Source organism: Kitasatospora sp. NPDC057595, from assembly GCF_042800875.1.
GTDB lineage: Bacteria > Actinomycetota > Actinomycetes > Streptomycetales > Streptomycetaceae > Kitasatospora.
Window position 1 is genome coordinate 174,506 of sequence record NZ_JBHVGL010000003.1, and the last position, 56,664, is coordinate 231,169.

General features: G+C 74.6%; 52 protein-coding genes (2 of these 52 only partly in view). 18 read left to right on the forward strand and 34 right to left on the reverse strand.

Going from position 1 to position 56,664, the window contains the following annotated elements; all coding sequences use genetic code 11:
* From ACFU9E_RS07020 to ACFU9E_RS07070, 11 genes are all read right to left on the reverse strand, one after another.
* Positions 1 to 231 carry the 5' end (the start) of a GAF domain-containing protein gene (locus ACFU9E_RS07020; RefSeq protein ID WP_380683120.1) on the reverse strand. The gene continues 423 nt to the left of window position 1, outside the view, so only the first 231 of its 654 coding nucleotides appear in the window; the start codon lies at positions 229 to 231; its stop codon lies off the left edge, out of view.
* Complete coding sequence (locus ACFU9E_RS07025; protein WP_380683119.1) at positions 221 to 1,105, reverse strand: S8 family serine peptidase; 885 nt, start codon at positions 1,103 to 1,105, stop codon at positions 221 to 223. Before ACFU9E_RS07025 ends, ACFU9E_RS07020 begins: the two co-directional genes overlap by 11 nt.
* Positions 1,102 to 4,407, reverse strand: a complete 3,306-nt coding sequence (locus ACFU9E_RS07030; RefSeq protein WP_380683118.1) for an AAA family ATPase — start codon at positions 4,405 to 4,407, stop codon at positions 1,102 to 1,104. Before ACFU9E_RS07030 ends, ACFU9E_RS07025 begins: the two co-directional genes overlap by 4 nt.
* Complete coding sequence (locus tag ACFU9E_RS07035) at positions 4,404 to 5,804, reverse strand: MFS transporter (protein ID WP_380683117.1); 1,401 nt, start codon at positions 5,802 to 5,804, stop codon at positions 4,404 to 4,406. The genes ACFU9E_RS07030 and ACFU9E_RS07035 overlap by 4 nt, the downstream gene beginning before the upstream one ends.
* The gene (locus ACFU9E_RS07040; protein ID WP_380683115.1) at positions 5,801 to 6,820 is read right to left on the reverse strand and encodes a DUF6895 family protein; all 1,020 of its coding nucleotides are present in this window, start codon (positions 6,818 to 6,820) and stop codon (positions 5,801 to 5,803) included. Before ACFU9E_RS07040 ends, ACFU9E_RS07035 begins: the two co-directional genes overlap by 4 nt.
* A complete protein-coding gene (locus tag ACFU9E_RS07045) occupies positions 6,817 to 8,010 on the reverse strand; it encodes a radical SAM protein (protein ID WP_380683114.1) in 1,194 nt (397 codons plus the stop codon). The genes ACFU9E_RS07040 and ACFU9E_RS07045 overlap by 4 nt, the downstream gene beginning before the upstream one ends.
* The gene (locus tag ACFU9E_RS07050) at positions 8,007 to 8,960 is read right to left on the reverse strand and encodes a DUF6895 family protein (RefSeq protein WP_380683113.1); all 954 of its coding nucleotides are present in this window, start codon (positions 8,958 to 8,960) and stop codon (positions 8,007 to 8,009) included. Before ACFU9E_RS07050 ends, ACFU9E_RS07045 begins: the two co-directional genes overlap by 4 nt.
* Entirely contained in the window at positions 8,866 to 10,146 is a 1,281-nt protein-coding gene (locus ACFU9E_RS07055; RefSeq protein ID WP_380683112.1) for a glycosyltransferase, read from the reverse strand. The genes ACFU9E_RS07050 and ACFU9E_RS07055 overlap by 95 nt, the downstream gene beginning before the upstream one ends.
* Before the next feature lie 144 nt (positions 10,147 to 10,290).
* The gene (locus ACFU9E_RS07060) at positions 10,291 to 10,422 is read right to left on the reverse strand and encodes a hypothetical protein (RefSeq protein WP_355374817.1); all 132 of its coding nucleotides are present in this window, start codon (positions 10,420 to 10,422) and stop codon (positions 10,291 to 10,293) included.
* Positions 10,423 to 10,542: 120 nt separating this feature from the next.
* On the reverse strand, positions 10,543 to 12,420 hold the full coding sequence (locus ACFU9E_RS07065; RefSeq protein WP_380683111.1) for a BTAD domain-containing putative transcriptional regulator: 1,878 nt from the start codon (positions 12,418 to 12,420) through the stop codon (positions 10,543 to 10,545).
* 1 nt (position 12,421) lies between these two features.
* Positions 12,422 to 12,952 (reverse strand): helix-turn-helix transcriptional regulator, encoded by a 531-nt coding sequence (locus tag ACFU9E_RS07070; protein WP_380683110.1) that lies wholly within the window; start codon positions 12,950 to 12,952, stop codon positions 12,422 to 12,424.
* Positions 12,953 to 13,152: 200 nt separating this feature from the next.
* Between ACFU9E_RS07070 and ACFU9E_RS07075 the strand changes: the two genes are divergently transcribed.
* A complete protein-coding gene (locus tag ACFU9E_RS07075; protein WP_380683109.1) occupies positions 13,153 to 13,689 on the forward strand; it encodes a hypothetical protein in 537 nt (178 codons plus the stop codon).
* A gap of 65 nt (positions 13,690 to 13,754) precedes the next feature.
* Here the strand turns inward: ACFU9E_RS07075 and ACFU9E_RS07080 are convergent, their stop codons facing one another.
* The 5 genes from ACFU9E_RS07080 to ACFU9E_RS07100 form a co-directional block, all read right to left on the reverse strand.
* Positions 13,755 to 14,672, reverse strand: coding sequence for a LysR family transcriptional regulator (locus tag ACFU9E_RS07080; RefSeq protein ID WP_380683108.1), 918 nt, complete (start codon positions 14,670 to 14,672; stop codon positions 13,755 to 13,757).
* Positions 14,673 to 14,945: 273 nt separating this feature from the next.
* On the reverse strand, positions 14,946 to 16,139 hold the full coding sequence (locus tag ACFU9E_RS07085) for a glycine C-acetyltransferase (protein ID WP_380688719.1): 1,194 nt from the start codon (positions 16,137 to 16,139) through the stop codon (positions 14,946 to 14,948).
* 79 nt (positions 16,140 to 16,218) lie between these two features.
* Positions 16,219 to 17,247, reverse strand: coding sequence for an L-threonine 3-dehydrogenase (gene tdh, locus ACFU9E_RS07090; RefSeq protein WP_380688721.1), 1,029 nt, complete (start codon positions 17,245 to 17,247; stop codon positions 16,219 to 16,221).
* Between the two features lie 343 nt (positions 17,248 to 17,590).
* Positions 17,591 to 18,247 carry a hypothetical protein gene (locus ACFU9E_RS07095; RefSeq protein ID WP_380688723.1) on the reverse strand — a complete coding sequence of 219 codons (657 nt, stop codon included), beginning with the start codon at positions 18,245 to 18,247 and terminating at the stop codon, positions 17,591 to 17,593.
* A complete protein-coding gene (locus ACFU9E_RS07100; RefSeq protein WP_380688725.1) occupies positions 18,244 to 19,161 on the reverse strand; it encodes an ATP-binding cassette domain-containing protein in 918 nt (305 codons plus the stop codon). The genes ACFU9E_RS07095 and ACFU9E_RS07100 overlap by 4 nt, the downstream gene beginning before the upstream one ends.
* 294 nt (positions 19,162 to 19,455) lie before the next feature.
* Between ACFU9E_RS07100 and ACFU9E_RS07105 the strand changes: the two genes are divergently transcribed.
* Positions 19,456 to 20,892 (forward strand): serine hydrolase domain-containing protein, encoded by a 1,437-nt coding sequence (locus tag ACFU9E_RS07105; RefSeq protein WP_380714833.1) that lies wholly within the window; start codon positions 19,456 to 19,458, stop codon positions 20,890 to 20,892.
* A 26-nt stretch (positions 20,893 to 20,918) separates the two neighbouring features.
* Here the strand turns inward: ACFU9E_RS07105 and ACFU9E_RS07110 are convergent, their stop codons facing one another.
* Positions 20,919 to 21,980 carry an ATP-dependent DNA ligase gene (locus tag ACFU9E_RS07110; RefSeq protein WP_380684569.1) on the reverse strand — a complete coding sequence of 354 codons (1,062 nt, stop codon included), beginning with the start codon at positions 21,978 to 21,980 and terminating at the stop codon, positions 20,919 to 20,921.
* Between the two features lie 102 nt (positions 21,981 to 22,082).
* On the opposite strand from ACFU9E_RS07110, the gene ligD reads away from it, so the two are divergent.
* From ligD to ACFU9E_RS07125, 3 genes are all read left to right on the forward strand, one after another.
* Positions 22,083 to 23,093, forward strand: a complete 1,011-nt coding sequence (ligD, locus tag ACFU9E_RS07115; protein WP_380684568.1) for a non-homologous end-joining DNA ligase — start codon at positions 22,083 to 22,085, stop codon at positions 23,091 to 23,093.
* A 93-nt stretch (positions 23,094 to 23,186) separates the two neighbouring features.
* A complete protein-coding gene (locus tag ACFU9E_RS07120) occupies positions 23,187 to 23,837 on the forward strand; it encodes a GNAT family N-acetyltransferase (protein ID WP_380684567.1) in 651 nt (216 codons plus the stop codon).
* On the forward strand, positions 23,834 to 24,700 hold the full coding sequence (locus ACFU9E_RS07125) for an aminoglycoside phosphotransferase family protein (RefSeq protein ID WP_380684566.1): 867 nt from the start codon (positions 23,834 to 23,836) through the stop codon (positions 24,698 to 24,700). The genes ACFU9E_RS07120 and ACFU9E_RS07125 overlap by 4 nt, the downstream gene beginning before the upstream one ends.
* Before the next feature lie 91 nt (positions 24,701 to 24,791).
* On the opposite strand, the gene ACFU9E_RS07130 is transcribed toward ACFU9E_RS07125, so the two are convergent.
* Positions 24,792 to 26,006 carry an 8-amino-7-oxononanoate synthase gene (locus tag ACFU9E_RS07130; protein WP_380684565.1) on the reverse strand — a complete coding sequence of 405 codons (1,215 nt, stop codon included), beginning with the start codon at positions 26,004 to 26,006 and terminating at the stop codon, positions 24,792 to 24,794.
* Between the two features lie 225 nt (positions 26,007 to 26,231).
* Between ACFU9E_RS07130 and ACFU9E_RS07135 the strand changes: the two genes are divergently transcribed.
* The 4 genes from ACFU9E_RS07135 to ACFU9E_RS07150 all read left to right on the forward strand — a co-directional run bounded on the left by ACFU9E_RS07135 (position 26,232) and on the right by ACFU9E_RS07150 (position 32,150).
* Entirely contained in the window at positions 26,232 to 26,684 is a 453-nt protein-coding gene (locus ACFU9E_RS07135) for a WXG100 family type VII secretion target (RefSeq protein ID WP_380684563.1), read from the forward strand.
* 13 nt (positions 26,685 to 26,697) lie between these two features.
* The gene (locus tag ACFU9E_RS07140; protein WP_380684562.1) at positions 26,698 to 28,971 is read left to right on the forward strand and encodes a hypothetical protein; all 2,274 of its coding nucleotides are present in this window, start codon (positions 26,698 to 26,700) and stop codon (positions 28,969 to 28,971) included.
* A 4-nt stretch (positions 28,972 to 28,975) separates the two neighbouring features.
* The gene (locus ACFU9E_RS07145) at positions 28,976 to 29,590 is read left to right on the forward strand and encodes a hypothetical protein (protein WP_380684561.1); all 615 of its coding nucleotides are present in this window, start codon (positions 28,976 to 28,978) and stop codon (positions 29,588 to 29,590) included.
* A 67-nt stretch (positions 29,591 to 29,657) separates the two neighbouring features.
* Positions 29,658 to 32,150: a DEAD/DEAH box helicase gene (locus ACFU9E_RS07150; RefSeq protein ID WP_380684571.1), complete on the forward strand. Its 2,493-nt coding sequence runs from the start codon at positions 29,658 to 29,660 to the stop codon at positions 32,148 to 32,150.
* 62 nt (positions 32,151 to 32,212) lie between these two features.
* Here the strand turns inward: ACFU9E_RS07150 and ACFU9E_RS07155 are convergent, their stop codons facing one another.
* On the reverse strand, positions 32,213 to 32,974 hold the full coding sequence (locus tag ACFU9E_RS07155) for a hypothetical protein (protein ID WP_380685732.1): 762 nt from the start codon (positions 32,972 to 32,974) through the stop codon (positions 32,213 to 32,215).
* A gap of 332 nt (positions 32,975 to 33,306) precedes the next feature.
* Between ACFU9E_RS07155 and bioB the strand changes: the two genes are divergently transcribed.
* From bioB to ACFU9E_RS07180, 5 genes are all read left to right on the forward strand, one after another.
* On the forward strand, positions 33,307 to 34,572 hold the full coding sequence (bioB, locus tag ACFU9E_RS07160) for a biotin synthase BioB (RefSeq protein WP_380685734.1): 1,266 nt from the start codon (positions 33,307 to 33,309) through the stop codon (positions 34,570 to 34,572).
* Between the two features lie 93 nt (positions 34,573 to 34,665).
* Positions 34,666 to 35,970 (forward strand): adenosylmethionine--8-amino-7-oxononanoate transaminase, encoded by a 1,305-nt coding sequence (locus ACFU9E_RS07165; RefSeq protein ID WP_380685737.1) that lies wholly within the window; start codon positions 34,666 to 34,668, stop codon positions 35,968 to 35,970.
* Between the two features lie 50 nt (positions 35,971 to 36,020).
* Positions 36,021 to 36,785 carry a dethiobiotin synthase gene (gene bioD / locus ACFU9E_RS07170; protein ID WP_380685740.1) on the forward strand — a complete coding sequence of 255 codons (765 nt, stop codon included), beginning with the start codon at positions 36,021 to 36,023 and terminating at the stop codon, positions 36,783 to 36,785.
* Positions 36,786 to 36,934: 149 nt separating this feature from the next.
* Positions 36,935 to 37,381 carry a hypothetical protein gene (locus ACFU9E_RS07175; protein ID WP_380685743.1) on the forward strand — a complete coding sequence of 149 codons (447 nt, stop codon included), beginning with the start codon at positions 36,935 to 36,937 and terminating at the stop codon, positions 37,379 to 37,381.
* A gap of 36 nt (positions 37,382 to 37,417) precedes the next feature.
* A complete protein-coding gene (locus ACFU9E_RS07180; RefSeq protein WP_380685745.1) occupies positions 37,418 to 38,071 on the forward strand; it encodes a hypothetical protein in 654 nt (217 codons plus the stop codon).
* 28 nt (positions 38,072 to 38,099) lie between these two features.
* Here ACFU9E_RS07180 and ACFU9E_RS07185 read toward each other — a convergent pair whose 3' ends face one another.
* Together ACFU9E_RS07185 and ACFU9E_RS07190 are read right to left on the reverse strand one after the other, a co-directional pair.
* On the reverse strand, positions 38,100 to 39,038 hold the full coding sequence (locus ACFU9E_RS07185) for an aldo/keto reductase (protein WP_380685747.1): 939 nt from the start codon (positions 39,036 to 39,038) through the stop codon (positions 38,100 to 38,102).
* Positions 39,035 to 40,516, reverse strand: a complete 1,482-nt coding sequence (locus ACFU9E_RS07190; protein WP_380685749.1) for an MFS transporter — start codon at positions 40,514 to 40,516, stop codon at positions 39,035 to 39,037. The genes ACFU9E_RS07185 and ACFU9E_RS07190 overlap by 4 nt, the downstream gene beginning before the upstream one ends.
* 59 nt (positions 40,517 to 40,575) lie before the next feature.
* Between ACFU9E_RS07190 and ACFU9E_RS07195 the strand changes: the two genes are divergently transcribed.
* A complete protein-coding gene (locus tag ACFU9E_RS07195) occupies positions 40,576 to 40,719 on the forward strand; it encodes a hypothetical protein (RefSeq protein ID WP_380685751.1) in 144 nt (47 codons plus the stop codon).
* A gap of 25 nt (positions 40,720 to 40,744) precedes the next feature.
* On the opposite strand, the gene ACFU9E_RS07200 is transcribed toward ACFU9E_RS07195, so the two are convergent.
* Both ACFU9E_RS07200 and ACFU9E_RS07205 read right to left on the reverse strand, forming a co-directional pair.
* Positions 40,745 to 41,632: a helix-turn-helix domain-containing protein gene (locus ACFU9E_RS07200; protein WP_380714835.1), complete on the reverse strand. Its 888-nt coding sequence runs from the start codon at positions 41,630 to 41,632 to the stop codon at positions 40,745 to 40,747.
* Positions 41,633 to 41,859: 227 nt separating this feature from the next.
* Complete coding sequence (locus ACFU9E_RS07205; protein WP_355372571.1) at positions 41,860 to 42,213, reverse strand: deoxyxylulose-5-phosphate synthase; 354 nt, start codon at positions 42,211 to 42,213, stop codon at positions 41,860 to 41,862.
* A gap of 141 nt (positions 42,214 to 42,354) precedes the next feature.
* On the opposite strand from ACFU9E_RS07205, the gene ACFU9E_RS07210 reads away from it, so the two are divergent.
* Entirely contained in the window at positions 42,355 to 43,161 is an 807-nt protein-coding gene (locus tag ACFU9E_RS07210; RefSeq protein WP_380688852.1) for a thioesterase family protein, read from the forward strand.
* 227 nt (positions 43,162 to 43,388) lie between these two features.
* Here the strand turns inward: ACFU9E_RS07210 and ACFU9E_RS07215 are convergent, their stop codons facing one another.
* From ACFU9E_RS07215 to ACFU9E_RS07255, 9 genes are all read right to left on the reverse strand, one after another.
* Entirely contained in the window at positions 43,389 to 44,162 is a 774-nt protein-coding gene (locus ACFU9E_RS07215) for a maleylpyruvate isomerase family mycothiol-dependent enzyme (protein ID WP_380688854.1), read from the reverse strand.
* Positions 44,163 to 44,251: 89 nt separating this feature from the next.
* Positions 44,252 to 44,800, reverse strand: a complete 549-nt coding sequence (locus tag ACFU9E_RS07220) for a SixA phosphatase family protein (RefSeq protein ID WP_380688856.1) — start codon at positions 44,798 to 44,800, stop codon at positions 44,252 to 44,254.
* Positions 44,801 to 44,973: 173 nt separating this feature from the next.
* A complete protein-coding gene (locus ACFU9E_RS07225; RefSeq protein WP_380688859.1) occupies positions 44,974 to 45,753 on the reverse strand; it encodes a class I SAM-dependent methyltransferase in 780 nt (259 codons plus the stop codon).
* A 22-nt stretch (positions 45,754 to 45,775) separates the two neighbouring features.
* Entirely contained in the window at positions 45,776 to 46,297 is a 522-nt protein-coding gene (locus ACFU9E_RS07230; protein WP_380688861.1) for a hypothetical protein, read from the reverse strand.
* A gap of 68 nt (positions 46,298 to 46,365) precedes the next feature.
* Entirely contained in the window at positions 46,366 to 47,772 is a 1,407-nt protein-coding gene (locus tag ACFU9E_RS07235) for a pyridoxal phosphate-dependent aminotransferase (protein ID WP_380687707.1), read from the reverse strand.
* Between the two features lie 114 nt (positions 47,773 to 47,886).
* Entirely contained in the window at positions 47,887 to 48,354 is a 468-nt protein-coding gene (locus ACFU9E_RS07240; protein ID WP_380687705.1) for a hypothetical protein, read from the reverse strand.
* Positions 48,355 to 48,551: 197 nt separating this feature from the next.
* Positions 48,552 to 48,941, reverse strand: a complete 390-nt coding sequence (locus tag ACFU9E_RS07245; protein ID WP_380687703.1) for a hypothetical protein — start codon at positions 48,939 to 48,941, stop codon at positions 48,552 to 48,554.
* A gap of 77 nt (positions 48,942 to 49,018) precedes the next feature.
* Complete coding sequence (locus ACFU9E_RS07250; protein ID WP_380687701.1) at positions 49,019 to 49,456, reverse strand: GNAT family N-acetyltransferase; 438 nt, start codon at positions 49,454 to 49,456, stop codon at positions 49,019 to 49,021.
* Positions 49,457 to 49,513: 57 nt separating this feature from the next.
* Positions 49,514 to 50,203 (reverse strand): class I SAM-dependent methyltransferase, encoded by a 690-nt coding sequence (locus ACFU9E_RS07255; protein WP_380687699.1) that lies wholly within the window; start codon positions 50,201 to 50,203, stop codon positions 49,514 to 49,516.
* Positions 50,204 to 50,494: 291 nt separating this feature from the next.
* Between ACFU9E_RS07255 and ACFU9E_RS07260 the strand changes: the two genes are divergently transcribed.
* On the forward strand, positions 50,495 to 51,283 hold the full coding sequence (locus ACFU9E_RS07260; RefSeq protein ID WP_380687697.1) for an SDR family oxidoreductase: 789 nt from the start codon (positions 50,495 to 50,497) through the stop codon (positions 51,281 to 51,283).
* A gap of 333 nt (positions 51,284 to 51,616) precedes the next feature.
* On the forward strand, positions 51,617 to 52,801 hold the full coding sequence (locus ACFU9E_RS07265; protein WP_380687695.1) for an ROK family protein: 1,185 nt from the start codon (positions 51,617 to 51,619) through the stop codon (positions 52,799 to 52,801).
* Positions 52,802 to 52,849: 48 nt separating this feature from the next.
* Here the strand turns inward: ACFU9E_RS07265 and ACFU9E_RS07270 are convergent, their stop codons facing one another.
* Positions 52,850 to 53,107 (reverse strand): hypothetical protein, encoded by a 258-nt coding sequence (locus tag ACFU9E_RS07270; RefSeq protein ID WP_380686582.1) that lies wholly within the window; start codon positions 53,105 to 53,107, stop codon positions 52,850 to 52,852.
* A 38-nt stretch (positions 53,108 to 53,145) separates the two neighbouring features.
* Positions 53,146 to 56,664: the final stretch of an RHS repeat-associated core domain-containing protein gene (locus ACFU9E_RS07275; RefSeq protein ID WP_380686584.1), read on the reverse strand. Its footprint extends 4,041 nt past the window's final position; 3,519 of the gene's 7,560 nt are visible here — the last part of the coding sequence; its start codon lies off the right edge, out of view; it ends in the stop codon at positions 53,146 to 53,148.

Genomic DNA, 56,664 nt, shown 5'->3' on the forward strand with positions numbered 1-56,664 from the left:
GCCCGTCATCAGCGCCCAGCCGGCGATGCCGGTGCCGGCCGGGAAGCGGCTGCCCAGCAGATGGTGCTCGCCCTCCCCCGCGACCGCCGCGAAGACGAGGTCGCCGTCGCTCTCGTCCACCAGCAGGACGGAGGCCGCGGCGGCGCCGAACACGCTGCGCGCGACCTCCACGATCGACTGGAGCAGTCTGCGCCGGTGGGTCTCGGCACTCTCCAACGGGTCAGTCGACACGCGCACCTCCATCGGGTACGGCTACGTTCTCGGCGGCCAGGTAGAGGACGGACTTGAGCTGGAAGGGGGTGAGCGCGCGGTGCTTGCCGAGAATGAGCGCGCAGATGCCCGCGATGTGCGGCGTCGCGAAGCTGTTCCCGGTGCTGAGCAGCTGCCGGCCACCGGGGCCGGCCACCGGGACGCGCACGCCGCGGGCGTAGAACTCCACCGGCGGTGACGGGTTGTAGTAGTAGGTCATCGGGTTGGGGCTGTCGTGGCTGGCCACCGAGATGACCGAGGCGAACGGCCACGGGTAGCTGCGCACCGGCATGTTGTGCGCGGAGGCGACGATGACGCAGCGGCGGAAGTAGGCGGAGTCGGCGAGGTCGCGCAGGGCGCCGCAGAACTCGGCCTTGGTGGTGGACAGGCTCAGGTTGATGACGTCGTAGCCCTCCTCGATCGCCCAGGTCAGCCCGGCGAGCAGGGCGGCGCCGCTGCCGTGTCGGCCGCCGGACAGGACGCGCACCGAGGTGAGCGCGACACCGGGGGCGATGGAGCGGATGACGCCGGCGCAGGCGGTGCCGTGGCCGGCGGTGTCGGCGGGCTCGGTGGCGACGACGGCCAGGGTGCCGTCCTCGGCCCGGACCACGTCCATCGCCCGCTCCAGGCCGCCGACCAGCGGGTGCGCGGCGTCGATGCCGCTGTCGAGGACGCAGACCCGCACCCCGGATCCGTCCGCGCCGCCCCAGGCCCACTCCCGGGTGATCCGGCCGCCGAGCGGGCTGACGTCGAAGGGCTCCTGCGGCACGGTCGAGACGGGCAGGCTCCAGGCGGGCACACCCGGGAAGTGGTCGCGGGCGGGGCGGCGCCAGGGCGGCAGGTGGAGGGCGGTCATCGGCCGTCGCCCCCGTCCGTCCGCCGCACCGGGCCGGCCGCCCCGGCGGCGAGCCAGGCCCGGACCCGTCCGGCGGGCAGGGTGGCGCCCTTGGCCTCGAACATCCGCAACGCCTCGGTCCCTTCCGCCGTAGCCCGCCCGGCCCGGCCGGCCGCCCGGAGCACGATCGCCCGGTCGAGGAGGGTCTCCCCGATCAGGCAGGGGTCGTCGGAGCCCGCGCTCAGCGCCCGCGCCGCCTCGGCCGCGGCCAGCGCCTCGGGGTGGTGGCCCCGGGCGCAGGCGATCCGGCCGCGCAGGGCGACGGCGCCCAGCCGGGCGCGCGGGTTGCCGCCGTCCGCGCCGTCGGTCGCGCCACCGTCCGCGCCGCCGGTCAAGTCCGGGGCCGGGTCGATCAGGTCCAGGGCCGCGGCGGCGGCGTCCGTACGGCCCTGGGCGAACAGCTCGCGGGCGATGGCGACCTCGGTGGTCCGGGTGTCCGGGGTGTGCTCGGCGGCGCGCAGCACGCCGAGGCTCTGCCGGTAGCGGGCCTCGGCGACGTCATGGGCGCCGGCCAGCGACTCGACGAAACCCGCGGCGTCCAGCAGCACCGCGTCCGCGAGGTCGGCGTGCACGTCGTGGGAGTAGCCGAGCGCCTCGGCGAGGGTGCGCCGTGCGCCCGTCACGTCGCCGCCCAGGGCCTCCAGGTGGGCGCGGGCGACGAGCACCGGGATCAGCAGCGAGCGGTTGGTGGCGAAGCGCCGGCCGAGCAGTGCGCACAGCTCCAGCGCGGCGGCCACCGGGGTGGGCGTCCACTGCGTCAACTCGCAGACCGCGCACAGCAGCCGGTCCTCCTCGTAGCCGTCGGCCAGGGCCCGGGCGCGGGCCAGCGCGAGGCGGAAGGAGCGCTCGGCGGAGGCGGTGCGCTCGGCGGCGAGTTCGAGGTGGGCGTGCAGCTGGTGCAGCCGGCACCAGCTGAGGTCGTCGCCCGGGTCGCGCTCCAGCCGCTCGGTGAGGCGCCGCGCGTCGGCGGCGACGTCGGCGGGTGCGGCGAGGCCCAGCCGCAGGGCGACGATGCCGTGCTGGATCGCCCGGGTGGCCGCGGCGCGCGGGTCCTCGGGCAGCGCGGCCTCGGCGGCGGCGAGCGCGGCGCGGCAGCGGGCCTCGTCCTGCAGCCAGATCCCGGCGTCGCAGACGTGCAGCGCCAGGGCGGTGTGCGCCGGATCGCCGGCGGGCAGCAACGCCCTTCCGCGTTCCAGGAGTTGGACGGCGGCGGGGAGGTCCTTGCGGGCCAGCGCCCGCATGCCCTCGGCGATCAGGGTGCCGGCCGCCGGACCGGCCAGGGCGGGCGGCCGCGGGTCGCCGGGGCGCAGTTGGCGGCGCAGCAGGCTGGTGGCCTCGACGTGGTAGGCGACGGCCAGCGGGTCGGGCGGACGCTCGTGGGAGAGCCGGTCGGCGAGGAAGTCGTGCCAGCGCTCGCGGCGGGTCTTCGGGGTGAACTCGTAGGCGGTGTCGCGCAGCAGGGCCTGGGCGAAGCGGTAGGTGCCGGCCGGTCCGGGTTCGAAGACCCGGCGGCGGGCGAGCCGGGCGGTCGCCGCGTCGGCGGCGGGCGGGGCGGTTCCGTCGGCCTCGGCCATCGCGCGCAGCTGGGTGCGGGTGAATTCGCGCCCGACGACGGCGGCGAGCTCCAGCAGGCCGCGTTCGGTGGCGGGGAGCCGGTCGAGCCGGGCGCCGAGCAGGGCTTGCACGGTGGGCGGCACCTGGGTGCCGGGGGCGGTCTCGGCGAGGACGTCCATCAGCTGCTCGGCGAAGAGCGGGTTGCCGTCGCACAGCGCGATGACCCGGCCGGTCAGCTCCCGGTGGTCGTGGACGCGGTCCTCCTGGGCGTGGACGTCGCCGCGCAGGGCCAGGCCGCCGACCAGGGCGGCGGTCTGCTCCCCCGTCATCGGCCCGAGGTCGACGGTGAGGGCGCACGGCGTACCGGCGGACCAGCCCGGGCGCAGCTCGAACAGCTCGGGGCGGGCGAGGCAGAGCAGCAGCACGGGGACGTCGCGCAGCCGGCCGGCGATCTCCTCGACGAGGTCGAGCAGGGTCGACTCGGCCCAGTGCAGGTCCTCCCAGACCAGGACCACCGGGCGGTGGCGGCCGAGCAGCGCGAGGAGGTGGCGCACGGCCCAGGCGATGTCCGCGACGCCGACCGGCTCGGGGGCCGGAGCGGGAGCAGCGGCGGACGTGACGGCGAGGACGGGGACGGCGGCGAGGACGGGGGCCGACTCGGCGACGGTGGCCAGGGTACGGGCGACCAGCCGCCGGGTCCGGGCGCCCTCGCCGTCCTGGTTGCCGTCCTGCCCGCCGTCCTCCCCCGCCAGCAGGCGGTCCAGGGCGGGCCGGCCGCCGGGCAGCGAGCCGAGCATCTCGGCGAGCGGCCGGTAGGTGATGCCCCGGCCGTAGGCGGAGCAGCGGCCGGACAGCACCACGGCCTCGCCGTCCGGCAGTCCGGCCAGGAACTCGCGGACCAGCCGCGACTTGCCGATGCCGGGTGCGCCGACGACGGTGGCGAGGCAGACCCGCCGCCCCTCGCGGGCCCGCCGGTAGCCGTCGGCGAGCCGTGCCAGCTCCCCGGTGCGGCCGATGAACGGGGTGAGCGGGCCCGGCCGGTCGGCCGCCGCCTCGGGGGCGGTGATCCGCCAGGCGGGCACCGGGCGGGACTTGCCCTTCAGCTCCAGCGGTTCGACGGGTTCGGTGCCGACCCGCGCGCGCACCATGGCGGCGGTGTCCGCGCAGACCAGCACCTCGCCCGGCCGGGCGGCCGTCTGGAGCCGGGCGGCGGTGTTGACGGAGTCGCCGACGACCCGGAAGTCGTCTCCGGGCCGGGTGATCACCACGACGTTGCCGGTGCAGATGCCGGCCCGGGCCTCCAGCCGTACCTGGTACTCGGCGGCGAGTTCGGCGGTCAGTGCGGCCAGCGCGGCGAGCGCGTCGGTGGCGGCGCGCACGGCGCGCAGCGCGTCGTCCTCGTGCGCGACGGTGGCGCCGAACGCGGCGAGGATCGCGTCCCCGATGAACTTCTCGACCACGCCGCCGTGTTCGGCGATGCAGGCGCCGCAGCTGGCGAAGTAGCGGTCCATGACGCGGCGCAACGGTTCGGGGTCCAGGCGTTCGGCGAGCGTGGTGGAGCCGACGATGTCGAGGAAGAGCATGGACACCTTGCGGCGGGACTCGCGCGGCTCGGGCGGCGGTTCGGCGGCGGCCGCGAGGGGTGCGCCGCAGCCGGCGCAGAACCGGTCCGCCTCGGCGGTGCGGCGTCCGCACGCGGCGCAGCTCACGGCCGGCCCTCCAGCGTCGGTTCGGCCGGTTCGGCCGGCTCGGCCGTGTCCGCGGCGGGCTTCGCAGCCGGCGCCGGGGCCGGGGCCGGGGCCGGCAGCGCGAGCCGCGCGTAGACGCCTGCGAGCACCACGAGCAGCCCGGCCACCGCGAAGACGGTGTCGATCGGCCCGAACCTCAGCCCGGCCAGCGAACCGGAGAAGCCCCGCAGCCCGCTGCCGACGAGCCAGCCGGAGAGCACCGCCGTCAGCATCGCCGCCAGCCTGGTGACCGGGTAGAACACGGCGACCACCCGGCCCCGGAACTCCTGCGGGGTGGCGGCCAGCAGCAGCGGCGCCATGGCGGTGTTCAGCATGGTGATCGGCACGATGAAGACGAACAGCAGCGCCACCGCGCCCGGGAACGCGGTCTGCCGCGAGTACAGCACCAGCAGGACGCCGCTGGCCATCAGCCCGATCCAGGTGGTGCGCCGCGCGCCGATCCACTGCACGACGCGGCCGGCGGCGAGCGCGCCGGCGATCCCGCCGATGCCCATCGCCATGCCCAGGTAGCCGTACAGCTCGGCGGAGGCGTGCAGGTTGCGGGTGGCGAAGAAGACGTTGAGGGTGCTGAGCGCCCCGGTGCCGAGCTGGCCGATCACGGTGAGCAGCAGCAGCGCGACCAGGAAGCGGTTGCGGGCGAAGAAGCGCAGTCCGGCGGTGAAGTCCTGGAACAGGCCGCGCCGTTCGGCCGCCTGTGCGCGCTGCTTCGCGGTGGCGGCGGCCGACCCGACGGGCGTCAGGTCCGCCCCGCGGATGGCGAGGTAGGACACCAGGTAGGAGAGCGCGTTGAACAGCAGCGCCCACTGCAGGCCGACCGTGAACAGCAGCGGCGCGGCGAGCGGCGGACCGATGATCCAGGCGGTCTGCCCGGTCGCCTGGGCCAGGCCGGCCGCCCGGGCGCGGTCGGCCTCGTCGGTGACCAGGTCGGCGATGACCGCGAACCGGGCGGGGGTGAAGAACTGGCTCGCCGCGTTGAGGGCCAGCACGGTGGCGTAGACGAGGGCGAGCCAGACGCCGGCCGGCAGGTCCTCGGCCGGTACGAAGGAGACGGCGGTCAGCACCGCCACCAGGACGCCGCGCAGCACCTCGGTGCCGAGCATGGTGGCGCGCTTGTCCCAGCGGTCGACGAAGACGCCCGCGAGGGGGCCGACGAACATCACGGCCGCGCTGGTCGCGAGGACGACGCCACTGACCGCCTGCGGGCCCCAGGACCTGCCCTCGGCCAGCACGGTGGCCACCCACAGGACGAGCGTGGTGCTGAACACCGCGTCGCCGACCGAGGAGACGGCCTGGCCGAACCAGAGGCGGGTGTAGGTGGGGCTGATCAGGGTCGGCCGGAGCCGGGCGAGGGTGGTCATGCGGCGCCCTCCGCTCCGAGCAGCAGCGTCATCAGGGCGGTCACCAGGGTGGTGTGGTAGGCCTTGGCGAAGTAGCCGGCGGGCGGGTCGGCGGCGCTCGCCCGGGTGGCGGCGGAGCGTCCGGGGACGGAGCCGTCGGGGCGCTGGGCGCGGGCCAGGCAGCCGACGGCGGCGGCGCCCTCGGGGGTGCCGGGGGCGTCCAGGCCGAGGCAGACCCGGGTCATCACGAGTTCGGCGGCGAGGTCCCACCAGTCGTGCCGCACGCAGTGGTCCAGCAGTCGGGCGACCAGGGCGGCCGCGTCGGCCACCGCGCCCTCGGGCAGGCCGGGGCCGGTGCGGGCGAAGTCGCTGAGGTAGAAGCTGGAGTGGGTGAGCGCGTACGCCTCGGGGACGGTGACGGGCGGCTCCTCGGGGCGGCTCGCGGCGCCTCGCGCGTCCCGGCGGTCGCGGCGCGCCGCGCGGGCCAGGGCGGTGGCGGGGAGCTCGACGAGGACGTTGCGCTCGGCGAGGTCCGCGTACGGCTCCACGGTGTGCGCCACCCCGGCCTTGTCGGCGTAGTAGCGCAGTTCCAGCCGCTGGTACGGCGAGCGCCCGGCCGGGGAGAGGTCGGCCGGGGTGAGCCGGGCGAGTTCGGCCCGGCAGGGCGCGTCGTCCGTCCCGGCCGGGGCGAGGGCGGCGCAGGCGAGCCGGTACTGGGCGGCGGCGCGCGGGTCGGCGGCCAGCAGGCGCGGGAAGCCGGGGTGGTGCCAGATCGCCCGGACCCGGTCGGTGGCCTCGGTGCGGCGCGGATCGGCGCCGTCGTCGATCCGGCTCCAGCAGTGGGTGAGCAGGGCGAGCTCCAGCGCGGCCTTGGCCGGGCGGTGCGCGCCGCCGGACGCGCCGGAGCCGCGTTCGAACGCCGGGCGGCGGGTCGCGAACGGGTCGAAGTGGTCGAGGTGACGGCCGAGCCAGCCGAGCGTGCCGGCGGACAGCCGCCGCAGGTCGCCGCGGACGTCGAGGCCGGATGCCGTGGTCACAGGCGCCCCGTCTCGTCCAGGTAGTCGAGCAGCGCGGCGTCCACCGTGTCGTGGAAGTCGGCGAGGGTGCGCCGGTCCTCCTCGCGCCGGTAGAGGTCCTCGCAGGCGACCCAGCGGTCCCGGGTGTGGGCGGCGGGCAGGTAGCCGCCGGTGACGGTGCCGACCTCCCAGTCCGGCTTGCCCGCCGTCTCCCAGCAGCTGGCCAGCGTGCCGTCGGCGCTCACCACGGCGCCGTAGCGGCCGTCGCCGTGGCCGCAGGTGGCGCACGGCCGGTGGGCCTGCGGACGGCTGACGGTGAAGCCGAGGTCGAGCGCCCGGCGCTGCCAGCGGGTGAACCGGTCGGACAGGTCGCGGGTGTGCCGCAGGTCGTTGCCGTAGCCGACGCCGACGTCGCCGACCTGGGCGAAGTACAGGGTGCAGCGGGCCGGGTCGAGCGCGACGGCGAGCCGGTCGATCAGCGCGTCCACGCCCCGGTGGGTCTCCCGGGAGACGTTGACCCGCAGCAGCCAGCGCAGCGGGGAGGCCTCGGACGCCCGGGCGAGGTTGCCGACGATGGTGTCGAAGGTCCCGCCGCCCTCGGTGCGCCGGATCCGGATCCGGTCGTGGTCGGGGCGGTCGCCGTCGAAGGTGACCTGGACGGAGCGCAGTCCGCGCTCGCCGAGCCCGGCGGCGAGCGCGGGGGTGAGCAGGGTGGCGTTGGAGATCATCCAGGCGGAGGCGAGGCCGTGGCCGGCGGCCCGCTCCAGCAGCTCCAGGCAACCGCGCGGGTTGAGCAGCGGCTCGCCGCCGAACAGCAGGATGCGAAGCTTCGCCAGGCCGGCGGCGGCCATCCGCCGGTCGGCGAAGTCGAGGATGTCGGTGATGGTGCGCGAGGTCAGGCGTTTGCGGGCGATCCGGGGCGGGCGGCTGCCGCCGTCGCCGTCCTGGCCGGTGTTCTGGAAGCAGTAGCCGCAGCCGAGGTTGCAGTGGGTGCTGGTGAGCACGGTCAGCGCGTAGCTGCGCGGGGCCGGGGCGGTCAGCAGGCCGTGTTCGCGCAGCCGGCGTTCGGTGCCGGGGCGCAGGGTGCCGTCGGCGGCCAACTGGCCGGGGCGCAGCCGGGCGAGGCCGCCGCCGGGGCCGAGGAACCACCAGTTTCGCTCGCCCCGGAGGAGCCGGGCACCGCCTTCGGCGACGGTCGTCGCCGGGCTCACCGGGCACCTCCCAGCGCCGGTACGGCCCGCCTGCGGTGCAGCAGCACCACTGTCGCCAGCGCCACCACCAGGGTGGACTGGTAGGACGCGCGGAAGTACGCGACGGGGCTCGCACCGGCGGGCGCCCGATCGGCGGCGGAGCGGCCGGGGACGGCGCCGTCGGGAGCCTGGACCTCGGCGAGCATGCGCAGCCCGGCCGCCCCGGACGGGGTGCCCAGCGGGTCGAGGCCCAGGCAGTACTGGGCGAGCACCAGCTTGCCGGTGAGGTCCCACTCGCCGCGCCGCACGCACCGCTCGGTGAGGCGGACGACCCGGTCGCGAGCGTGCGCGAGGTCGGCGGCACCCAGGCCCGGGTCGCGGAAGCCGAAGTCGGCGAGGTGGAAGACGGTGTGGGTCACGTTGCACACGTCCAGGTCGGCGAGCGGCCGCTCGTCGGTGTGGGCGGCCAGCCGGCTGATCCGGTAGAGCTCCGGGTAGTCGCCCAGGCGGTGCGGAACGGCGGCGAGTTCGGCGTAGTAGCGGGTCTCCAGGCGCAGATAGGGCGACTTGCGGCGCGGCGTCAGGAAGTCGCCCGCCACCGCCTCGGCGAGGGCTGCACGGTGCGGGCCGTCGGCGGCGGGGCCGGCCGGGGCGAGCGCGCCGTACATCAGCTGGAACTGCCGGGCGTAGCGGGGGTCGGCGGTGAGCAGGGGCGGGTGGCCGGGGTCGCGCCAGACCCGGTCGACGGTCGCGGCGACCCCGGCCGACTCCGGGTCCGCCGGATCGGCCTTCGCCCAGGCCCGGTGCAGCAGGGCGAGTTGGAGCAGCGCCTTGACCCGGGGGGTCACCGGCAGCTCGCGCTTTCCCGACGGCTCGTCAAGATATCCGCAGTGCCGACCGATCCAGCTCCGCGCTCCCGCCGAGAGGCTCGCGACGGCCGCGAGGTCCGGGCCGGCTGGTCGAGTACCCATGGTTCTCCCTTGAGGTTGCGGGCTGCCGGGCAGTCTGCTCGACGAGTTCGGCGGCGCGCCGGGCGCTGCCGGTCTCGGCCTCGGCGAGGCGGTGGCCGAGGCTGCGGGCGCGGGCGCGCAGGCTCCGGTCCTGCCAGGCCGCGTCGAGCAGTCCGGCCGGGTCCGGTCGCGGTGCGCGCGGCAGGTGGACGGCGGCGCCTTCGCGCAGCAGGGCGCCGGCGAGCACCGGCTGCTCGGAGCCGTTGGGCGTGACGCCGAGCGGGCGCCCGCGCAGCAGGGCGCCGAGCACGGGGGCGGAGGTGCCGGCGGTCAGCACCAGGCCGGCGCGGTCGACCAGCGGCCCCAGCCAGGGCTTGCGGACGAGCAGCACGTCGGCCCCTGGTGCGGGCCGCGGGTCCCCGGTGCGGCCCTGTTCCACCACGGCCTGGTAACGGCCGCCGGTGAAGGTGGCGTTGAGGCGGGGCCACGGGGAGCCGCCGCCGAAGAAGCGGCCGAGGTGGACGTAGACGAGGGGCTTGCCGGTGCGGGCCAACGCGTCGTCCAGGCCGGCGAGTTCGGCCGGGTCGGCGGCGGGCTCCCAGGCGAGCGGGCCGACGTGGTGCACCCGGGGCGGCAACTCGGCGCCCGGGTGTTCGAGTTCGGGCAGCCCGCGGAGCAGCAGGGCGTCACCGAGGAGCGGGGAGTCGTCGAGCGCCGTGCGGCGGGCCGGGCGGCCGGCGAGACCGGCCTGCTCGCGGGTGGCGGTGTACAGGGCCAGGGTCTCGCGGGTCCGGTTCTCCCGGGTGCGGCCGTACTGCGGCTCGCCGGCGCCGCCGGAGCGGTAGGTCCACAGGTGGATCGAGAGCCCGATCACCACCACCGGGAGGTCCAGCGCCTCGGCGGCGAGCAGCGCGCCGTTGCACAGCACCGAGGTGACCAGCAGGTCCGCGTGGACCTGCCGGGCGGCGCGTACGGTGGCCCGGTACTGCCCGAGTCCGGTGACGCCCCAGCGGGCCGCGTCGAAGGCCCGCTCGCCGCCGAACTCCTCCGCCGCCGCGAACGGCAGGCCGGCCTCGGCCGCGAACGGTGCGGCGGCGGCGCGCCCGAGCACGGAGACCCGGTGGCCGCGGCGTTGCAGTTCGCGCCCGGCGGCGAGCGCCGGGTAGAGGTAGCCGCCGTCGCTGAGCGGGCAGAGCAGGATGTTCACGGGACCTCCGGGGCGGGTCGGGCGACGGGCCGTGCCGGGCGAACGTGGCCGGCGCGGCGAGCGGGCCACCCGGCCGCCGGCGGCTCGGGCCGGGGGCCGGACGGCCCGCTCAGGCGTCAGGACGCCTCGTCCGTACGGACCGCGTCAGAGCGCCGAGCTGTTGTTGATGATGCAGACGTCCTCGACGAGGCCGTCCTCCTCCTCGATGCCGTGCGCGACGACGTCGACGTCCTCGTCCTCGGCCTCGGTCGGCTCCGGGTTGATGGAGTCGGACATGCTGTCCTCCCTCTGCTGTGCGGCGTCCGCTACGCCGGCCCGGGGACACCGTAGGGAGGACCGGTATGGCGGCGGTTGGCCGGCGGTTCGATTTCGGTATGACGGTTGGTCAGCAGCCGTTCAGCGGTGCCGCACCGGCACCCGTTCGGCGGCGCGGGCGGCCCGCTCCCGGGCGTAGGCGTAGAGCAGCGCCGGCATCGCGAACCGCACGGCGCCCGTGCGGCCGTCCGCCGGGCCGTCCGCGCCGGCGACGGTGAGCTGGCCGGCCTCCAGGAGGTCCTCCAGGGTCCGCGCCGCCGTCCCCGGGTCGCAGTCCAGCACCGCCGCGGCCTCGTCGAGCGTGAACACCGGGCGGGTGAGCAGCCCGAGCCGCAGCACCGCCCGGTGCCCGTCGCGCGGCAACTCCCCCACCGACCCGGCCAGCCGCACCCGCACCAGCGGGTCCGCCCCGCACAGCTCGTCCAGCAGGGCGCGACCGCCGGTCAGCCGGGTGCCGTACTCGTGCAGCGGCACGTGCCGCAGGAAGGCCAGGCGGTCGGCGACCAGCCGCACCCCGAGCGGCAGCAGCCCGGCGGCGCGCACGATCCGAGCGGCGGAGTCGCGGTCCGCGTCGACCCGGTCCGCGCCGATCGTCCGCCCGAGGAAGTCCACCGCCTCCTCCACCGCGAACGGCGGCAGCCAGAACCGGTGGGCGCCCTCCAGACCGATCAGCCCGGGCCGGGCGGTGACCACCACCGCGCTCTGCCCGGCCTCCGGCAGCAGCGGCCGGACCTCCGACTCGCGCCGGGCGTCGTCGACGACCACCAGGACACGCCGGCCGGTCAGCCACAGCTGCCAGGCCCAGCGCGGATCGGACCGGGCCGCCGGGCCGGGCGGAGCTCCGCCCCGCCGAGCGGGCACGGCGGCGGCCAGCAGTCGGCGCAGCACGTCCTCCGGCGGGCGCGGGCGGCCGTCCTCCCCGCGCAGCCGCACGAACAGCCGGCCGTCCGGGAACTGCTCGCCGAGCCGGTGCGCGGTGTGCACGGCGAGCGCGGTCTTCCCGGCGCCGAGCGGCCCGGTCAGCACGGCGAGCCGGCCGGCGCCGCCGGTGAGCACCTCGCTCAGCCGGTGCACGGCGGCCGTGCGGCCGGTGAACGCGGGCGGGTCGGTGGGCAGCAGGTGCGGCGGCGGGCCCGGGTCGGCCGGGCCGGCGGGGGTCGTGGGGGCCGTCGGGCCCGTGGGGCCGACGGCGGCGGGGCGCGGCAGGACCGGGCCCGGGTCGCAGAGCAGCGCGCGGTAGCAGCGGGCCAGCGCCGGGCTGGGCGGCAGGCCGAGCTCATGGGCGAGCAGTTGGCGCAGCTCGTCGTAGACGGCGAGCGCCTCGGAGCGCCGGCCGGCCTGGCACAGCGCGGTCATCTGCAGCATCCGCAGCCGCTCGCGCAGCGGGTGGCGCTGGGCGGTCTCGGTGACCCGCTCGATCGCCTCCACCCCACGGCCGGCGGCGAGTTCGGCGTCCAGCCAGTCCTCGAACACCCCGAGGAAGCGGCGGTCCAGGCGCTGCCCGGCGGCGTCGATCAGCGGGACGTCGCGGAACCCGTCCAGGGCCGGGCCGCGCCACAGGCCCAGTGCCTCGGCGAGCGCCCCGGCCCGGGCGCGCCGCTCGAAGCACAGGGCGTCGAGGCCGTCCTCGGTGGTGTGCAGGACGTAGCCGCCGGCCTGGTGGCTGATCCGGAGGACCGGCACGGCCGGCCCCGGGCCGCTCCCCGGCTCCGGGGCGGCTCCCGGTTCCGCGCCGAGCAGCCGGCGCAGCCCCGAGACGTACACCTGGAGGTTCTTGCGGGCGGTGCGCGGCGGCGCGTCGTCCCAGAGGGCCTCGACGAGTGCGTCGGCCGAAATCCGGGTATTCGCGTGGGACAGCAGTGCCGCCAGGAGAATCTGTTGTTTCCGGGATCCCGCATCGAGTTCGCGGCCGTTCTCCAGCACGCGGAGCGGGCCGAGAATCCCGAATCCCACCGCCATCTCACGCCAACTTGATGACGAAGGAATGCCCTTCCACCTCGGCGTCCGAAACGGCGTCCAGCCGTTGTTTCACGGAATTGAGGACGGCCACCTCGTCCTCGGTGAGCCGGGACAGCACGTCCCGCTGCTCCAGGGTCAGCAGGTCGACCGGGTTGCCCGCCTGCCGGAGGGCGGCGAGGGCGTCGAAGGTCATGGTCCCCTCCTTCTCGGATTCCAGATCATCATCACCGCCCTCCGGGGGTCCGTCCATGAGACCTTTGGGCCAGGAATCGCAGCCGGCGGCCGGCCCGGGGGCGGACTCCGCGAGAATCAGCGCGAGCAGTCCGGCCTGCAGTCTTGACCGGAGTCCCAGTTTCGCCAGAATGGCGGTGACGAACCGTTTGACGGTGCGTTCACTGATATGGAGTTCGTAGGCTATCGAGCGGTTGTCGTATCCGAGGCCCAGCAGGTGCAGTACGGCGCGCTCGCGCGGTGTCAGCGCACCGGTCGGCGGCAGCCCGGCCGCCGTCGGCCGCGGCGGCGGCCCCGGCACGCGGGGCGCACCGCACTCCGGACACACCGGATCCCCACCACCCATCGACAGGATCCCCCCTCCAACGGCACATGACAGCGGTGCCCTCATGCTGACGCTCGCACCGGACACCGGCAAGAGGGCGGACACGCCCGCCGACCGGGCGCCCGCCACCGGTCCGCCGTCGGTCCGCTGTCGGTCCCGATGGTTAGGGTGCCCGCATGTCCTCACTGATCACCGCCATCACCGAACACACCGAGGCCGCCGACTTCCTCGCCTGGCCGGGCGACTTCGACCTCGACCGCGGCGACCACGTCGAGGAGGTCCACCTCGCCTCGGGGGCTGCGCTGGAGGGGTTCGCCGGGGACGGCGCCGGGGGCACGTTCTTCTTCTGCGGCGACGGCGGCGAGGAGCGTCCGGTCCTGTACGCCGACTCGGAAGGCCGGGCAGGCCTGCTCGCGATCGGGCTGCCGGAGCTGCTGCGACTGCTGCTGGTCGTGCCCTGGTGGCGCGACTGCCGGGCCTTCTCCGCGGCGGAGAGCGCCGAGGCGGCCGCCGAGTACCTCGCGGACCTGCCCGACCTCGCGGCCGCGCGGGACGCCGCGGCGGCGGCGCTCGGGCTCGTCCTCCCGTCCGAGGGGGAGGTCCTGGCCCGCCTCCGCGAGGTCGCCACGGGCACCGGCCGCGGCACCGACGAGGAGTACGTCCTGGTCTTCACCCCGGAGGACTCGCCCTACGAACCGCTCTTCACCGGCTGACGGCCGACCGCCGCACCGACGTCAGCGCCGGTCGGCCACGGGCACCGGCCGCCGCCCCTCCCCCGTCAGCGCCGGTCGGACTCGGGCGCGGCGTCGGCCAGCGCGTCCAGGACCGGGCGGATGAGCGGGTGGCCGTCGGCGCCGGCGCGCACGGCGGCGAAGACCCGGCGGGTGGCGAGCGCGCTGTCGACCGGGCGCACCGCGACCCGGGCGAGGTCGACGCCGAGCAGCGCCGAACGCGGCACCAGCGCCACCCCCGCACCGGCCGAGGCGAGGGCGACGACGGCGCGGAAGTCGTCGGAGGAGTGCAGCAGACGCGGCTGGAACCCGGCGTGCTCGCAGGCCAGCAGCACCACGTCGTGGCACGGGTTGCCCGGGTAGGGGCCGATCCACGGCTCGTCGGCGAGGTCGGCCACCGCGATCGGGCCCTCGCCGCCGGCCAGCGGGTGGGCCAGCGGCAGCACCGCCTCGAACGGTTCCGCGTAGAGCGGGACCCGGGTGAGCCGGGCGTCGTCGGCGCGCGGGGCGCCCCGGTACTCGACCGCCACCGCGAGGTCGGCGCGGCCGTCGAGCACCATCGGCAGGCTGGCGTCGCCCTCGGCGTCGAGCACCTTGAGCCGGACGCCGGGGGCGCGGGCGGCGAGGGTGCCGATGGCCGGGGCGAGGACGAGCGAGATGCCGGTGGCGAAGGAGGCGACGGTGACCTCGCCGGCCACGCCCGCGCTGTAGGCGGCGAGGTCGGCCTCGGCGCGTTCGAGCTGGGCGAGCACCGCGTCGGCGTGGCCGAGCAGGATCTCCCCGGCGGCGGTGAGCCGCACGCCCCGGCCCTCGCGGGCCAGCAGGTGATGGCCGGTCTCCTGTTCCAGCGCGGCGAGCTGCTGCGAGACGGCGGAGGGGGTGAGGTAGAGCGCGGCCGCCGCGGCCGTCACCGTCCGGTGGTCCGCCACCGCTCGCAGGGTCCGCAGCCGTCTCGCGTCGATCACAGGCCAATTCTGCCAGCGTCCGCGGGGCTCCTGGGGCGGGGGTGACGAACCGGTGTACGGGAAGCGGCGGGGCGGGCGGCTCCGGAAACCGCGGAACGGGAGTGGAAAGTCGGACGGGCCGACTTCCCACTCCCGTTTCGCGGGAGGGTGGGGCAGATGGTCTTGGGTGCCGTGCGACGCGGGCGGGCCGGTCCGGCCCCCGCCGCACGGCGGTCGTTGAGCCCGTGGCGCGTCCGGTTCCGAGCGGACGCGCCACGGGCGATCAGGGGGTGGCTACTCGCCCAGCGCGGCGCGCGCGTCGACGAAGGCGGCCACGGCGCGCTCGACGTCCTCGGTGGTGTGCGCGGCGGAGAGCTGCACCCGGATCCGGGCCTGGCCGTGCGGCACGACCGGGTAGGAGAAGCCGATCACGTAGACGCCGCGCTCCAGCAGCAGTTCGGCGAGGCGGCCGGCCTTGGCGGCGTCGCCGATCATCACCGGGGCGATCGGGTGGTCGCCGGGCAGGATCTCGAAGCCCGCCTCGGTCATCTTCGAGCGGAACAGCGCCGTGTTGGCCGCCAGCCGCTCGCGCAGCTCGTTGGACTGCTCGACGAGGTCCAGCACCTTCAGCGAGGCGGCGGCGATCACCGGCGCCAGCGAGTTGGAGAACAGGTACGGACGCGAGCGCTGGCGCAGCAGCGCGACGATCTCGCGCCGCGCGGCGACGTAGCCGCCGGAGGCGCCGCCGAGCGCCTTGCCCAGCGTGCCGGTGATGATGTCGACGCGGTCCATGACGCCGTGCAGCTCCGGCGTGCCGCGCCCGTGCGCGCCGACGAAGCCGACGGCGTGCGAGTCGTCGACCATGACCATGGCGTTGTAGCGGTCGGCGAGGTCGCAGATCTCGCGCAGCGGGGCGACGTAGCCGTCCATGGAGAAGACGCCGTCGGTGACGATCAGGCGGCGGCGGGCGTCCTGGCTCTCCTTGAGCTGCTGCTCCAGGTCGGCGAGGTCGCGGTTGGCGTAACGGTGGCGGCGGGCCTTGCACAGGCGGATGCCGTCGATGATGCTCGCGTGGTTGAGGGCATCGGAGATGACGGCGTCGCGCTCGTCGAGCAGGGTCTCGAAGACGCCGCCGTTGGCGTCGAAGCAGGAGGAGTAGAGGATCGTGTCCTCCTGGCCGAGGAACGTGGACAGCCGCTCCTCCAGCTCCTTGTGCACGTCCTGGGTGCCGCAGATGAAGCGGACCGAGGCCATGCCGTAGCCCCAGCGGTCCAGGGCGTCCTTGGCGGCGGCGAGGATCTCGGGGTGGTCGGCGAGGCCGAGGTAGTTGTTGGCGCAGAAGTTGAGCACCTCGCCGGGGGCGCCGCCGGCGGTGACGGTGACGGCGGCGCTCTGCGGGCTGCCGATGACCCGCTCCGGCTTGAAGAGGCCGGCCTCGCGGATCTCGTCGAGGGTGGCGGCGAGATCGTCGCGCACGGTGTCGAACACAGCTGCTCCTAAGCGGGGTGGCAACGGGGATGGCGAGGGTGCCGGGCGAAGGGGGTGGGCGGGGCGGTGATCGCGGGGATCAGGCGGTCCAGTCGAGGAGGACCTTGCCGCAGCGGCCGCTCGCCGCCTCGTCGAAGGCGGCCTCGAAGTCGGCGGCGGGGTAGCGGCCGGTGATCACGGGGCTGAGGTCGAGGCCGCCCTCCAGCAGGACGGACATCGCGTACCAGGTCTCGAACATCTCGCGGCCGTAGATGCCCTTGATGGTGAGCATCGAGGTGACGACGGAGGCCCAGTCGATCGGGAACTGCTCGGCGGGCAGGCCGAGCATGGCGATCTTTCCGCCGTGGGTCATGTTGGCGATCATCGACTGGAGCGCCTCGGGGCGGCCGGACATCTCCAGACCGACGTCGAAGCCCTCGCGCAGGCCGAGCTTCTGCTGGCCCTCCTCGATGGTGTGCTCGGAGACGTCCAGCGCCAGCGAGACGCCGACCTTGCGGGCGAGGTCGAGGCGGTAGGGCGAGACGTCGGTGATCACCACGTTGCGCGCGCCGGCGTGCTTGGCGACGGCGGCGGCCATGATGCCGATCGGGCCGGCGCCGGTGACCAGCACGTCCTCGCCGACCAGCGGGAAGGACAGCGCGGTGTGCACGGCGTTGCCGAAGGGGTCGAAGATCGCGGCGACGTCGAGGTCGACGGGGACGCGGTGCACCCAGACGTTGGAGGCGGGCAGGGCCACGTACTCGGCGAAGGCGCCGTCGCGGTTGACGCCGAGGCCCACGGTGTTGCGGCACAGGTGGCGGCGGCCGGCCAGGCAGTTGCGGCACTTGCCGCAGACCAGGTGGCCCTCGCCGCTGACCAGGTCTCCGACGGTGATGTCCGCGACGCCGGCGCCGATCTCGGCGACCTCGCCGACGAACTCGTGGCCGAGGACGAGCGGGGTCTTGATGGTCTGCTGGGCCCAGCCGTCCCACTTGCGGATGTGCAGGTCGGTGCCGCAGATGCCGGTGCGCAGCACCTTGATGAGGACCTCGCCGGGGCCGATCACCGGGGTGGGGACGTCCATCAGCGAGAGTCCGGGCTCGGCCTTCTGCTTGACGAGTGCCTTCACGGCGGTGGCTCCTGACGCGCGGTGGGGACGGCCTGGTGTGGGCAGGACGACGGGGCCCGGTGGGTGGCGGCCCGAGGGCCGACGGGTCCTGGCGGGGCCAGGGCCTGCGGAACCGGTTCCGGTGTCCGCATTCCGGGCAGGCAGAAATCTGCCTGGTGGGAGGGGGTGCGGTCCATCGAGGAATTCTTAAGGGCCGCGACAGCTCGGCTAAACGATCGTGCCCGAGCTGGGGTCGGGGACCACTGCGGCGTGCCGGTCGGCACTCCGACGGCGCAGCGCGCGAGGCATGTCCGGGGCGCGCGGAGCGCTGCGCCGAGGCCGGTGCTCCCTCGGTGCGGCCGGGTCAGTCGCGGCGGGCGGCGACAGCGTGCACGAGGGCGGCCGCGGCGGCGAGGAGGGCGGCGGCGAGCGCGAGCAGCAGTGCGGTGGAGGCCAGCAGTTCGGCCGAGCGGTGGTGGGTGGAGAGCCGGGTGAGCAGCAGGTTGACCGGAGGCAGGCCCTTGCTCACGGTGAGCGCGAGCAGCAGGCCGAGGGCGAGCAGCAGGCCGAACCCCGGGCGGCGGACCAGCGGCCGGGAGGCGAGCAGGCCGACGGCGGTACCGGTGAGGGCGCAGGTGAGCTGGGCCTCGGTGCCGAGCAGCAGGTCGGCGGCGGTGGGGCTGTGGGTGCCGACGAGCAGCGGCAGGGCGAGGCCGAGGGCGGTGAGCGGCAGACAGCCGAGCAGGGCAGTGAGCACGGTGCCGGTGAGCAGGCGTCGGCGGCTGCCGGTGGCGGCGGTGAGGAGCGCGCGGTGGGGCCGGTCCTCCAGGCCGGTGAGCGCCATCGTGAGCCAGGTGGCGGCGAGCAGCATCGCGGCGGACGCGGCGCCGTGGGCGGCGGTGAGCGGGCCGCTGTCGTCGCTGGTCAGGACGGCGACGAGGCCGGTGAACAGGATCAGCGGGGCCAGGTAGCGCTGGGAGAGCAGCAGGGTGGTGAGCTGGTAGCGGACGAGGGCGGTCATCGGCTGGTGGTCCTCGTGGAGGCGGGGGCGAGGGCGGGCGCGGGGCGGGTGACGGCGCGCACCGACCACCGGTGGCGCAGCGCGGTGAGCAGGACGGCGTCGGCGTGCGCCTGCTCGACCCGCAGGTGGAGTTCGGGGCCGCGGCGCTCCAGCGTGAGGACGCCGGGCAGGGCCCGCCAGTCGGGGGCGTCCGGGTCGGGTCCGGTGAGCACGAGCTCGGCGGGCGGCACGGCGGGCCGCTCGGCGGCGGACCGGGCGGACGCGGGCGCGGACGGGGCCCCGCTCACCCGGCCGTCGGCGATCGTGCGGACGGTGGTGGCGTGCGCCTCGGCGACGGCTTCGCGGTGGTCGGTGAAGACCACGGCCCCGCCCTCGGCGGCGGTCTCGGCGATGAGTTCGGCGAGCACGCTGTGCGCGGAGGCGTCGAGGCCGGACCAGGGTTCGTCGAGCACCAGCAGATCAGGCGGGACGAGCAGGGCCTGGGCGAGCGCCACCTTCTGGGCGTTGCCCTTGGACAGCGTGCGCAGGGCGGCATCGGAGCCGCCGACGAGGGCCAGCCGGTCGAGGAGTTCCGCGGCCCGGTGGCGGGCGGCGGCGGTGGGCAGGCCCCGGACGCGGCCGAGGTGGGTGAGGTAGCCGGCGGCGGTGTGGCGCTCGTGGGCGGTGAACCGGTCGGGGACGTAGCCGACGGCGGCCCGGTGGCCGGTGGCGGCGGGGCGGGCGGTGACGGCGCCGGTGAGGCGGCCGGTGGTGGGGCGGGTGAGGCCCGCGAGGATCCGCAGCAGGGTGGATTTGCCGGAGCCGTTGGCGCCGAGCACGGCGAGGACGTCGCCGGGGGCAACACGCAGCTCGACGTCGCGCAGGATCCAGGGCCCCCGTCCGTAGCGCTTTCCGACGCCGACGGCTTCGGCCACGGCTCCGGCTCCGGATTCGCTGTGCAGCACCTCGGTGTTCCCCTCCCGTCGGCTCCGGCGGTGCGCACCCTACTCGGGCGCGGGTAGGGGGCGGGTAACGGCGCTGGTGGGCGTGTGTCGGGGGCACGCGAGCGGGGTTGCGGCGGGTGGCTGACGCGTGGGTCCGTTCGGTCCAGCGGGCGGGCGGTGGGCGCGCGGGGCGCGGCGGGCGCGCATACGGTGGCGATCGCTCCCCCTTTGCGGGCCCGTCGAGCGCTGCTCCGGGTCCGTCCGGCCCAGAGAGGCGCCCCGAAGATGACGAACCGTGTGTCGACCCGAGCCACCGCCTCCCGGTGTTGGCCCCTCGCCCGGCCGGCGCCGGTGGCGCTGCTGCTGGCGCTGGCCGGACTGCTGGCCGCCGGGTGTTCGGGCGGCTCGCCGTCCGGACACCCGGCGGCGGCCGGGGCGGTGACGGCCGAACCGGCGGCGCTGAGCCCGACCGCCACGCCGAGTCCGACGCCCACGCCGAGTCCGACGGGGACCACGAGTCCGACCGGAACCGCGAGTCCGACCGCGACGCCCAGCCCCACCCAGGCGCCGAGCGGCACCACGGTGCCGCTGACGTCGGACGTCACCTCCCGGCTGGACGCCGCGATCGGGCGGGTGCTGACGGAGGCCTCGGTGCCGGGCGTGATCGTCGACGTGGCGACGCCGCAGGGCGAGTACCTCAAGGCGTTCGGGGTGTCCGAGCGGGTGCCGGGCACCGCGATGGTGACCGGGCTCAACATGCGGATCGGCAGCGTGACCAAGACCTTCACGGTCACCGGTGTGCTCCGGCTGGTGGACCAGGGCAAGGTGGCACTGGACGACCCGATCGGCAAGTACCTGACCGGCGTGCCGAACGGCGAGCAGATCACCCTGCGCCAGCTGGCGGGCATGCGCAGCGGCCTGTTCTCGTACACCAAGGACGAGGACTTCGTGCGCGCGTTCCAGGCGGATCCGCAGCGCCCGTTCACGCCTGACCAGTTGACGGCGTACGCGTTCCGGCACCCGGTGAACTTCGCGCCGGGCACGGATTTCGAGTACTCCAACACCAATACGGTGCTGCTGGGCCAGGTGATCGAGAAGGTGGACGGGCGGCCGCTCGGGGACTTCCTGAAGAAGGAGGTGTTCGAGCCCGCGGACCTGGGCCGCACGGTCTTCCCTACGGACAACGCGTTCCCGCAGCCGCACGCGCGCGGTTACACCGACCAGACGGCGAGCGGGACGATCCAGGACGCCACCGACTGGAACCCGTCCTGGGGCTGGGCGGCGGGCGCGGCCATCTCGGACCGGGCGGACATGAAGAAGTGGGCGAAGGTGCTGGCCACCGGCTCGCTGCTGAAGCCGCAGACCCAGGCGCAGCGCCTGGAGCCGCAGCCGACGACGGCGCAGGGCACCTCGTACGGGCTGGGGATCTTCAACAACCACGGGTGGATCGGGCACAACGGTTCGCTGCCGGGCTACCAAGCGGTGGTGGTGTACCTGCCGTCGGCGCAGGCGTCGCTGGTGGTGCTGTTGAACACCGATGTGGCGTACCGGGGTTCGGAGCCGTCCACGCTGTTCGCGAAGGCGATCACGGAGATCGTCTCGCCGGCGAACGTCTACGACCTGCCGGCCGTTCCGCAGGCGGACGAGCCGTCGCAGTCCGGGTCCGGGTCGCCGTCGCCGGAGGTGTCCTCGTCGGTGACGCCGCCCGGGCAGTCGGCCTGACGGCACCGCAGGCCTCGGCCGCCGGCTCAGCCGCCGAGCACCCGGGCCAGGTCGTAGGAGACCGGCTCCTCCAGCTGCGCGTAGGTGCAGCTGTCGGGCGTGCGGTCGGGGCGCCAGCGGCGGAACTGGGCGGTGTGCCGGAAGCGGCTGCCCTCCATGTGGTCGTAGGCGACCTCGACGACGCGTTCGGGGCGCAGCGGGATCCAGGAGAGGTCCTTGCCGCCGGTCCAGCGGCTGGTGGCGCCGGGCAGCCGGGCGTCGGCGTGCGCGGCTTCGTCGGCCCAGGCGCCCCAGGGGTGGGCGCCGAGGTCGGTGGTGCGCAGCGGGGCGAGTTCCTCGGCGAGTTCGCGGCGGCGGGCCATCGGGAAGGCGGCGCAGACGCCGACGTGCTGGAGGCGGCCGTCGGCGTCGTGGAGGCCGAGCAGGAGGGAGCCGACGACGGGGCCGCTCTTGTGTTCGCGGTAGCCGGCGACGACGCAGTCGGCGGTGCGCTCGTGCTTGATCTTGTACATGGCGCGTTCGCCGGGCCGGTAGGGCTGGTCGAGCGGTTTGGCGACGATGCCGTCGAGGCCGGCTCCCTCGTACTGGGCGAACCATGTCCCGGCGAGCTCGCGGTCGGTGGTGGTGGGGGCGGTGAAGACGGGGTCGGCGGCGTCGGCGAGGGCGCCCTCCAGGGCGCGGCGGCGGGCTTCGAGGGGCCGGTCCAGGAGGGGTTCGTCGCCGAGGGCGAGCAGGTCGAAGGCGACGAAGGAGGCGGGGGTGCGTTCGGCGAGGAGCCTGACCCGGCTGGCGGCGGGGTGGATGCGTTCGAGGAGTTCCTCGAAGCGCAGCCGGCCGTCGCGGGCAATGACGATCTCGCCGTCGAGCACGCAGCGCCCGGGGGTTTCGCGGCGCAGGGCCTCGACGAGCTCGGGGAAGTAGCGGGTGAGGGGCTTGCCGGTGCGGCTGCCGAGTTCGACCTCGTCGCCGTCGCGGAAGACGATGGTGCGGAAGCCGTCCCACTTGGCCTCGTACTGCATGCCGGGCGGGATCTTCGCGACGGACTTGGCGAGCATCGGGGCGAGCGGCGGCATGACGGGCAGGTCCATGGTCCCGATCCTCGCGCCGAACGCTCCGGGGCGCGCGGCGGGCAGGGCGGGCAGGGCGGGCACGGCAGGCGGGGCCGGCACGGCGCGCTTAGCGTGAGAGGCATGGGCTCTGCCGTGGAACTGGATGTCGCCGGGCGCACCGTCCGGCTGTCGAACCCGGACAAGGTGTACTTCCCGGAGCGCGGGTTCACCAAGCTGGACGTCGCGGAGTACTACCTGGCGGTGGCGCAGGGGGTGCTGCGCGGGCTGCGGGACCGGCCGACGACGCTGCAGCGGTTCCCGGACGGGGTGGAGGGCGAGTTCTTCTACCAGAAGCGGGCCCCGAAGGGCCTGCCGGAGTGGCTGCCGACGGCCCGGATCGCCTTTCCGAGCGGCCGGTCGGCGGACGAGATCTGCCCGACGGAACCGGCCGCGGTGCTGTGGGCGACGAACCTCGGGTGTCTGACCTTCCACCCGTGGCCGGTGCGGCGCTCGGACACCGAGCACGTCGACGAGCTGCGGATCGACCTGGACCCGCAGCCGGGCACGGACTTCAAGGACGCGGTGCGGGCCGCGCACGAGCTGCGGGCGGTGCTGGAGGAGCAGGGGCTGCGGGGGTGGCCGAAGACCTCGGGCGGACGGGGGCTGCACGTGTACGTGCCGCTGGAGCCGCGGTGGTCGTTCACGGACGGGCGGCACGCGGTGATCGCGCTGGGCCGGGAGTTGGAGCGACGGCTGCCCGGGCGGGTGACGACGGCGTGGTGGAAGGAGGAGCGCGGCGAGCGGATCTTCGTCGACTACAACCAGATGGCGCGGGACCGGACGATCGCCTCGGCCTACTCGCTGCGGGCGCGGCCACGGGCGACGGCCTCGGCACCGCTGCGCTGGGAGGAGCTCGACGACGCGCTGCCGGAGGACTTCGACCTGCGCACCCTGCCGGCCCGGTTCGCGGAGCTGGGGGACGTGCACGCGGCGATGGAGGACGAGCGGTTCCGGCTGGAGGGGCTGCTGGAGCTGTACGAGCGACAGGTCGCGGAGGGCGCCCACGGCGAGCTGCCGTACCCGCCGGACCACCCGAAGGCGGCGGGCGAGCCGACCCGGGTGCAGCCGAGCCGGGCGCGCAAGAAGTCCTGACGACGGACTGCTTCGGCCGGCCGCTTCGGCCGGCTGCTTCGGCGGACCACTAGGCTGGGCGCCCACGAAGGATCACGGAGGGGTGGGCGCGGCGTGGGTGCACGGGGACTGCGGGAGATTCTGGCGGACGTGGCGGGCGGGGTGTTCCCGCCGGCGGACGGGTCGGTGACGGTGGTGCCGCAGCCGTCGCCGCGCGAGGCGGGGGTGGTGGCGTTCTCCGCGCACTCGGTGGTGTTCACCGACGAGGATCCCGCCTGGGTGCGGGCCGTGCTGGCGGCGGCGCCGGGCGATCCGCTGGCCGCGCCGCTCTGTCCGCCGTTCCTGGGCGCGCTCGCCGAGCGCACGGGGCGGGTGAACGGCACCATCGACCTGCTGACGGTGGCGGACCGGCTGCCGGGCGCGCCCGCGCTGGAGCTGGCGGAGGTCGAGGACCGGGCGCATCCGCGGGTGGTGCGGGCGCTGTGCCACCGCGAGGACGTCCGGGTGTTCGACGCGGACGGTGAGCACGGGGTGCTGGTCCTGGGCCGCGGGGTGGCCGGTCGCTGGGAGTGCGCGATCGAGGTGGACGAGGCGGCGCGCGGACGCGGTCTGGGGCGGGCGCTGGCGCTGGCGGCCCGGCACCTGCTGCCGGAGGGCGAGCGGGTGTGGTCGCAGCAGGCGCCGGGCAACGCGACGAGCGTGCGGGCCTTCCAGGCGGCCGGCTACCGGCCGGTGGGCGCGGAGTCACTGCTGGTGCTGGCGTGAGCGCGCTCGCCACCGTGCCCGAGGAGGTGCGGGCGCGGCTCACCGTACGCTTCGGGCCCGGGGCCGAGGTGTGGTGCGAGGGGCTGCCCGCACTGGTGGACGCACTGGCCGCCCGTTGGGGGCTGACGGTGCTGGCGGCCGGCGGGGGCGGTACGGCGCGGGTGTTCCGCTGCGATCGGCTCGCGGACGGCGCGGCGGTGTGGCTGAAGCTGACGCCGGACCCGGCGGTGGCCGCGCAGGAGGCGACGGCCCTGAGCGCGTGGCGGGGTGTGCCGTCGCTGGTGCGGCTGCTGGAGCACGACGCCGGCTCGGGCGCGCTGCTGCTCGCGGACGTCGCCCCGGGCACGTCCCTGCGCGAGCGCGGCTGGCGGCCCGCGGAGGTGGCGGGGCTGCTGGGGGCGCTGCGGTCGGTGCCGGTGGACGGGGTGGCGCTGCCGCCGCTGGCCGAGCGGCTGGACTTCCTGTTCGAGCTGACCGGCCGCCGGGCCCCCGGGGTGCCGACGGCCGACGCGCGCGCCCTGGCCCGGGAACTGACCGCCTACGGCGCCCCGGTGGCCCTGGTGCACGGCGACCTGCACCCGGCCAACGTGCTGCTCGGCCCGGACGGCCCGGTGGCGATCGACCCGCGCGCGTGCCTGGGCGACCCGGACTTCGACCTGGTCGACTGGGCGCTCGACGGCGTCACCGACCCGGCCGCCCTGTCGGCCCGCATCGGCGCGCTGACGGCCCTGGTCCCGGGCGCGGACGCCGACCGGGTGCTGGCCTGGTGCCGCGCGACGGCCGTCGTGGCCGCCGCCCCGCGGCTGACCGCAGGCCGACGGGACGCCGGAACCCGCTTCCTGAGCGAGCTGGCGGGCCTATAAACCGCTCTTCGGACCACGTCGACGCCCGGCGTGATCCGAAGGCGCAGGCCCAACGCGCGGCCAGGGCGCCCGCGAAGCCCACCGGACCCGCTCATGCCGGGGCGGTGGCGGCGATGACCCGCACCGCGTCGACGATCTGAGCATCCGTCAGATCGCCCCGGGCGGTCAGACGCAGCCGGGAGACGCCGTCGGGGACGGACGGGGGGCGGAAGCAGCCGACGGCGAGGCCGGCCCGGCGGCAGTCGGCGGCCCAGGCGACGGCGGCCTCGGGGCCGGGCGCGCGTACGGAGACGACGGCGGCGTCGGGGCTGGAGGCGTGCAGGCCGGCGGCGGTGAGGCGGGCGGCGAGACTGCGGGCCACCTCGCGGGCGCGTTCGGCACGGTGGGGTTCGGCCCGCAGCAGGCGCAGCGCACCCAGCGCGGCGCCGGCGGCGGCGGGGGCGAGGCCGGTGTCGAAGATGAAGGTGCGGGCGGTCTCGGTGAGGTGCCGGATGACACGCCCGGGGCCGAGGACGGCACCGCCCTGGGAGCCGAGGGACTTGGAGAGGGTGACGGTGGTGACGACGTCGGGCGCACCGGCGAGCCCCGCGGCGGCGGTGGCGCCGCTGCCGCCGGGGCCCAGCACGCCGAGGCCGTGGGCGTCGTCGACGAGCAGCGCCGCGCCGAACCGCCGCGCGGCGTCGGCGAGTTCGGCGAGCGGGGCGGCGTTTCCGTCGACCGAGAACACCGAGTCGGTGACCACCAGGGCGCGCCGGTGGGAACGCCCGGCGAGCACCTCGGCGACGGCGCCCGGGTCGCTGTGCGGGGCACGGTGGACGTCGGCGCGGGCCAGGCGGCAGCCGTCGATCAGCGAGGCGTGGTTGTAGGCGTCGGAGACGATCAGGGTGTCGGGGTCGGTGAGCGCGGTGAGCGCGGCGAGGTTGGCGGTGTACCCGGAGGAGAACACCAGCGCCGCCTCGGCCCCGCAGAAGGCGGCCAGCTCCTCCTCCAACTCGGTGTGCAGCGCCGTGGTGCCGGTGACCAGCCGCGACCCGGTGGCACCGCCGCCCCACCGCAGCGCGGCCTCGGCGGCGGCCCGGGTGACGGCGGGGTGGCGGGTGAGCCCGAGGTAGTCGTTGCCCGCGAGGTCGAGCACGGCGTCGTCGGCGGCCCGGCTGCGCAGGGTACGGGTCAGCCCGGCCCGGGCCCGCTGTCCGGCGCTCTCGTCGAGCCAGTCGAAGACGGCGCCGGGACCGGCGAGGGCGGAGCCGTCGGGGCCGGACACCTCGGACGCCTCGGAGGTCTCGAACACGCTGCGGTTGACCATGCCCGGCACTCTGGCATGCCCCGCCCGACCCGGGCAATGTGCGCCGGGGCACACCGCCGGACGCCGGAGCCACTCCGCCAGAACCACAGGTTCACCTAAAATCAACCTCGCATTTCACATGCATTCATTCATTCGATCATCGTCCTCCGATTCCCGCGAACTCGACCGATTGTTCGTCCTCCCCCGGTAGTGTCCCCACAAGTCGAACAGTCCTGGGGGGACTTGGTGGCAGACCTCGAATTCGAGCGACGGATGAACCCGTGGCTCTTCGACAGTTCCGGAAACCTCACCGCGGAGGCGAAGAAGCAGTTCCCCGACCTCGCGGCGGCCGCCGCCGGGGCCCCGCCACCCGTCACGCTCCCGCCGGCCGCCGGCGGCCCGTCCGTCAAGGCGAACCCCGGGATGATCCGCCAGGCCGGCACCAACGCCACGGCCCTGCGCGAGTCCGTCCGCACCGAGTGCGCACAGCCCGCGGGGCACGTCACCGGCGCGGTCGCCGCGCTGATGGGCTGGAACCTCTCCACCGCCCTCAACACCGCGTGGAGCGTCTGGTCGGGCCAGGCCCACACGCTCGGGGAAGCCGTCGGGACGATCGGCAAGAACCTGCACGCCACCGCCCAGAACTACGACAACACCGAGAGCGCGATCCACAGCCAGTTCGCGCAGCCGCACGGCTGAGACGGGGCCCGACATGGTGACGTACACCCAGCTCCAGGCCGTCGACCTCACCGGCCTCAACGCCGCGGCCGGCGACTTCGAGAAGATGGTCCGCGCCTGGGACCTCTCGACCAGGATCCAGAACGAGGTGATCGGCCCCGTCCAGCAGTCCGGCTGGACCGGGCCGAGCTCCGAGTCCGCCGCGACCGCCCTCACCCAGGCGCGCGACCAGATCCGCGCCGCCTTCGAGGAGGCCTCGGCGATCGCGCGCACGCTGCGCGACGCGCACGACGAGTTCGTCGCCGCGAGGAAGGACCTCCAGGTGGCCGTCCAGCACGCCACCGAGCAGGGCCTGGCCGTCGCCGCCGACGGCAGCGTGCACTGGCCGCCGGCCACCGACCCGGCCGACAAGCACGACCCCGACTACGCCAGGACCCAGCGGGAGACCGCCCAGGCCGCCGCCCAGGAGATCGGCAAGGCGCTGGACCGCGCCACCGAGGCCGATTCCGCGGCCGCCCTGGCCCTCGCGATGGACACCGGCAACGACACCAAGAGCTTCAACAGCACCCCGCTGGGCAGCGTCGCCGACGCCGAGGCCAAGCAGGCCGCGCAGATCCTCAGCCTCGGCAGCGCCGCCACCGACGCCCAGCTCACGCAGTTGCAGGCCCTGCTCCAGCACCACTCCGGCGACCCCCGGTTCGCCACCGCCTTCTACGGCGGCCAGGACCCGGGGACCTTCCTCGCCTCCTACGGCGCGCTGGCGCAGAGCGGCGACTTCGCCGGCAGCCCCGTCCGCGCGGCCGCCGTCAGGGGGATCCAGGAAGGGCTCGGCCTCACCCTGGCCACCGCCACCAACAGCGGCGGTCAACCCCACCTGCCCCCGGACTGGGGCGAGCGACTGCGCCGGGCCGGCAGCCGGCACATCCAGCTCGGGCCCGGCGCCGACTACGAGTCCAGCCCCTACGGCTACCAGATCCTGGGCAACGTCCTGCGGTACGGCAACTACGACGCGGCGTTCCTCAAGCCGATCGCCGAGCACGTCACCCAGCTCACCCAGGAGAACCCGGCCCGCTGGGACGCGGTGGCGATGAAGGGCGGCGCGCCGTTCCAGGACTTCTGGTTCACCGGCACCCCGGACGAGAAGGGCAACTACCACGGGTTCAACCCGATGGGCTCGGTGCTGAACGCGCTCGGGCACAGCCCGGACGCGGCCACCAGGTTCTTCACCGACCCGCCGACGACGTACTGGCCGGACGGCTCGGTGAGGAGCACCGGCGGGACGAACACCTATTTCACGCTGCTCACCGACACGGGCCCGCGCTCGCTGCTGCGCGACGTCTCCTACCCGCTCGCGCCGAACAACGGCAAGGCGGGCCCGCTCCAGGTGGAGGCGCTCGGCCACGCCCTGGAGGCGGCGGCGACCGGGCGGGCGTACGACGACGAGACGGGGCCGCTGCCGCCGCACAGCAAGGCGATGGCCGACGTGATGCAGCGAACCGTGCACAAGTTCGGCGGGGACGAGGCGTCCGCGCTGCTCTACGACAAGGACAAGGCGCTCTTCGGCGATCTGCAGGGGTCGCTCGGCAAGATGGCCGGCGCGTACATGGGCGACGTGCAGACCGCGCTGGCTCCTCCGTCCACCAAGCTGCCGATCAACGGGGAAGTCGCCAAGCTCGACAAGCTCGACGCGCAGCGGCTGCTGGTCACGCTCGGCCACAACCCGGAGGCCTACGCCGCAGTGGCCGCCGCGCAGCAGGCCTACACCACCGGGGCGATCAACGATGTCCTGCTGCACGCCTCCGACCACGGCGACCTGACCGCCGCGGCCGTCGCATCCGCGCAACCCGGCGGCACGGTCGCCGGGCTCCTCAGCAAGGGCATGGTCGACGAGGTCTTCAGCACCGGAAAGAACAACGACGAGGAGTTCAACGCGGCCGTCAAGACCACCCGCGAATGGGCGGGCACGATCTGGGACGCGACGCTCGGATCGGTCCTGGAGACCAGGGCGCCGATCGTCGGCCCGTACGCGAACGACGCGGTCGGCAGGATCATGGACGGCATCGCCGAGAGCTACCAGGTGAACACCGACGCGCAGACCACCAACAAGGCGCAATCGGCGCAGAACCACGCGTTGGCGGGCGCCCAGGGGTCCGTCGAGGACGCGATCCGTGACGCGGCGGGCCGGACCGGCCTCGAACGGAAGTACCTCAACGACCTGGCCCCCGCCGTGGAAGGCCAGATCGGGGGCGCGTTCGCCGGCGCCACCGGTACCGCTTGGCAAGTCACCCATCCGAAGAAGGAGGACTGAAACGGTGCGGCGCAATAACGGGCGACTTGCGGTCACAGCCCTGGTCACGGCGTTGGTTCTCATCGGGGGCGGGCTGTGGGCGTGGAAGCCGTGGCAGTCGGTGGAACTACCGGCGAGCGCTTGCTGGGGGCTGATCGAACGGGAAGAGGTCCGGCCGCTGGTGGGTGATGAAGGGAAGGGAATCGAGCGCGAGGTCTTCGGCGACCTGTCCGGAAGGAGTACCCGGGCGGATTGCGGCATCTCGTGGCTGCCCGGCGCGACCGTCGTGGTCGCCTGGATATTCCAGATCGACGAGAGTTCGTACCGCTCACATCGGGAGCAGTACGAGGCGGACCAACGCGATCTGCCGATCGACTTCGGTGCCGGTGTCGCGGGCTGGCTGGATGACGGCCTCCAGCCGATGCTGATGTTCCCCTGCGACAGCGGCCGACAGCCCCTGGCCCGGAACGTCTACCGGCAGCTCTCGGTCGCCGGCGACTTCTACCTGTCCGACCTGTCCGCGAAGAAGCGGACACAGGTCTTCGTCGACGTGGCCCACCGCATCGCCCAGGAGATCGTCCGCCAGGAGGGCTGCCCCGACGTGCGGATCGCCGAGCGGGCGCCCGTGGTGGCGGGCTGATGGGCGCCGGGCTTTGCCGGGGGTGGCGGCGAGCAGGCAAGATAGCCGGGTGACCCTCCTTGATCTGATGCCGAAGCCCGCCACGCCCGACGCGCTGTACGAGACGTTCGCCGCCTGGACGGAAGAGCGCGGGATCTCGCTGTACCCGGCGCAGGAGGAGGCGCTGATCGAGCTGGTGTCGGGGAACAACGTGATCCTGGCGACGCCGACCGGCTCGGGCAAGAGCCTGGTCGCCGCCGGCGCGCACTTCGCGGCACTGGCGGAGGGGAAGCGGACCTTCTACACGGCGCCGATCAAGGCGCTGGTGTCGGAGAAGTTCTTCGACCTGGTCAAGATGTTCGGGACCGAGCAGGTCGGCATGATGACCGGCGACGCCTCGGTGAACCCGACCGCGCCGATCATCTGCTGCACCGCGGAGGTGCTGGCGCAGATCGCGCTGCACGACGGCGCCCGGGCCGACATCGGCCAGGTGGTCATGGACGAGTTCCACTTCTACGCCGAACCGGACCGCGGCTGGGCGTGGCAGATCCCGCTGCTGGAGCTGCCGCAGGCGCAGTTCCTGCTGATGTCGGCGACGCTGGGCGACGTGCGGCGGTTCGAGGAGGACCTGACCCGCCGCACCGGCCGCCCGACCACCGTCGTGCGCAACGCGACGCGTCCGGTCCCGCTGTTCTACGAGTACCGGCGCACGACCATGCACGACACCCTGGAGGAGTTGCTGCAGACCGGCCAGGCGCCGGTGTACGTGGTGCACTTCACGCAGAAGGAGGCGGTGGAGCGGGCGCAGTCGCTGATGAGCATCAACATGTGCTCGAAGGCGGAGAAGGACGCCATCGCCGACCTGATCGGCAACTTCCGCTTCACCACCAAGTTCGGCCGCAACCTGTCGCGTTACGTCCGCCACGGGATCGGCGTGCACCACGCGGGCATGCTGCCGAAGTACCGGCGACTGGTCGAACGGCTCGCCCAGGCGGGCCTGTTGAAGGTGATCTGCGGGACGGACACGCTGGGCGTGGGCGTCAACGTGCCGATCCGCACGGTGCTGTTCACCGCGCTGTCGAAGTACGACGGGCAGCGCGTGCGGATCCTGCGCGCCCGTGAGTTCCACCAGATCGCCGGCCGCGCCGGGCGGGCCGGGTTCGACACCGTCGGCCAGGTGGTGGCGCAGGCGCCCGAGCACGTCATCGAGAACGAGAAGGCCGTCGCCAAGGCGGGCGACGACCCGAAGAAGAAGCGCAAGATCGTCCGCAAGAAGGCGCCGGAGGGCTTCGTCGGCTGGTCCGAGGAGACCTTCAACAAGCTGATCGCCGCCGACCCGGAGCCGCTGGTCTCCCGGTTCAAGGTGAGCCACGCGATGCTGCTGTCGGTGATCGGCCGGCCCGGCAACGCCTTCGAGGCGATGCGCAAGCTGCTCACCGACAACCACGAGGACCGCCCCGCGCAGCGCCGGCACATCCGCACCGCGATCGCCATCTACCGCTCGCTGCTGGAGGGCGGCGTGGTGGAGCGGCTGCCGGAGCCGGACGCCGAGGGCCGGATCGTGCGCCTGACCCTGGACCTCCAGGAGAACTTCGCGCTCAACCAGCCGCTGTCCACCTTCGCGCTGGCCGCCTTCGAGCTGCTGGACCCGACCTCGCCGTCGTACGCGATGGACGTGGTGTCGGTGGTCGAGGCGACCCTGGACGACCCGCGCCAGATCCTCGCCTCGCAGCAGAACAAGGCGCGCGGCGAGGCCGTCGGCGAGATGAAGCGCGACGGCATCGAGTACGAGGAGCGGATGGAGCGGCTCCAGGAGATCACCTACCCGAAGCCGCTGGAGGAACTGCTCACCCACGCCTACGAGGTGTACCGGCGGGCGCACCCGTGGATCGGCGACCACCAGCTGCAGCCGAAGTCCGTGGTGCGCGACCTCTACGAGCGGGCGATGACCTTCTCGGACTACGTCGGCCACTACGAGCTGGCCCGCACCGAGGGCATCGTGCTGCGCTACCTGGCGGGCGCCTACAAGGCGCTGGAGCAGACCGTTCCCGAGGACGTCAAGACCGACGACCTCAAGGACGTCATCGCCTGGCTCGGCGAGCTGGTCCGCCAGGTCGACTCCAGCCTGCTGGACGAGTGGGAGCAGCTGGCCAACCCGACCGAGCCGCAGGCCGCCGAGGTGACCCTGGACGACAAGCCGGCGCCGGTGACGGCGAACGCGCGGGCGTTCCGGGTGCTGGTGCGCAACGAGATGTTCCGCCGGCTGGAGCTGTGCGCGCTGGAGCACTACGACGAGCTCGGCGCGCTGGACGGCGAGTACGGCTGGGACGCGGACCGCTGGGCGGACGCCATGGACGGGTACTGGGAGGAGTACGACGACCTGGGCACCGGTCCGGACGCGCGCGGCCCGAAGATGCTGATCATCGAGGAGGAGGACTCCGCCTGGCGGGTCCGGCAGATCTTCGACGACCCGGAGGGCGACCACGACTGGGGCATCAGCGCCGAGGTCGACCTGTACGGCTCGGACGAGGAGGGCCGCGCGGTGCTGCGGGTCACCGCCGTGGACCGCCTCGGCGGCTGACGCGAGATCGGCCCGGCCCGGCGGAGCGCCCGAAGGCGGCTCCGCCGGGGCCACGGGGCCCGCTACATCCAGACGAACGGCGCGCCGGCGGTGAACGAGATGGCCCGGGTGGCCTCGTCGAGCAGCTGGTCGAGGTTGGCCGCGCTCATCGACGGCACCGGCAGCGGGCTCACCGGGGAACCGGACGGGCTCGGCGAGCCGGTGCCGGAGGCGGTGGCGGCGAAGCCGGGGTGCGCGTCGGCGGGCCGCGAGCTGGTCACCGTCACGTAGTGGCCGACGAGTTCGACCCGCGCCTCGGTGGCGGGCCGGGCCGCGGCGGCCGGCAGGGCGGGGGCGGTGGAGGCGTCCGGGAGGATGAAGGCGACCGAGCCCGGCTTGGCCCGCAGCGACTCGGCGGCGCGGGCGGCGGCCGGGGCGTCGGCGAAGCGCAGCAGGGTGATGCTGCTGAGCACCGGCTTCTCCTGGGCGGTGAAGCTGACGCCCAGGTAGCCCTTGCAGCCGGCCTCGCGCAGCAGCTCCAGGGTGCGGTCCTGGAGCACCTCGGTGCAGTTCTCCCCGCGCCGCACCCCGGAGCGCTTGCCCTTGTAGCCGCCGGACTCGACGACCCGTTGGGCCGGGAAGTAGACGTCGACGTCGAGCGCCTCCGGGTCGGCGACGGTGCGCGGCGGCGGGTCTCCGACGATCGGCGGGGTCTTGGACGCCTCCTTGCTGGAGGGGCCGAGCCCCGGTATGTAGTCGCCGGGCGTGGGACGGGTGACGATCCAGCCGCCGGCCGCCACCACACCCGCGACGGTGATCCAGCCGACGACCCGTCGGGTGGTCACGCGTCTGGCCCGGAGGGCCCCCGCCCCCGCCCTCGCCCTCGCCTTCGCCGGATGCTGCGACGTGTGCTCTGCCGATGGTCCGTCCGGTCGCTCTGCCGGCGACGGGGCGCGCTCCCCCTGCGTGGTCATGCGGCAGATTGTATGCAGGTCACGAGTGGTGGAGATCACGGGGGCGCGGACCCGTCGGGCGCCGTCCGGACGGCCCGGCGCCCGACGTGACCCGCACCACTACGGTGAGCTGCGACACTGTGACAACTCGCACAGCTTCCCCCGGGATCTTCTGGTGGGTTTCCTCTGGCGTCCGTCGCGGGGCAGCAGGCAGGATCAGCCCCATGGATCTGCTCGATACCCTCACCGCCAAGGGCCTGCGTGGGGAGACCCCCACCCGCGAGGAGGCGCTCGCCGTCCTCGCCACCACCGACGACGAGCTGCTCGACGTGGTCGCGGCCGCCGGGCGGGTGCGCCGGCGGTGGTTCGGCCGCCGGGTGAAGCTCAACTACCTGGTGAACCTGAAGAGCGGACTGTGCCCCGAGGACTGCTCGTACTGTTCGCAGCGGCTGGGCTCCAAGGCCGAGATCCTGAAGTACACCTGGCTCAAGCCGGACCAGGCCGCCGAGGCGGCGAAGGCGGGCGTGTCGGGCGGCGCCAAGCGGGTCTGCCTGGTGGCGAGCGGCCGCGGCCCGACGGACCGTGACATCGACCGGGTCACCGACACGGTGGCGGCGATCCGGGAGGCCGACCCGGCGGTCGAGGTCTGCGCCTGCCTGGGCCTGCTCTCCGACAACCAGGCGGAGCGGCTGAAGGCGGCCGGCGTCGACGCCTACAACCACAACCTCAACACCTCCGAGGGAACCTACGGCGACATCGCCACCACCCACACCTACGCGGACCGGGTGGACACCGTGCAGAAGGCGCACGGCGCGGGCCTGTCGGCCTGCTCGGGCCTGATCGCGGGCATGGGCGAGAGCGACGAGGACCTGGTCGACGTGGTGTTCGCGCTGCGCGAGCTGGGCTCGGACTCGGTGCCGGTGAACTTCCTCATCCCGTTCGAGGGCACCCCGCTGGCCAAGGAGTGGAACCTCACCCCGCAGCGCTGCCTGCGGATCCTGGCGATGGTGCGGTTCGTCAACCCGGACACCGAGGTGCGGATCGCCGGCGGGCGCGAGGTGCACCTGCGCAGCCTGCAGCCGCTGGGCCTGCACATCGCCAACTCCATCTTCCTGGGCGACTACCTGACCAGCGAGGGCCAGGCCGGGCAGGCCGACCTCGACATGATCCGGGACGCCGGGTTCGAGGTCGAGGGCATGGGCGAGCGCACCCTGCCGCGGCACCGCGCGGACGTCGCGGCGGGCGCGGCGCAGGCGTCGGCGGCGGGCGGCTGCGGGACGGCCCCGGCGGCGGGCGGCTGCGGGACGGGCGGCGGCTGCGGCCCGTGCGGCGGTCACGCCCACGGCGACGCCGCCACCGACACCGCTCACGCCGACACCGGACCGGACGTCGGCCACGACGCCCCGGAGCCGGGCGCCGACGAGGCGCGCACCGACCTGGTGCGGGTGCGCCGTCGCGGCGCGGGCACCGAGCTGGCGCCCAACGCCTGAGCCCCGTCCGCACCACCCCCGGCCCGACGGCCCGGGCCCGGCTCCGGCTCCGGCCGCCCGGGCCCGACGAACACCCCGGAAAGACCCTCACCCATGACCCAGCTGTCCACGGACACCCTGCTCGCCCTCGACCGGGCGCACGTCTGGCACCCGTACGGGCCGATGCCCGGCACCGCCACCCCGTACGTGGTGGAGTCCGCCGCCGGCGTACGGCTGAACCTGGCCGCCCCGGCGCCCGGCGGACACCGCGAGCTCGTCGACGGCATGTCGTCCTGGTGGGCGGCGATCCACGGCTACGGCCACCCGGTGCTCGACGAGGCGGTGCGCGGGCAGCTGGGCCGGATGAGCCACGTGATGTTCGGCGGGCTCACCCACGAGCCCGCCGTCCGGCTCGCCACCACCCTGGTGGAGATCACCCCGGAGCCGCTGCGGCACGTCTTCCTCGCCGACTCGGGCTCGGTGTCCGTCGAGGTCGCCATGAAGATGTGCCTGCAGTACTGGCAGTCGGTGGGCCGGCCGCGCAAGCGGCGGCTGCTGACCTGGCGCGGCGGGTACCACGGCGACACCTTCCACCCGATGTCGGTGTGCGACCCGCAGGGCGGCATGCACCACCTGTGGGGCGGGGTGCTGCCCGAGCAGCTGTTCGCGCCCGAGCCGCCGGCCGGTTTCGACGCCCCGCTCGACGAGGAGTACACGTGCTCCTTCGAGGAGTTGATGGAGCGTCATGCCGACGAGCTGGCGGCGGTGATCGTCGAGCCGGTGGTGCAGGGCGCCGGCGGGATGCGCTTCCACTCCCCCGCGTACCTGCGGATGCTGCGCGAACTGTGCGACCGGCACGGGGTGCTGCTGGTCTTCGACGAGATCGCCACCGGCTTCGGCCGCAGCGGAGCGCTGTTCGCGGCCGACCACGCGGGCGTCGCGCCGGACGTGATGTGCCTGGGCAAGGCGCTCACCGGCGGCTACCTCACCCTGGCGGCGACGCTGTGCACGGCGCAGGTCGCCGAGGGCATCAGCCGCGGCGAGATGCCCGTCCTCGCCCACGGGCCGACGTTCATGGGCAACCCGCTGGCGACGGCGGTCGCCAACGCCTCGATCGGCCTGCTGCTCGCGCAGGACTGGCACACCGAGGTCAAGCGGATCGAGACCGGCCTGCGCGGCGGCCTGGCGGAGGCCGCCGAACTGCCCGGCGTCAAGGACGTCCGGGTGCTCGGCGCGATCGGCGTCGTCCAGCTGGACCACCCGGTGGACATGGCCGCGGCGACCGCGGCCGCCGCCCGGGAGGGCGTCTGGCTGCGCCCGTTCCGGGACCTCGTCTACACGATGCCGCCCTACGTGACCGGCGACGAGGACGTGGCGCGGATCGCCGCGGCCGTGACGGCGGCGGCGGTGGCCGGATGAGCGGGTCGGCGGAGGAACGGGCGACGGACGAGCGGACGGAGGCGGCAGCGATGGGACGGGTCCTCTTCGTGACCGGGACGGGCACCGAGGTCGGCAAGACCGTGACCACGGCGGCCGTCGCCGCGAGCGCGCTGCGCGCCGGGCTGCGGGTCGCGGTGCTCAAGCCCGGGCAGACCGGCGTCGGACCGGACGAGCCGGGGGACGCCGAGGAGGTCGGCCGGCTCGCCGGGCCCGCCGCCCCGGCCCCGGACCGGCTCACACTGCGTGAACTGGCCCGCTACCCAGAGCCGTTGGCGCCCGACACGGCGGCCCGCCGCTCCGGGCTGCCGTACCTGGCCGCGGAGGACGTGGCCAAGGAGGTGGCCGGCCTCGCCGAGCGGCACGACCTGGTCCTGGTCGAGGGCGCGGGCGGCCTGCTGGTCCGCTACGACGAGCAGGGCCGCACGCTCGCCGACCAGGCCCGCGCCGCACGCGAACTCGGCCTGCCCGCCGAGGTGTTGCTGGTGGCCTCGGCCGGGCTCGGCACGCTGAACACCACCGCGCTGACGGCGGAGGCGCTGGCCGCGCGCGAACTGCCGCTGCCGGGTGTGGTGGTCGGCGTCTGGCCGGACTCGCCCGGCCTCGCGGACCGCTGTAACCTGGCCGACCTGCCGCGCGTGGCGGGCGCCCCGCTGCTCGGCGCACTGCCCGAACACGCCGGCCGGGCCGGGGACTTCCCCGCACTCGCCGCCGCCGCGCTCGCGCCCGCCCTGCACGGTCACTGGGACGCCGCCGCCTTCACCGCCCTCCACGGGGCCGGCCAGGCGCTCCGGTAACCCACCGGGGCCCACCTGGACCCACCGGGAACCCACCGACGCAGCCTCCCGCCGCCCGCGCGGCCGAACCCGCCGGTTATCCCTCGAACGGGTGAGATCCGGGCCTGTCCCGGCCCCACGGCGCGGGAGGGCTCAATACGGTTCTCCGCATGACGGATGGCCTGATGGTGGACGAGGCCCTGCGGGCCCTCGCCGCGCTCGAAGCGGCGTGGAAGGACGACGACGAGGCCCTGGCCGCGCTGGCCGCACGGGGACCGGCCGAGCGGCCGCTCGCCGCCCTGGTCGCGACCTACGGCGAGCACGCCGTGGACACGCTGATGGCGCTGGCCTTCGGGCTGCGCTCCAGCATGACCGACGAGGAACTCGCCGAACTCACCGACGCGGTGAGCTCCAACATCGGCGCCCGGATGAGCGCCCTGCTCACCCGGACGCTGTGCGCCTGGGGCGAGACCGCCGGGGACGACCTCGCCGTGGTGAAGGTAATCGCGCACGCGGTGATCGACGCCATGCGAGCCGTCACCGAGGAGCCGAACAAGACCGACGTGCTGCCGCTGCTGGCCACCTTCCGCACCTACGCGCTGAGCAACACCCACTGACGGCCGACTGTCGGTGCCGTCTGCTTCACTTCAGGCATGCACGACAGCCAGCACACCCTCCCTGACCTGCGCGGACTCCTCGCCCGCCTGCCCGACACGGCCGCACTGCGTGACCGGTGCCGGGGCCTGGCCATGCTCGAAGCGATCCTCGGCCCCGACTGGGCGGACCGGTACTACGCCTTCGACTCCCGCTGGAGCGAGGGCGAGGAGACGGCGTCGATGCGCGACGGGCAGGGCGACGACTGGTTCCTGGTCTTCTCCGCCGCCGGAGCGTACGCGCGCGGCTTCGACCACACCGCGCCCAACGCGGGGGCGCAGCTGCTCCCGGAGGTCCCGGCGGCGTTCCGCTCCTGCGTGACGGAGCCGGCGTTCGGCGAGGAGGACGGCGCCCCGCTCGCGACCGTCTGCTTCTGGCGCGAGCCCGGGGACGCCGCGTGGCGGGCGCCGTCGGCCGCGCCCACCGGCGGGGTGGCCCTCTTCGACCTGCTCGCCGCCGAGGACCTGGTGGAGGCGTACCGGGCGTGGGCCGAGGAGTACTACGAGCTGGAGGACGGCCTCGACCCCGCGCCGATCGCCCACGTCCTGGCGCTGCGCCCGCTCACCGAGGCCGTCGTGTCCGCCCTCAACCCCGAGCTCGACCTGGACGAACTCGCCGACGACATGGCCGAGATCGGCTACCCGATGGCCTGACCCCACCCCCGCTGCCCGAGCGGCAGGCCTACAGTGCGGCCTCGTCCAGGGTCCGCCGCTGCTCGGCCGTGAGCGTCAGGTCGAGGGCACCGAGCGCCTCGTCGAGCTGGGCGACCTTGCTCACGCCGACCAGTGGCAGGATCCCCGCCTCGTGGTCGAGCAGCCAGCTGAGCGCCACCTGGTTGACGCTCGCGCCGGTCTCCTCGGCGACCGCGCGCAGGGCGGCGAGCCGCTTGGGCGTGCCGGGGTGGTCGTAGGCGGCGCCGATCTCGACGTCCTCACGGGTGAGGCCGCCGGAGAGGATCGGGCTGTACACCCAGAGCCGGAGGTCCCCCTCGGAGCGCACGTAGTCGAGGAGTTCGGGCGTCACGTGCACGTGCGCGGAGGACGGCAGCGGCACGTCGAAGCGCGGCTGCAGGTAGGAGTACCGGTACTGCAGGTGCGCGTAGCGCGGACCGTCCCCGGCGAGCGCCCGGGCCCGCTCGACCCGCCACACGGCGTGGTTGCTGGCCCCGACCTCGCCTGCCTTGCCCGAGGTCACCAGGTCGGCCAGGGTCTCCACGGTCTCGGCGAGCGGCACCGAGCGGTCCTCGACGTGCGCCCAGTACACGTCGACGTGGTCCGTGCCGAGGCGCCGCAGGCTGCCCTCGACGGCGGCCCGGACCGCCTTCTCCGACAGCCCCTCCGCCACCTCCAGCCCCGCCCCCGGCACCGTGGGCCGGGCGCCCACCTTGGTGCTGATGACGACCCGGTCCCGCGCCTTGCGGCCGGCGAGCCAGCGCCCGATGACGGTCTCGCTCTCGTCCCCGGTCGCGCCGTCGAGCCAGAACGCGTAGTTGTCGGCGGTGTCCAGGACCCTCCCGCCGTTCTCGACGAAGTGGTCGAGCAGGCGGAACGAGGTCTCCTCGTCGACGATCGTGCCGAAGCCCAAGGTCCCGAGGACGACGGTGCGCTGAGGAACAGTCATGGCTGTGCATCCCTCCCGTTGTGGTCTGGACCATTGAAGGCCCATTCACCACCACCCGCAACAGCCTCCCCGTTCGCCCCGCCACGAACGCCAACGCCCCCAGCGCCACCACCATGCTCCCCTCGAACGCCGACCCCGCCCACAACGCCGCCTCCGTCGCCCGCGCCCCGAGCCGCGTCCGGAGGATGAACGCCACCAGCCCGGCCACGGTCGACGCCCAGGACCGGGTCGGTGGGCGTGACGTCCCGCCGACGCCGCCGAAGTCCGTGGCAGCCGTGGACGACGGTGGCGAGGGCCGCTGTGAGGATCATGGCGAGGCCGCAGCCGCTCAGCAGGACCGGCGCGGCCACCCGGTTCAGGAGCAGCGCGCCGAGTGCGGCGCCCAGGGGTGCGGCCGTGATGAGCACCGCGCTGCGGGCGGCGAGCACCGTGGTGAGCGAGCCGCTCGGCGTCCTGTTCTGGAGCAGTGCGAGGGACAGCGCGGAGTACGGTCCGTAGACGACTCCCGCCGCGGCGAAGCCGATCAGTGACGGCACGGCGGTGTGGGCGGCCGCGAAGGGCAACAGGGCGATGCCGTGGCCCGCGACAATGGCGATCACGGTCGGCCACAGCGGCAGCCGCCCGGCCGCTCCGGCGCCGAGGGCCCCGACGACGGATCCGAGGCCGAACGCGGCCCAGTAGACGCCGAGCAGGCCGGCGCCGTCGTCCAGGGAGTGCACGACGAACAGCGGCAGCGCGACCTCGACCGGCCCGTAGGCCAGGTTGAACAGCCACGTCAGCACCAGCAGTCCGAGCAGCTCCGGGTAGTGCCGCAGCACCCTCAGCCCCTGCCGGGCGCCACCGGCCCCGGCCGGCCCGGTCGTCCCGGTCACCCCGGGCGGCGCCGGCAGTGCGACCCGGCCGGCCTGGACCGCGAGCAGGCCGATGATCCACGCCGGTGACACCGTGCCCGCCAGCAGGCCCGCCAGCGCGGGGCCGAGCACGGTCGCACTCGACAGACTGGCGCTCAGCAGGCTGTTCGCGGCCAGCCGTTGACCGTCGTCCAGGAGCGGCGCGAACAGGGCGTACTTGCCGGCCCTGCCCCAGGCGTGGAACAGCGAGGAGGCGCCCAGCAGCAGGACGTAGCCGGTCGGTCCGAGCACGCCGACCAGGTACGCGATCGGGATCGCGCCCAGTAGCACCGCCCGCAGGACGGCGTCCACGACCAGCAGTCGCCGCGCCGACCACCGCCGCAGCCGGCGGCCCAGCACCAGTGCGCCGAACGCTCCCGGCAGCGTGTACGCGGCGACGCTGATCCCGACCAGCGCGCCCTCCCGACCGTCCGGGGCCAGCGAGAGCGCCAGCCAGGCCACGGCCACGGCGCTCATGCCGTCCCCCAGGTCCGACAGGGCGAAGACGGGCAGCAGTCGACGGAACGGGCGGACGGCGAACAGCGGGCGCCAGGCCTCGGGCAGCACACGCCGCGGAGATGAGAACATGCACGTCACACTCGCGCTTCAAGCTCGCGTGAAGTCAACCCGTTCTGGGGAGCGTCGACGTGCGGTACCTGGGGATCGGCGAACTGGCCCGGACGGCGCGGGTGCGGGCGTCCGCGCTGCGTTACCGGGAGGAGCGCGGGCTGCTGACGGCCCCCGGTGAGGCGTGCCAGCCGATCAACACCCTTCTACGAACCTCCAGGTAGCTCCGCGGATCAGCCGCCGGCGGTGCTACCAGTCGACGGCGTAGAGGTCGAAGAAGTCGCTGAAGCAGCCGACCTCCCGCGCCGCCGCGGCCGCGCCGGGGGCGGACAGCCGGGCGGCGATGCCCCGCAGTTCGCCGGGCGTGCGACCGGACAGGGCACGGAAGTCGCGGTTCATGTGGGCCTGGTCGTGATAGCCGCTCATCGCCGCGACGTCGGTGAGCGAGGAGCGGCCGAGGGCGCAGAGTGCGAGCGCGCGTTGGAAGCGCAGGATCCGGGCGAGCGTCTGCGGCGGGACGCCGACGTGGTCCCGGAAGAGGAGCTGGATGCGGCGTTCGCCCCGGCCCGTCGCGTCGGCGAGTTCCCGGGCGCTCAGGCCGCCGTGCGCGTCGCGCAGCCGCTGCCAGGCCTCGACGGCCAGGCCCGGCGTGGGCGGGGCGGCGGCGAGCCGTGGGGCGAGGGCGGCGTCGAGGACGGCCCAGCGGGCGGACCAGTCCGGTGCCTCCGCGAGCCGTTCGGTGAGCCGCGCGGTCCAGCCCGGGCCCATCGCCTCGTCCGGATGGGCGGCGGCGTTGGCGAGCAGGTGCAGCGGCAGGCCGAGGAAGCGCGACGCCCCGACGGCCGTGAACTCGACCTCCACGGCGTAGCCGGACCCCCGGTAGCCCGCCAGCACCGGGGCCGTCTGGAGGCCCGCGATCATCGCGTGCCGCGTCTGCTCGCGCTCCGCGCCGCCCAGCCCCTGCCGGATGTGCAACGGCCCGCCCCAGCCGACCAGCAGCGTCACGCCCGCACTGGGCAGGGTGATCCTCGGGTGCTGGCGGCCCACCGACCGGTAGCCGCGGCAGCTGACCACGTCACCGCGCATCCACGCCGGCGGGCGCCGCACGACGCTCTCGCCCCGGTCGTCCACCGTCATGACGTCCTCCGGGCCCACGGCCTCTCCCCTCGCCCACGGAGTTCGCTTTTGTACAAGGATCCACCGGTGCCGCGGCCCCATCCTGGACGGGCGCCGCTCGGTGGCGGCCCCGCGCGGGGGGCGGGGCCGCCACCGAGCCGGACGTCAGGAACAGGAAGTCGGACCGGCCGACTTCCTGTGCCGCGTCCTGCGTCTCGTCGCGCGTGCCGCCGGAGCCCCCGCGGTGCTCACCGGGCCGTCACCGGCTCCCAGGGGATCTCCCGGCGCAGCAGCGCGCGCTCCAGCGGCTCGCCGGAGCGGTGGGCCCAGAGCCGGCGCTCGCGCACCTCGCGTCGGGTGCGGGGGCGGTAGCGCGGTTCGCCGCAGCTGGTCTTGGGGAAGCCGATGCCCGCGTTGAGCAGCAGCGTGACGGTGCGCCAGGCGGCGACGTCCCGGCGGGGCGGGGCGGCGAAGCCGGAGCCCGCGTACACCAGCGTCCCGGCGCAGCGCGGACAGCGCCGTTCCTCGCTCTCCCACCCGTGGCGCTGCTTGTAGGAGGCCCGGCAGGGGAGGCAGACGTACGAGGTCCTGGTGTAGCCCATGCGCGCCAGCCTAGGGGTCGACCGCCGTCCCCTTCATCTCCCTTTTCGCCCCACTGTGCGACAGATCACGGCGACCGCCACCGCCCCCGCCGCCTACGATTCGGGAACGATGCACCTGCCCCGGTCGAGGAGACGCCACCCGTGACCAGCACGATCGAGCGCGAAAGCTACTACCACCGGACGGGCGAACACACGTTCAAGCCCACCGCGCACGCGGGTGGTGCGTGGAGCGTCGAAGAGCAGCACTTCAGCCCGCTGGCCGGCCTCGTCGTGCACGCCCTCGACCAGCACCTCGCCGGGCGTCCCGGGGGCCTGGCGCTCGCCCGGATCAGCTACGACATCCTGGGCCGGATCGCGCTCGACGAGTGCGAGATCACCGTGGAGACCGTCCGCCCCGGCCGCACCATCGAGCTCCTCGAAGCGACGGTGACGATCGGCGGTCGCGCCGTCGTCCGGGCCCGCGCCTGGCTGCTGGCCACCCTGGACACCTCGGCCGTCGCCGACGGTCCGCGCGAGCCGCTGCCCGCGCCCGGTTCGCTGCCGCAGTGGACGATGGGCGAGGCGTGGGACGGCGGCTACATCGCCTCCCTCGACGTGCGCCGGGTGCCGCCGGCCCGCCGGGGACGGGCGACGGCATGGCTGACCTCGCGTGTCGACCTGGTCGCGGGCGAGCCGAGCAGCCCGCTGGCGACCTTCGTCGCACTGGTGGACACCGCCAACGGCATCGCCCCGCAGCAGGATCCGACGGAGTGGATGTTCCCCAACGTCGACCTGACGATCCACCTGCACCGCGCGCCGAGCGGCCCCTGGACCGGGCTGGACACCACCGTCACCTTCGGCCCGACCGGCCAGGGCCTGACCAGCACCGTCCTGCACGACGTGGACGGGCCGGTCGGCCAGGCCGAACAGATCCTCACCGTCCGCCCGCAGCCCCGTCCGCTGGGCTGACCGCCGCCCCGGTGACGCCGACGTCGCGCTCGCCCGTCGCGTACACCGGCGGCGGGGCGATCGTCTGCCCGCCCGCCCCCGGCCGACCCGCAGGCCCGCAGGCCGATGAACAGCGCGGCGGTCGCCCCCGGCAGACCCGCCCGCACCGGCTCGTGACCCGGGCAAGGGGCCGCCGCGTCGTCCGCGCAGAGCGGGACGGCCGGCCGCCTGCCGGCGACATCCGCGTTCTACTCGTTCGGGTCCCACTCCGCGAGCTGCTCCATCGGCTCGGTGTTCCCGGTGTTCTCCAGGCCGTCGAGCGGGACGCGCGCGTAGAAGTAGAGGACCAGTTCGCTCGCCGCACCCCGCATCACCAGGTCGCCCGGCTCCGCGTCGGCGGCGAGGTCGTCGCAGCGGACGCCGTCGGCGTCGAGGGTCAGGCGCCAGGAGCGGCCCTCGGTCGCGTGCAGGTCGATGGTCGCCGGCTTGAACGGCCAGGGGACGGTCGTCGCCGAGACGGTGGTCAGGAACTCGTCGACGCCCTCGACCGCGACGTCCGTCGGCAGCGGCTGTGCGGCGCCCAGGGTGAGCTGGACGTCGTAGGTGTGGACGGCGATCTCCTGGATCTGGTGCCGGGCCACGGCTCCGCTGGTCTCCGGGGCCTGCGAGCGGCCCCACCAGGTCCAGCAGCCGCGGTCCGGGCCGGCCTCGCGCAGCGCGGCGAGCATGAGCTCGGTCGACTCGGCGAGCCAGGCGTCCAGGGCCTCGCGGTCGCGGGGCGCGGTCGGGGCGCCCTTCGGGTCCGTCTTCGCCGGGGGCTCGGCGCCCGGGCCGGCCGCGACGATGGCGGCCTGGCGGCGCCGGCCGTCGCCGAGGTGCTGCGCCAGTTCGCGCAGCGTCCAGTCCGGGCAGGCCGGGACCTGGACGTCAAGGTCGGGAGCGGACGCGATCGCGGCGCGGAACGCGGCCGAGCGGTCTTCGATCAGCCGCAGGACCTCGGGGAACTCCAAGATTTTTTGCACGCCGGTTGTGTATCACGGCGCTCCGGCCGCCGGGTAGCGAATTTGTCCGGCCGAACGCGCCGACGGCCGGGCGGAGCGCCGCCGGGGCCTCAGCCTTCCGGCGGCGTCCAGAACGCGGCGAGCCGCGCGACGCCGGGTCCGAGCGCCTGCCAGGAGCCGTCGAACTCCAGGACGGCCACCGACCCGGTCGGGAAGCCGGACTCCGCCGCCCGCTGCGCGAGGTCACCGTCGGCCGCCCCGGCCAGGAGCGCGACCAGCTCGTGCAGGCTCGGATTGTGTCCGACGACGACCAGGTCGCGCACGCCGTCCGCGGTGTCCCGCACCGTCGCGACCAGCTCGGCGATCCCTCCCTCCCCACGGTGGATCTCCACGCTCAGGTCGTAGAGCCGCTCCTCGTGGATCGTCTCGGGAACCTGCGGCAACGCGGCGGCCACGCGTTCCCAGGTCTCCCTGGTCCGGCGGGCGCCGGACACCCGCGCGAGATCCGGCGTGATGCCGGAATCCGCGAGCCATCGCCCGGCCCGGGACGCCTCCGCCCGCCCCCGCTCGTCGAGCCGCCGTTCCTGGTCGACCGGCGTGTCCCGCTCGGCCTGCGCATGCCGGATCAGGACAACCCTCCGGCCGGTGCTCGTGGCCACGTCGTCCTCCCCTGGTTCGCCGTCCGCGGCACGGCCGACGGAAATCGTTGATCCTCTGCACGCGAACGCTACCCCAGCCGGGGTCGGATCCGACTCGCCGCCATGGCCGGCGGGAGCTGCTGCCGGAGGCCGGCGAACGGCCCTTCAGCCCGCCGGCGTCGGCAGGGGTGCCGTCAGAGCCGCTTGGCGCGCAGCACGCCGGTCAGCATGGGGAGGGTGAACTCGCCGTCCGCGAGCTCGCGCCGGCCGGCGAGGTAGGCCCGGATCGCGCCGCGCCTGGCCTCGCGTTCCCGCTCCGGCATGACGAGCATGCCCGCGCGCGTCGCCAGGGTGTCGACGAGGGAGTCGGCGGTGCGGCGCTGTCCGTGCGGGAAGGCGGACTGCTCCGGCGAGCCGAAGCGGGCGGCGTCACCGTTCGCGGGAAGGTGCATGCCCGCCGTCACGGCGCGCCAACTGGCGGGCGTGTCACGCTCGCCGATCGCCTCCGTCCCACTGACCCGTGCGAGCCCGGCGACCCAGTCCACCTCGTCGTCCAGCAGGTTCCACAGCCCGGCCAGCACACCGCCGGGTGCGAGGACGCGGGCGATCTCGGGGCCCGCGACGGCCATGTCGAACCAGTGCATGGCGTTGCCGGCGACGACGGCGTCGACGGAGGCGTCCGGCAGCGGGATCCGCTCGGCGCTGCCCGGCAGGGCGCGGACGGCGGGCAGCGCGCGGCGCAGCTCGCCCAGCATCGCCGCGTCCGGCTCGACGGCGACGACGTCGGCGCCGAGGGCCACCAGCGTGCCCGTCAACTTCCCGGTCCCGGCGCCGAGATCGAGCACCCGCGTCCCGGGCGCCGCCTCCAGCGCCCACCGCACCGCGGCCTGCGCGTAGTCCGGCCGGTGCTCGGCGTAGGCGACAGCCGCGGAGCCGAAGGACGACGCGTGCAGTGACTGTTCGTCATGATCCATACCTGCACGCTACCCCGGTCCGCTACTCGACGGGGCCGGCCAGGGTCTCGACCGGCCACAGCGGCGAGGTGGGCTTCTTGCGCGCGAGGGCCGCCAGCTCCTCGGGGGGTTCGGCGCCGTCCCGGACGGCCGCGAGGTAGGCCTTGGCCTCCCGCAGGCCCAACTCCGGTGCCTGCTTGCGCAGATGTCCCATCGCGGCCACGACGCCGGCGGACCGCGCCAGTTCACGGACGGCGGCGCCCAGCGGATCGGGGCGGCAGACACCCTTGATCTGGAGCAGGTAGTGGTCCTCCCACCCCTCGGTCGGCCCCCAGGCGTCGGGAACGTAGTGCAGGCTGCCGTCGTACCGGTCCACGAGCACGTGACTGTCCCCGCCGACGGGACGGCCGACCCCGGTGCCGGTACGGGCGGACGCGGCCGGACCCCAGAACACGAGCCACCCGACGTCGTACTCCTCCACGGCGTGGACGGTCCGCTCGAATGCGGGCCCGTCGCTCGCCAGGTAGGACTCGACGAGTTCGATGGCGCGTTCCTTGTCGATCACGCTCTCATCCTCCGGCATCGGTCAAGCGAGTAGGGCGCAGGAAGTCGGCCGGGCCGACTTCCTGCGCCCTACTTCAAGAGGGCCAGGGCCTTCGCCACGCGGTCGATCGCCGTACACACGACCTCCGGCTGGTAGGCCGTGTAGCACAGCCGGAAGAACCCGGGGGCGGGGCTGTGCATGGTCTGACCCGGGAGGAGGGTGACCTCGGTCGGTGCGCAGCGGAGGTACTCGAAGAGCCACAGCTCATCGGGGTCCATGTCGTTCGGCGGGGTGAACGGGAGCGGGCTACAGGGCTCCTTCTCCTTCCGCTTCCCCAGGTACGCCGTCAGGTCCAGCCAGAAGAACTGGGCCGGGTTGTCACCCTCCGTGTAGACGAACTCGATCCCCCTCGCGACCAACCGCTCCCGCACCTTCACGAAGCTCTCGCTCAACAACTCCTTGTAGCGCCGCATCGCGTAGCTGGTGTACAGCTCCGCGCCGGGCCCGTTCACGGTGGCCTCCAGCAGCTCGCCGAGCACGTAGTGCTTCAGCGAGTCGACCGGCGTGAACCACGGCATCGGGTTCCTCTTCTCCTCGATGCCCGTCGTCCCCAGCATCGCCCGCTGCACCGGCCCGTACTTCGACACCACGAACCCGGTCCGGAACCCCGAGAGCCCGAAGTCCTTCGCGAACCCCCACACCACGTGGATCCGGTCCCACGCGCGCCCGTACGCCTCCAGCGCCAACGCACTCGTGAACGGCACCCGCACCCCGTCGACCTGCGAATGTGCGTAGATCTCGTCGGAGATGATGTGCATCTCGGTCTCGTCGAGCACCCAGGCGTAGATCTCGTCCAGCAGCTGCTTCCCGTAGTTGACGCCCAGCGGGTTCTGCGGGTTGGTCAGCACCAGCAGCCGGGGGTACTCGGCGTGCACGCGGTAGTACCTGTCGTACTCGTCCCTGATCGCGTCCAGCGTGAGCCGGAACCGGTCCGGCCCCTCGGTGGGCAGCCCCACCGGGACGCACGTCAGCTTCGGCCGCTGCTCGAACGACCAGTTGAACCCCTGCCAGTACGGCGCCGGCAGCAGCACCCCGTCGCCCTCCTTCAACGGCGGCGGACCGACCTCCCCCTTCCTCGGCGGGTCCTGGAGCGCGAACGCCAGACACTCCAGCGCCGACCCGACGCCGCCCGCACCGAACACGTCGCCCCACGGCACCTCCACCTCGAAGGCCTTGGTCAGCAGCGCCGCGACCTCCTGGCGCAGCGCGTCCTCGCCGTACGGGCGCTTGTAGTGGATGTACTTCTCCGGCAGCAGCTCGATCTCGTCGAACACCATCTTCTGCATCGAGTCCTCGTACACGAGGACGTTCTCCGCGACGGACAGGTTGATGGCCGTGGGCGGTTCCTGATCGCGGTAGAGGGCGAGGGCCTGCTCGAAGTCGGGGATCCGGGCGATCGGCTCAGCGGGCTCGATCGGCCCGGTCGGAACGGTCATGACGGTGCGGCTCACTTCCATGGGCGCGGACGGTTCGCATGCGGATTGCCCCACCGCATCACGCCCCTGCACCCCCCGCCACCCGTCCGCGCCCATCCGGCGGCCGGGGGGCGCTCATCCGGCCCGCCGCGCCCTCCCCCGCACCGCCACGCCGCCGCTCACCAGCAGCGCCGTGCCCAGCGCGTACACCGGCAGCCACCGCGTCGTGGTCGCCGCCAGACAGTCGTCCACCGCCACCCTGCTCTGCTGCTCCTGCGCGTAGGCCAGCGCCGCCGCGTCCTTCCCGGCCAGCTCCCCCAACGCGGCCTGCGCGTGCAGGCTCTCGTACCGGCCCGCCTGCACACACCCGTCCCGCGTGCCCGGCATCGGGAACAGCCACTCCCACCGCTGCAGCGCCGGCGCCAGCGCGAGCGCCACGCACAGGCCCACCACCAGCGAGTACGCCGCCAGATTCCACCCGTAGCCGACGGCCCCCCGCCCCGGAACGCGCCCGAAGGCCAGGACGACCGTGAGCAACGTCAGCCCCAGGTACGTGGAGAACCACTCCCACGAGCCCTCCGCCAGCGAGAACGCCAGCACCACTCCGAGCGCCGTACCGAGGACCCCGGCATCAGGGCCCCCGCCCTCCGCACCACCACGACCACGACCACTCACACGTCCTCCCGACCAGCACCACCTGCCCGCTCCGAAGCAACCAGCCTCCCGCCCGAGCCCGCCCCCACCGCCCCGGCACCGCCGCACCCCCACCCGAACGGCTCAGCCCGCCGCCGGCCAGGGGGTCAGGCGAACCTCCTGCCGGACCAGGGCAGTGGCTCTCCGGTGAACGGGTCCACCCCGGACTCGAAGCGGCGGCGCGCCTCGCGCCAGTGGACGAAGTGAGGTGACGGATCGCCCCAGAGGGAGGCGTCACCGAGTGGGCACTGGTCGAAGTCCCGGGTGAACAGCCGCCGCAGGAACTCCGCCATGCCGCAGTCGTAGAGCCACCAGTGCGGCCAGGCGTGCCGTTCCCGGACGAGCACCGGCCACCTGTCGGGGTCGCCGTCGTAGGTGAGCCGGCCGATGACGTCGGCTCCGCGGCCGCCGCCCCACGCGCTCACCGAGTCCGACTGGGCGGGGGCGGAGCTCTCGCCGCCACCCCGCCCCCGCAACGTGAGCCGCGACAGCACCACGGGCCGGTTCACCTTCGACTGGGACGAGTGACCTTCACGGCCCGCTCCGAGCCTTGCCGGCTCCAGCCCCGGGCGGGTCAGTCCGCCGCCAGGGGCTTGACCCAGCGGGTCCACTGGGGCTGCGGGCCGTAGCCGGCGGCCTGCCAGGTGCGGTGGCCGAGGGCGTTGTCGTCCAGGACCATCGCGTCCGCGCGGCGGCCGCCGAGGGCGGCGAACCGGGCCTCCGCGGCGGCCAGCAGGGCCGCGCCGATGCCGCGGCGGCGGTGGTCCGGGTCGACGGCGAGGCGGTACAGGTGGCAGCGCCAGCCGTCCCAGCCGGCGATGACCGTGCCGAGCAGGACGGCCGGGTGGTCCGCCCGGGTGGCGAGCAGCAGGCACTGCGGGTCGCGGGCGAGCAGCGCCGCCACGCCGTCGGCGTCGTCGGTGATGCTGGTGCCCTTGGCGGCGCGGGCCCAGAGGGCGAGCACGGCGGGGATGTCGTCGGGGACAGCGGTGCGCAGGGTGAAGTCGATCACGAGTGCGTGTCTACCAGGGCCGTGCGGCGGCCACGGCGAATTCCGGCAGGTGGACGCTCAGCCGCCCGCCAGTTCCCACACCGTCGTCGTCTTCAGCGCCGTGTCCTCCAGGTCCGCGATCACCGGGACGTCGTACGCCGCCAGGGCCGTGAACCGCTCGCGCGGCAGGTAGGCGCGGCCGGGGTCGCCGACGATGACCACCGCGCCCCGCGACCGGGCGCGTTGCAGGAACGGCAGGAAGCGGGCCGCCATCGCCCGCTCGTAGAAGACGTCCCCGGCGAGCACCACCTCCGCCGGTGCGCCGTCCCCGTCCAGCAGGTCCTCGACGGCCGCCGCCACCTCCACCCCGTTGGCGGCCGCGTTGACCTCGATGGCGGCGACGGCGTAGGCGTCGATCTCGGCGGCCCGCACCGACCGGGCGCCGCGCAGCGCCGCCGCGATGCCGACCAGGCCGGAGCCCGCCGCCAGGTCCAGCACCGTGCGCCCGGCGACCAGTTCCGGGTGGTCCAGCACGTACCGGGCCACCCCGACGCCGCCCGCCCAGGCGAAGGCCCAGAACGGCGGCGGCAGCCCGACCTCGCCGCGCGCGGACTCGGTGGTCTCCCACAGCTCGATGGCGTCCTCCGCCATGTGCAGCCGCACCTCGGGCACAAACGGCACCGGCCCGATCCGGGTCTGCGCCCGCACGAACTCCTGGTCCGACAAGATGGCCGCCCCCGAACCCACCGGGCGTGTCTCGCTCAGCATGCGCAGCAGCATAGGGCCCCTGACCAGGTGCTCCGTCCACGCCGTGGCGCCCGGCCGGCCGAATGCCGTCCAACTTCCCTTCTCACCTGGCACGTTGTGAACGATCCAGCCGGAGGCCCGGCCGTGCCGCAAGGAGCCGGCCCTCCCCGGAAAGCCTCAGCAGCGCCCTCTTTGACGTCCGCTCAGTTCGGCCGGCGCCGCCCTGCCGGAAGCTGCTGGCCGGGGGATCCGGCGGAGGGTAGGTTCTCCCCGAAGCCGGTGTGCGGCCGGCGGGGAAGCGGGGTGGGCCGGATGTCGGACGAGGTGTCGGGCGCGATGTCGGGCGGGATGCCGAGCGGGGTGCTGGCCGGACGCGCGGCGGTCGTCACGGGCGGCTCGCGCGGGATCGGGCGGGCCGTGGTGGAGCGGCTGGCGGCGGACGGCGCGCACGTCGTGTTCGGCTACGCGCAGGACGACGCGGCAGCGGCCGAGGTGGTGCGCACGGTGGCCGCGCGCGGGGTCGGGCGGGCGCACGCCGTGCGGGCCGACCTCGGCGAACCCGACGGCGCGGAGCGGCTGATGGCGGCGGCCGAGAAGGAGCTCGGCGGCCTCGACATCCTCGTCAACAACGCGGCACGGAGCTTCACCCGCACACCGCTCGCCGAGACCGAGGTGGCGGACTTCGACGCCGTGCTCGCCGTCAACACCCGCGCGGTGTTCCTGACCCTGCGGTACGCGGCGCGCCGGATGCGCGACGGCGGGCGGATCGTCAACGTCTCCTCCCTCAACACCCGCCGCCCCACCACGGGCATCGCCCCGTACCTCGCCGGCAAGGGCGCCCTGGAGCAGCTGACGGAGGCCGCGGCGCTGGAGCTCGGGCCGCGCGGGATCACCTGCAACACCGTCTCCCCCGGGCCGGTGGAGACCGAACTGCTGCGCTCCACCAACCCCCCGGAGGCGCTGGAGACGGTCGCCGGGATGACCCCGCTGCGGCGGCTCGGGCAGCCGGCGGACATCGCCGATGTGATCGCGTTCCTCGTCGGCCCGGACAGCCGGTGGGTCTCCGGGCAGAACCTCGGCGCGACGGGCGGCCTGCGCTGACGGCGCTGCGGCGACCGCGGGACGGTGGGGCGGTAGGTCCGTGATCACGCAGGATCACGCACTGCCACCCGATCCGTACCATTTCGATACCGAAGCCTGGATGAGCTGGGAAGATGCTCGCCGGGCGGAGCGGGCCCCGGTAGCATCCGGCTCAGGCCACCCGGACCGGCCAGGCGGCGCAGCACCGCCGTGCCGGTTCCACCGGGCGGCCGACTCCCGCGGGTCCGCCCGGGGGCGGCCCCGGGTGTGACGCTCCGGCGGCGCCGCCCGACGGTGCCCGTTTACACGGCACGCGCGCAAGGGCAGTCGCGCGGAACGGCGAAGGGCAGCGTCTTGGCGGACAGACTCACCGGTGGCGACTCCTCACTCCTGCGGCGGATCAACGCGGCGGTGACCCTCCGGGCGCTGCGCGAGGGCCACGCGGTGACCCTGACCCAACTGGTCGGCGACACCGGGCTGTCCCGGCCGACGGTCGAGGGCGTGATCGAGGGACTGGTGGAGACCGGCCTGGTCGCCGAGGTCGAGCAACCGCAGTCGGGCGGCCAGGCGGGTGCCGGGCGGCGCGGCCGGCCGGCCCGGTGGTTCCGGTTCCGCGCCGAGGCCGGGCACATCCTCGGCATCGAGATCGGCGTGCACGACATCCGGATCATCCTCGCCGACCTCGCCGGAGAGGTGGTGGGCAGCCACTTCCGGCCGGTCGAGGAGTCCCTGGACGCGGAGGAACGGCTCGCCGCCGTACGGTCGGTGGTCGCGGAGGTCCTGCGCAAGGCGGGCGTGTCGCGGGACAACCTGTGGGCGGTGGGCGTCGGCACCCCGGGCATCGTCGACCGGGACGGCACCGTGCAGCTGGGCACCGCGATGCCCGGGTGGACCGGGCTGGACCTCGGGGCCCGGCTGCGGCGCTCGTTCCGCTGCCCGGTGATGATCGAGAACGACGCCAACCTCGCCGCCATCGCCGAGCACTGGCAGGGTGCGGCGGTCGGCGCCGACGATGTGGTGTTCGTGATGGCGGGGCTGAGCCCGGGCGCCGGTTCGCTCATCAACGGCCGTCTGCACCGGGGTTTCGGCGGCGCGGCCGGCGAGATCGGCGCGCTGCACCTGCTGGGGCAGGAGGTGACGCCCGAGCGCCTGCTCTCCACCACCGGCAAGCCGCTCAACCCGCTGGACGAGGCGGCGGTCGCCCGGGTGCTGCGGCTGGCGCGCGAGGGCGACGAGGTCGCGCGGGTCGCCACCGACCGGTTCCTGACCCGCCTGGTGCAGAGCGTCGCCGCCCTCGTCCTGGCCATCGACCCGCAGCTGGTGGTGATCGGCGGCTGGGCGGCCGGCCTGGACGGCGTCCTCGACCCGCTGCGCGAACGCCTCGCCGAGTTCACCCTGCGCGCCCCCGAGGTGGCGCTGGCGGCCCTGGGCTCGGAGGTCGTCGCGATGGGCGCCCTGCGGGTGGCCCTCGACCAGGTCGAGGAGCAGCTCTTCGCCGTCAACCCCCCGACGGGGGAAGCGGGTTCGGCCCGGGCCTGACGAGCCGGGGCTGTCGCGCAGTGCGACAGCCCCGGCTTGACGACGCGATCAGCGGTCGAGCCGCCGCCGGGCCTCGTCGAGGGCCCAGTGAACGAACGCCACCGGCAGCCGGTCCACGTCCGGAGGAACGCTGACGACGGCGTCCTGCCAGGTACCGTCCTCCGGCCGGATGACGGCGAGCACCGTGCCGGCCTCGTCGATCCTCGGGTCACGGAACTCGACGATCCAGGTATCGGGATCCGACCCCTCGGATTCGATCACCCGGGTCTCCGGCCCCAACCGCCACTCCGCCGGGTTCTCCAGCATGACTCACGCTCCTCTCGACGATGGTACGGACGGGCAGGTCAGAAGTTCAGGAAGGTCTCGAAGACGCTGTCCATCGAGAACCGCGCCCCGTGCGGCTCGCCCGGTATCTGCAAGTCGTAGCAGTCCTCGAACTCGCCGTCGATCCGTCCGCGTTCCACGGTCACCACACCGTCCGGGTGTCCGAGCATCCGGTCAAGGAGGGCTTCCGCGATCGGGTTGAGGTTCACCGGGTTGCCGGGAGCGGTCGGCCAGCCTCCGCTGTTGCCGTCCCGGCCCGACTTCTTGCCGAGGGCCCGACCGGCGCGGCTCTGCTTGGGGACGTCCTTCTGCCCCTTGGTCCCTTTGGGAGCCTTGGCCCTCGGATCCGGCTCCTTGCCGCTCTCCGACGCCTTGGCACGGTCGAAGTTTGCCGCGGGATCGGGTGTGCAGCCCGCCTGGTCCGGACCGCCCTTGCCACCCCCCTTGCCGCCCTGGCCGGCGTCCGCCGGTCGGGGGTCGAGGGCGCCGGCGGGGAGGCGGCCGTCGGCGTTGGCCGCGAGGCAGGCGTCGGCGGGGCCTCCGGTTCCGCAGCCGGCGTCGGGGTCGCTCGGCTCGTCGAGGTGCGGGTCGGCGCTGCTGGTGTCGGTGGGGGTGGGCAGCTGGATCGGATGGGTGAGGTCGATCAGCGCCCGCCACACGGTCTCCCAGTAGTGGCGGACACTGACCTGCGGCCCGCTCTTGGTCCAGGAGCCGTCGGAGTAGTAGGAGGTGACCCGGGTGGTGTCGGTGATCCAGGTGTCGGTGCGCTCGTAGAGGTAGGTGTCGTCCCACCAGGTGGTCACCTCGGTGCGCACGTCGGTGGTCGTCGCCTTGCTGGTGCTGACGACGTACGGCCGGGGCGGGGAGGACTGCGGCGGCTTGGGCTTGGCGGGCTGGGCGCCGACGGGGGGCTTGGGGAGCTGGTTGGTGCCCGGGTCGGTGACGGTGACGCCGTCGGTGCCGGAGCCGGTGGAGACGGGGCTCAGGCTGCCGTCGGCGTTGACCACCTCGTAGACGACGTAGCCGACGAAGGCGACCACCACGATCGCGCCGACCACCAGCGCGGCGGTGCAGGCGACCGAGCAGGTGACCGCGGCGGCGCCGGCCTCGGCCACGGTGGCGCCGACGGCGACGATCTCGCCGCCCACGGCCGCCGCCTCCTCCGCGACGGTGACGGCCAGGCCGCCGCCGGCCCGCAGGGCGGTGCCGAGCAGGTCCAGGCCGTCCCCGGCCAGGCTGCCGACCGCGCGGGCGCCCTGCCCGAGCAGCGCGCCGAGGTCGAAGTGGCCGTCGGGGTCCCAGCGGCCGACCGGGTCGCCGGCACCGTAGCCGTAGCGGTTGGCGGTGGCGGCGGTGCGCAGGCCGGGGACCCGGTCGTCGGCGGAGGTGAAGCGGCCGGTGCCGGGGTCGTACCAGCGGGCCTGGGCGTGCACCCGGCCCGTGGCGGGGTCGGTCCAGCCGCCCTGGAAGCCCAGGCCGGGCGCGGCACCGGTGGTGACGGTGGGCTTGCCGAACGGGCTGTAGGAACGCCCGGCGGCCAGCGCGCCGCTGCCGGTGTCGGTGGCGCCGAGCACGTCGTGGTGGGCGTTGGTGAGCAGGGTGCGGGCGGTTCCTCCGCCGCTCGGGGCGGCCGCTATCGCGGTGCCGTCCGAGGCCCGGGCGTAGGACCAACTTCCGTCGGAGTCGGGCTCTTTGGTGAGTCCTGCGTAGGTGAAGGAGGCCGCCGCGGCGGTGCCGGCGGTCGCGGCGGTGAGTCGGTCGAGGGCGTCGTAGGCGTAGGTCCGGCCGTCGACGCCGGTGAGCCAGCCGAGCGCGTCGTAGCGGTTGGTGGAGGTGGCGGTGACGGCGCCCGCGGCGTCCTTGGTGGTCGTGGTGGCGAGGGTGCCGCGCGGGGTGAAGGTGTAGCTGGTGGTCGCGCCGTCGGCGGCCGTGCTGGAGGTGAGGCGGTTGCGCGGATCGTAGGCGGCGGTGCTGGTGCCGGTGGCGGTGTGCTGGGCGGCGGTGCCGGTCCAGTCGGTGACGGAGGTGCGGTTGCCGGCGGCGTCCCAGCCGTAGTCGGTGCCGGTGCCCTTGGTGGTGTCGGTGACCCGGGTGAGGCGGCCGGCGGGGTCGTAGTCGTACGTCTCGCCGTGCGGGTCGGCGGTACCGGTGGAGCCGCTGGTGAGCAGTCGGCCGGCCGGGTCCCAGCTGTAGGTGAGCTGGGTGGAGAGGTGGCCGGCGGGGTCGGTGACGGTGTCGGTGGCGATCCGGCCGAGGCCGTCGTAGCCGAGGCTCCGGGTCGGTCCGGCGCTCTGGCCGGCGTTGCGCTGTTCGGTGGTGACCTGGCCGGCGAGGTCGTGACTGAGGGTGCGGGTCAGGCCGGAGAGGTTGTCGGTGACGGTGGCGAGGTCGGTGTTGCCGTTCCAGGTGTAGCTGACCTTGGCGCCACCGGGGGCGGTCTCGGTGAGCGGGCGGGCGGCGGCGTCGTAGGTGAAGGAGCTGGTGCCGAGCGGGCCCTGGCTGCCGGTGAGCAGGCCGCGGTCGTCCCAGGCGAAGGTCTGCGCGCCGCCGGGGGCGGAGGCGGAGGTGACCCGGCCTGCGAGGTCGTAGCCGAAGGTGCGGGAGGCGTCGCCGTCGCCGCCGGTGCCGGACTCGTTGGTCAGCCGGCCGAGACCGTCGTAGCCGAACGTGCGCCGCACGCCGCCGGGCTGGGTGATGGCGGTGACCTGTCCGGCCGCGTCGTAGGCGGTGGTGGTCGTCCGGTCGGCGGCGGACTGGTCGGCGGGGACGGCCGGCAGCGACTGCGCCTCGGCCAGGCCCAGGGAGTTGTACCGCTGGTGGGTGGCGTTGCCGTTGGCGTCGGTGATCCGGGTGAGCCGGCCGAGCAGGTCGTGGCCGAGGCCGGTGACCGGGGCGGAGGCGGCGTCGCCGGGGCGCACCGCCGGGTCGGTGAGCGTGGTCGGCCGGTTGCGGGCGTCGTAGGCGGTGCGCCGGACCTGGCCGTCGGGGTCGGTGACGCTCACCGTGTTGCCGTTGGCGTCGTAGCCGTAGCCGGTGCGGGCGAGCACGGTGCCGGCCGGGTCCACGACGGTCCTGGCCGTCGCCCGGCCGGCCAGGTCGTAGCTGGTGGTGGACTTGCGGCCGAGCGGGTCGGTCACGGTGGCGGTGCGGCCGGCGAGGTCGTAGGTGTAGCGGGTGGTGCCGTGGCCGGCCGGGGTGCTGGAGGTGCGCTCGCCGAGCTTGTTGTAGGTGTAGGTGGTGGAGGTGGCACCGAGGGTCTCGGTGAGGACGTCGCCGAAGTCGTCGTGGGTGTAGGCGGTCGTGTGGCTGTCGGGGGTGGCGGTGCCGTTGCGGACCACCGACGTGGCGGAGATCCGCCGGTCCATGCCGTCGTAGACGGCGAGGGTCTGGGCGCCGGTCGGGTCGATGACGGAGAGCACGTTGCCGTTGTCGTCGCGGCGCACCACGGTGACGCCGGGCGCGGCCCCGGGGGTGGCGGGCGGCAGGGTGGTGCGCACCAGCCGGTCGCGCAGGTCGTAGGTGTAGGTGGTGGTGCGGCC

Coding starts and splice junctions, on each gene's coding strand:
- ACFU9E_RS07205 (WP_355372571.1), bottom strand. CDS start 42,213: ATGGGCTACACCAGGACCTCGTACGTCTGCCTCCCCTGCCGGGCCTCC.
- ACFU9E_RS07075 (WP_380683109.1), top strand. CDS start 13,153: ATGTCCTCACTGATCACCGCCATCACCGAACACACCGAGGCCGCCGAC.
- ACFU9E_RS07150 (WP_380684571.1), top strand. CDS start 29,658: ATGCCGAAGCCCGCCACGCCCGACGCGCTGTACGAGACGTTCGCCGCC.
- ACFU9E_RS07200 (WP_380714835.1), bottom strand. CDS start 41,632: ATGACGGTGGACGACCGGGGCGAGAGCGTCGTGCGGCGCCCGCCGGCG.
- ACFU9E_RS07235 (WP_380687707.1), bottom strand. CDS start 47,772: ATGACCGTTCCGACCGGGCCGATCGAGCCCGCTGAGCCGATCGCCCGG.
- ACFU9E_RS07110 (WP_380684569.1), bottom strand. CDS start 21,980: ATGGACCTGCCCGTCATGCCGCCGCTCGCCCCGATGCTCGCCAAGTCC.
- ACFU9E_RS07035 (WP_380683117.1), bottom strand. CDS start 5,804: ATGACCACCCTCGCCCGGCTCCGGCCGACCCTGATCAGCCCCACCTAC.
- ACFU9E_RS07175 (WP_380685743.1), top strand. CDS start 36,935: ATGACGGATGGCCTGATGGTGGACGAGGCCCTGCGGGCCCTCGCCGCG.
- ligD (WP_380684568.1), top strand. CDS start 22,083: ATGGGCTCTGCCGTGGAACTGGATGTCGCCGGGCGCACCGTCCGGCTG.
- ACFU9E_RS07225 (WP_380688859.1), bottom strand. CDS start 45,753: ATGGATCATGACGAACAGTCACTGCACGCGTCGTCCTTCGGCTCCGCG.
- ACFU9E_RS07190 (WP_380685749.1), bottom strand. CDS start 40,516: ATGTTCTCATCTCCGCGGCGTGTGCTGCCCGAGGCCTGGCGCCCGCTG.
- ACFU9E_RS07095 (WP_380688723.1), bottom strand. CDS start 18,247: ATGACCGCCCTCGTCCGCTACCAGCTCACCACCCTGCTGCTCTCCCAG.
- ACFU9E_RS07165 (WP_380685737.1), top strand. CDS start 34,666: ATGACCCAGCTGTCCACGGACACCCTGCTCGCCCTCGACCGGGCGCAC.
- ACFU9E_RS07050 (WP_380683113.1), bottom strand. CDS start 8,960: ATGGGTACTCGACCAGCCGGCCCGGACCTCGCGGCCGTCGCGAGCCTC.
- ACFU9E_RS07255 (WP_380687699.1), bottom strand. CDS start 50,203: ATGCTGAGCGAGACACGCCCGGTGGGTTCGGGGGCGGCCATCTTGTCG.
- ACFU9E_RS07130 (WP_380684565.1), bottom strand. CDS start 26,006: ATGGTCAACCGCAGCGTGTTCGAGACCTCCGAGGCGTCCGAGGTGTCC.
- ACFU9E_RS07140 (WP_380684562.1), top strand. CDS start 26,698: ATGGTGACGTACACCCAGCTCCAGGCCGTCGACCTCACCGGCCTCAAC.
- ACFU9E_RS07065 (WP_380683111.1), bottom strand. CDS start 12,420: ATGGCGGTGGGATTCGGGATTCTCGGCCCGCTCCGCGTGCTGGAGAAC.
- bioD (WP_380685740.1), top strand. CDS start 36,021: ATGGGACGGGTCCTCTTCGTGACCGGGACGGGCACCGAGGTCGGCAAG.
- ACFU9E_RS07025 (WP_380683119.1), bottom strand. CDS start 1,105: ATGACCGCCCTCCACCTGCCGCCCTGGCGCCGCCCCGCCCGCGACCAC.
- ACFU9E_RS07060 (WP_355374817.1), bottom strand. CDS start 10,422: ATGTCCGACTCCATCAACCCGGAGCCGACCGAGGCCGAGGACGAGGAC.
- ACFU9E_RS07260 (WP_380687697.1), top strand. CDS start 50,495: ATGTCGGACGAGGTGTCGGGCGCGATGTCGGGCGGGATGCCGAGCGGG.
- ACFU9E_RS07185 (WP_380685747.1), bottom strand. CDS start 39,038: ATGACTGTTCCTCAGCGCACCGTCGTCCTCGGGACCTTGGGCTTCGGC.
- ACFU9E_RS07180 (WP_380685745.1), top strand. CDS start 37,418: ATGCACGACAGCCAGCACACCCTCCCTGACCTGCGCGGACTCCTCGCC.
- ACFU9E_RS07105 (WP_380714833.1), top strand. CDS start 19,456: ATGACGAACCGTGTGTCGACCCGAGCCACCGCCTCCCGGTGTTGGCCC.
- ACFU9E_RS07270 (WP_380686582.1), bottom strand. CDS start 53,107: ATGCTGGAGAACCCGGCGGAGTGGCGGTTGGGGCCGGAGACCCGGGTG.
- bioB (WP_380685734.1), top strand. CDS start 33,307: ATGGATCTGCTCGATACCCTCACCGCCAAGGGCCTGCGTGGGGAGACC.